Source organism: Pseudomonas migulae (assembly GCF_024169315.1).
GTDB lineage: Bacteria > Pseudomonadota > Gammaproteobacteria > Pseudomonadales > Pseudomonadaceae > Aquipseudomonas > Aquipseudomonas migulae_B.
The window spans coordinates 2,031,503-2,089,173 of sequence record NZ_JALJWR010000001.1 but is presented as its reverse complement, the minus strand read 5'-3'; the positions used below and the strand labels follow the sequence as shown (position 1 = coordinate 2,089,173).

Here is a 57,671-nt window from a genome sequence, read left to right as displayed (position 1 = left end):
CGAAAACCGAGTCGGGTTCCGAGCTGCAAACCCTGATCGGCCAGATCTGGTCCGAGCAATTGCAGGTCCAGCAGGTCAACGCCGATGACCACTTCTTCCTGCTCGGCGGCAACTCCATCGCCGCCACTCAAGTGGTGGCGCGCCTGCGCGAAGCGCTCGGTCTGGAGCTGAACCTGCGCCTGCTGTTCGAAGCACCGACCCTCGGCGCATTCACTGCCGCGGTCGCACAGCAACAACAGGACGGTGGCCCGGCCCAAGGGGCGATCAGCACACTGTCGCGCAGCGAAGCGCTGCCGCAATCCCTCGCGCAAAACCGCCTGTGGATCACCTGGCAACTGGACCCGCACAGCAGCGCCTACAACATTCCCGGTGCCTTGCGCCTGCGTGGCGAACTGGACGAAGACGCCTTGCGCGCCAGCTTCCAGCAACTGGTCGAACGCCACGAATCCCTGCGCACACGTTTCTTCGAGCGTGACGGCGTGGCGCTGCAACAGGTCGATGCCGCGGGCGAATTCAACCTGCAACTGATCGACATCAGCGATTTGCCCGTCGCCGAGCGTGAAGCCCGTGCGCAGCAAATCCGCGAGGACGAAGCGCACGCCCAGTTCGATCTGGAGAAAGGCCCGCTGTTGTGGGTGACGCTGGTGCGCCTGGATGATGAGGATCACCAATTGCTGGTGACGCTGCACCACATCATCGCCGATGGCTGGTCGTTGAACGTGCTGATCGACGAGTTCTCGCGCCTGTATGCCGCCGTGTCCCAAGGGCAAACGGCAACACTCGCGCCGCTGCCGACGCAATACGCCGACTACGGCAGCTGGCAGCGCCAATGGCTGGCGCAAGGCGAGGGCGAACGGCAACTGGCCTACTGGAAAACGCAGTTGGGCGATGAGCATCCGACGCTGAGCTTGGCCACCGATCACCCGCGTTCGGCACTCCACATGCGCAGCGCCGCGCGCCACACCGTCCGGTTGGACGCAACCCTGAGCGATGCCATTCGCCAGGCCGCCCAGGCCCACGATTCCACTTCATTCATGCTGTTGCTCGCGGCGTTCCAGAGCCTGCTGCATCGCTACAGCGGCCAGCGCGACATCCGCATCGGCGTGCCGAACGCCAACCGCCCACGCCTGGAAACCCAGGGCCTGATCGGCTTCTTCATCAACACCCAGGTGCTGCGCGCCGAGGTGGATTCGCGGTTGCCGTTTGTTGAGTTGCTGGCGCAAACCCGACACAACGCGTTGGGCGCACAAGCGCATCAGGACCTGCCGTTCGAACAACTGCTCGAAGCATTCCCGCAGGCCCGCGAACAGGGCTTGTTCCAGGTCATGTTCAACCACCAGCAGCGTGACCTGAGCGCATTGCGTCGCTTGCCCGGTCTGCTTGCCGAAGAACTGCCGTGGCACAGCCGCGAAGCCAAGTTCGACTTGCAGCTGCACAGCGAAGAAGACCGTAACGGTCGCCTGAGCCTGTCGTTCGACTACGCCAGCGAACTGTTCGACGCCACCACCATTGAGCGACTGGCCGAGCATTTCAGCAATCTGCTGCGCGCCATCTGCGAGCAACCGAAAACGGCCATCGGCGACCTGCAACTGTTGGCGCCAAGCGAGCACGATCAGCAGGAAAACTGGAGCGCCGCACCGTGCACGCCAGCCAGCCAGTGGCTGCCGGAACTGCTCCACGAACAGGCCCGCCTGACGCCGGAACGCACCGCGCTGCTGTGGGACGGCGGCAGCCTGGACTTCGCCGAACTGCACGCCCAGGCCAACCGTCTCGCGCATTACCTGCGCGACAAAGGCGTCGGCCCGGATGTGTGCGTGGCCATCGCTGCCGAGCGTTCGCCACAGTTGCTGATCGGCCTGCTGGCGATCATCAAGGCCGGTGGTGCCTACGTGCCGCTGGACCCGGATTACCCGGCCGAGCGCCTGGCGTACATGCTCAGCGACAGCGGCGTGGAATTGCTGCTGACCCAAACCCAATTGCTTGATCGCTTGCCGGCCACCGAAGGCGTCAGCGTGATCGCCATGGATGCGCTGCATCTGGAGAACTGGCCGAGCCAGGCGCCGGGCCTGCATCTGCACGGCGACAACCTCGCTTACGTGATTTACACCTCCGGCTCCACCGGCCAGCCGAAGGGCGTCGGCAACACCCACGCGGCCCTCGCCGAACGCCTGCAATGGATGCAGGACACCTATCGCCTTAACGACACCGACGTGCTGATGCAAAAAGCGCCGATCAGTTTCGACGTCTCAGTGTGGGAATGCTTCTGGCCGCTGATCACCGGTGCACGCTTGCTGATCGCCGGTCCCGGTGAGCACCGCGATCCACACCGGATTGCGCAGCTTGTTCAGCAATACGGCGTGACCACGCTGCACTTTGTGCCGCCACTGCTTTCGTTGTTCATCGACGAACCGCTCACCGCTGAATGCACCAGCCTGCGTCGCGTGTTCTCGGGCGGCGAAGCCTTGCCGGCGGAACTGCGCAACCGCGTTTTGGAACTGCTGCCGGCGGTACAACTGCACAATCGCTATGGCCCGACCGAAACCGCGATCAACGTCACCCATTGGCATTGCAGCACGGCCGATGGCGAACGCTCGCCGATTGGCCGTCCGCTGGGCAACGTGATCTGCCGGGTGCTCGACAGCGACCTCAACCCGGTGCCGGCCGGTGTGCCGGGTGAGCTGTGCATCAGCGGCATTGGCCTGGCCCGGGGATATCTGGGCCGTCCTTCACTGACCGCTGAACGCTTCGTCGTCGACCCGCTGGGCGAGCAGGGCGCACGTTTGTACCGTACCGGCGACCGTGCACGCTGGACCGCCGACGGCGTGATCGAATACCTCGGCCGTCTTGATCAGCAGGTCAAACTGCGCGGCTTCCGCGTCGAACCGGAAGAAATCGAAGCGCGTCTGCTGGCTCAGAACGGCGTCGCTCAAGCGGTGGTGCTGGTGCGCGAAACAGCGGCCGGCGCTCAACTGATCGGTTACTACGCGGCCACCGAAACCAGCGAAACCGAAGACGCACAAACCGCACGCCTGAAAACCGCACTGGCGGCCGAGCTGCCGGAATACATGGTCCCGGCGCAACTGATGCGCCTGGAAGCAATGCCCCTCAGCCCGAGCGGAAAACTCGACCGCCGCGCCTTGCCGGAACCCCAGTGGCAAGTGCGCGAACACGTTGAGCCGGTCACTGAACTTGAACAGCAGATCGCCGCGATCTGGCATGAAGTGCTGGGCTTGAAGCAGATCGGTCTGCGCGACGACTTCTTCGCCCTCGGCGGTCACTCGCTGCTGGCCACGCAAATCATCTCTCGCACCCGGCAGGCGTGCGACGTCGAGTTGCCGTTGCGAGCCTTGTTTGAAAACAGTGAACTGGGGGCGTTCGCCGAGCAGGTCCAACAGATCCAGGCCAGCGGCAGTACCAACAAGCAACCACCGATCGAGAAAATCGACCGCAGCCAACCGGTGCCGCTGTCCTATTCCCAGCAGCGTATGTGGTTCCTGTGGCAGATGGAGCCGGACAGCCCGGCCTACAACGTCGGCGGCATGGCGCGGCTGCGCGGGGTGCTGGATGTCGGGCGCTTCGAGACGGCGTTGCAAGCGCTGATCATGCGTCACGAAACCTTGCGCACCACGTTCCCGAGCGTCTACGGCGTGGCGCAACAGCGCGTGCACCCGGAAACCGGGATGCGCATGGACTGGAAAGATTTCTCCGCGCTGGATGCCGATGGCCGGGAATGGGCGGTCCAGCAACTGGCCGACGACGAGGCGCATAAACCCTTCGATCTGGAAACCGGACCGCTGCTGCGCGCTTGTCTGGTCAAGACCGCCGAGCAGGAGCATTACCTGGTGCTGACCCTGCACCACATCGTCACCGAAGGCTGGGCAATGGATATTTTCGCCCGGGAACTCAGTGCACTCTATGAAGCGTTCGTCGATGACCGCGAGTCGCCGCTGGCGCCGCTGCCGGTGCAATACCTCGATTACAGCGTGTGGCAGCGTCAGTGGCTGGAATCCGGCGAGCGTCAGCGTCAGCTCGACTACTGGACTGCGCAACTGGGCCGCGAACATCCGCTGCTGGAATTGCCCGCCGACCGTCCGCGTCCGCCGGTGCAAAGCCATCAGGGCGAGCTGTTCCGTTTCGACTTGAGCGACGAACTCGCCGCTCGGGTTCGCGCCTTCAATGCGCACAACGGTTTGACCCTGTTCATGACCATGACCGCCGCGCTGGCTGTGCTGCTTTATCGCTACAGCGGCCAGACCGACCTGCGCATCGGCGCACCGGTGGCCAACCGGATTCGCCCGGAAAGCGAAGGACTGATCGGCGCGTTCCTCAATACGCAAGTGCTGCGTTGCCAGCTCGACGGGCAGATGTCGGTCGGCGAGTTGTTCGAGCAAGTGCGTCACACCGTGATCGAAGGCCAGTCCCATCAGGACCTGCCGTTCGACCATCTGGTTGAAGCGTTGCAGCCACCGCGCAGCGCTGCGTACAACCCGCTGTTCCAGGTGATGTGCAACGTGCAGCGCTGGGAATTCCAGCAGAGCCGAACCCTCGCCGGCATGACTGTCGAGTACCTGGCCAACGATGCGCGGGCGACCAAGTTCGACCTCAATCTGGAAGTCACCGACCTTGACCATCGTCTCGGTTGCTGCCTGACCTACAGCACTGATCTGTTCGACGAGCCGCGCATTGCGCGCATGGCCGGGCACTGGCGCAATCTGCTGGAAGCGCTGCTGGCCGATCCGCAACAGCGCCTCAGCGAGCTGCCGTTGCTCGAAGCCTCGGAACAGCAAAACCTGCTCGACAGCCTCGGCGTCGAACCGGGTGAACATCGACTCGATCAGTGTATCCATCACCTGTTCAGCGAGCAGGCCTTGGCGCGCAAGGAGGCGCCGGCACTGACGTTCGCCGGTGAAACCCTGAGCTACGCCGAACTCGACAGCCGCGCCAATCGCCTGGCCTGGATGCTGCGTGAGCGGGGTGTCGGGCCGCAGGTTCGCGTCGGTCTGGCGCTTGAGCGGTCGCTGGAAATGGTCATCGGCCTGCTGGCGATTCTCAAGGCCGGCGGCGCCTACGTGCCGCTCGATCCGGAATACCCGCTCGATCGCCTGCATTACATGATCGAAGACAGCGGCGTCGGTTTGCTGCTCAGCGATGCGGCGATGTTCAACGCCCTCGGTGATCTGCCATCCACCGTCGCCCGTTGGTGCCTGGAGGACGATGCTGCGGAACTGGCTAACTACCCGGCCACCGAGCTGCCGTTCATCAGCCTGCCGCAACATCAGGCATACCTGATTTACACCTCCGGCTCCACCGGCAAGCCGAAAGGCGTGGTGGTGTCCCACGGTGAAATCGCCATGCACTGCCGCGCGGTCATCGAGCGTTTCGGCATGCGTGCGGACGACTGCGAACTGCATTTCTATTCGATCAACTTCGACGCCGCGACCGAGCGTTTGCTGGTGCCGTTGTTGAGCGGTGCTCAAGTGGTTTTGCGTGCTCAAGGCCAGTGGGACGCGGAAGAAATCTGCGGGCTGATCCGTCGCCACAACATCAACATCCTCGGTTTCACCCCGAGCTACGGCAGCCAACTGGCACAGTGGCTGGCGACTCAAGGCGAAACCCTGCCGGTGCGCATGTGCATCACCGGCGGTGAAGCGCTGACGGGCGAACATTTGCAGCGGATTCGCGCAGCGTTCAAACCGAGCCTGTTCTTCAACGCCTACGGTCCGACCGAAACCGTGGTCATGCCATTGGCCAGTCTCGCGCCCGAGCAGCTTGAAGACGGCATGGGCAGTGTGCCCATCGGTAGCGTCATTGGCGCTCGCGTGGCTTACATTCTCGACGCCGATCTGGCGTTGGTGCCGCAAGGTGCGACGGGTGAGTTGTATGTGGGTGGCGCCGGTCTGGCGCAGGGTTATCACGACCGTCCGGACATCACGGCGGAGCGCTTCGTGGCCAACCCGTTCGTGGCCGATGGCGGGCGCATTTATCGTACCGGCGACCTGGTGCGTCAGCGCGCCGACGGTCTGGTGGAATACCTCGGGCGCATCGACCATCAAGTGAAAATTCGCGGTTTCCGCATCGAGCTGGGCGAAATCGAAACCCGCCTGCTGGAACATGAATCGATCCGTGAAGCCGTGGTTTTGGCACTGGACGCACCGAGCGGCAAACAACTGGTCGGCTATCTGGTGACTGAGGTCGCCGATCGGGACGAAGCGCAACAAAGCGAATTGCGCGAAGCCCTCAAGGCTCACCTGAAATCGCAACTGCCGGATTACATGGTGCCGACGCACCTGATCCTGCTGGCCAGCATGCCGCTGACCGCCAACGGCAAACTCGACCGTCGTGCGTTGCCGGCACCGGACCCTGAGCTGAACCGTCAGCACTATGTGGCGCCGAGCAACGATCTGGAACTGACGTTGGCGCAGATCTGGTGCGAAGTGCTGAACGTGGCGCAGGTCGGTCTCAACGACAACTTCTTCGAATTGGGCGGCGACTCGATCCTGTCGATCCAGGTGGTCAGCCGTGCGCGGCAGCAGGGCATTCACTTCAGTCCGCGGGACCTGTTCCAGCACCAGACCGTGCAAACACTCGCCGCTGTGGCGAGCCGCACCGAACAGGTCACGGCCGAGCAAGGCTTGCTCACCGGCGAATCGCGTCTGACGCCGATCCAGCACTGGTTCTTCGACACCGACATGCCCGAGCGTCAGCACTGGAACCAGGCGTTGTTACTGGAGCCGACCGTTGCGCTGGAACCTCATCGTCTGGAGCAAGCGCTGCTGGCGGTGATCGAACAGCACGACGCCTTGCGCCTGCGTTTCACTGAAACGGCGGGCGCATGGACGGCGGCACACCAGAAGGTGGGCGGCGCGCCGGTGTTGTGGCAAGTGCGTGTGTCGGCGATGGATAAATGCGCGGCACTGTTCGCCGATGCCCAGCGCAGCCTCGACCTTGAACAGGGGCCGTTGATGCGGGTGCTGCTGGTCGATGGTCCCGAAGGCCAGCAACGGCTGTTCTTCGCGATCCATCACTTGGTGGTGGACGGCGTTTCCTGGCGTGTATTGCTCGACGATCTGCAAACGGTGTATCGCCAACTGGCGGCGGAACAGTCGGTCAAATTGCCGGCGAAAACCAGTGCCTTCAAGGACTGGGCCGCACGCTTGCAGGCGTATGCCGGCAGTGAATCCCTGCGTGAAGAACTGAGCTGGTGGCAGTCGCAACTGGCCGGGCCGAGCGTCGAATTGCCGTGCGACCGGCCTGAAGGCGGCCGGCAGAATCGTCACGCCGACACCGTCAGCGTGCGCCTCGACAGCGAGTACACCCGGCAACTCCTGCAACAGGCACCGAGCGCCTATCGCACCCAGGTCAACGATCTGTTGCTGACGGCATTGGCCCGCGTGCTGTGCCGCTGGAGCGGGCATGAGTCGGCGTTGATTCAACTCGAAGGCCACGGTCGCGAGACGCTGTTCGACGAGATCGACCTGACTCGCACCGTCGGTTGGTTCACCAGCGCTTATCCGTTGCGCCTGACGCCGCTGAACATCGAAGAGGCTGCCGGGCAGGGCGCCTCGATCAAGGCGATCAAGGAACAACTGCGTGGCGTGCCGCACAAAGGGCTGGGTTATGGCGTGCTGCGTTACCTCGCCGATGACCAGTGCCGTGAAGCCATGGCCGCGTTGCCGGTGGCGCCGATCACCTTCAATTACCTTGGCCAGTTCGACCAGAGCTTCGGCGCGGACGCGTTGTTCCGTCCGCTCGATGAAGCCGTCGGCGCGGCCCACGATCCGCGTGCGCCGCTGCCCAATGAACTGAGCGTCGACAGTCAGGTCTACGGCGGCGAACTGGTGCTGCGCTGGACCTTCAGCACCGAACGCCACGATCCGCAGACCATCCGCGAACTGGCGGACGCCTACCTCGGCGAATTGCAGAGTCTGATCGAGCATTGCCTGGATGACGAGGCGGGCGGCCTGACGCCGTCGGACTTCCCGCTGGCGAAACTGACCCAGCCGCAACTCGACGCATTGCCGATTCCGGCCGCCGCCATCGAAGACGTCTACCCGCTGACGCCGATGCAGGAAGGCATGCTGCTGCACACCTTGCTGGAACCGGGCACCGGCCTCTACTACATGCAGGACCGCTACCGCATCAACAGCGAACTCGATCCGCAGCGATTCGCCGAGGCCTGGCAAGCGGTGATTGCCCGTCACGAAGCGTTGCGTGCGTCGTTCTGCTGGAACGTCGGCGAAGACATGCTGCAAGTTATCCACAAGCCGGGCAGCACGCCGATCGAGTACCTCGACTGGACCGCCATCGCCGAGGGCGAGCAAGAACCGAAGTTGCAAGCCTTGCTGAAAAGCGAACGCGAAGCCGGCTTCGATCTGCTCAACCAGGCGCCGTTCCACCTGCGTTTGATCCGCGTGGGCGAAGCGCGCTACTGGTTCATGATGAGCAACCACCACATCCTCATCGATGCCTGGTGCCGGTCGCTGTTGATGGCGGACTTCTTTGAAATCTACACCGCGCTGGGTGACGGTCGCGAAGCCCAATTGACCGTGCCGCCACGTTATCGCGACTACATCGGCTGGCTGCAACGCCAGAGCCTGGCTGAGGCGCGGCAGTGGTGGAAAACCAACCTGCAAGGCTTCGAGCGCACCACGCCGATTCCGAGCGACCGACCGTTCCTGCGCGAGCATGCTGGCGACAGCGGCGGCATGATCGTCGGCGACCGCTACACCCGGCTCGATGCCCGCGACGGTGCGCAACTGCGTGAACTGGCGCAGGCCCATCAGCTGACCATCAACACCTTCGCCCAGGCGGCGTGGGCCTTGGTGCTGCGGCGTTTGAGCGGCGATCGTGACGTGCTGTTCGGCGTCACCGTGGCCGGGCGCCCGGTGGACATGCCGGAGATGCAACGCACGGTCGGGCTGTTCATCAACAGCATCGCGCTGCGGGTGAAAATGCCCGAGGACGATCAGCGTTGCAGCGTTCGCCAGTGGCTCAGCAGTTTGCTCGACAGCAACATGCAACTGCGCGAGTACGAATACCTGCCGCTGGTGAGCATTCAGGAAAACAGCGAATTGCCGAAGGGCCAGCCGTTGTTCGACAGCCTGTTCGTGTTCGAAAACGCCCCGGTGGAAGTCTCGGTACTGGACCGCGCGCAGAGCCTCAACGCGACCTCGGATTCCGGCCGCACCCACACCAACTTCCCGCTGACGGCGGTGTGTTATCCGGGCGATGACCTGGGCTTGCACCTGTCTTACGACCAGCGCTATTTCGACGAGTCGACTGTCGAGCGCATGTTGGGTGAGTTCAAGCGTTTGCTGCTGGCGCTGGTGGAAGGTTTCCATGGCGACATGGCGGATTTGCCGTTGCTCGGCGCCGAGGAACAGGATTTCCTGATTCATGGCTGCAACCAGAGCGAACACGATTACCCGCTGGAGCAGAGCTACGTTGCGTTGTTCGAAGCGCAGGTTGCTCAGCATCCGCAGCGAATCGCCGCCAGTTGCCTTGATCAGCAACACAGCTACGTTGAACTGAACCAGCGCAGCAACCGCCTCGGCCATGCGTTGATCGCGGCGGGTGTCGGGCTGGATCAACCAGTGGCGTTGCTGGCCGAACGTAACCTCGACTTGCTCGGGATGATCATCGGCAGCTTCAAGGCGGGCGCGGGTTATCTGCCGCTGGACCCGGGGCTGCCGAGCCAGCGTCTGAGCCGGATCATCGACCTGAGCCGCACGCCGTTACTGGTGTGCACGCAGGCGTGTCGTGAACAGGCTGTCGCGCTGCTGGAGGAATTCAGTTGTGCCAATCGGCCACGGTTGCTGGTGTGGGAAGAGGTGCAGGCGAGTGATGTTTCGCTTGTGAATCCGGGGATCTACAGCGGTCCGGACAACCTCGCCTACGTCATCTACACCTCGGGTTCGACAGGGTTGCCCAAAGGCGTGATGGTCGAACAGCGCGGCATGCTCAATAACCAGTTGAGCAAGGTCCCGTACCTCGATCTCAGCGATGCTGATGTGATCGCCCAGACCGCTTCGCAAAGCTTCGACATTTCGGTCTGGCAGTTCCTCGCCGCCCCGTTGTTTGGCGCGCGGGTGGACATCGTGCCGAACACCATTGCCCATGACCCGCAGGGATTGCTGGCGCATGTCGCGGCCCAGGGCATCACCGTGCTGGAGAGCGTGCCGTCGCTGATTCAAGGCATGCTCGCCCAGGAACGCATGCGCCTCGACGGCCTGCGCTGGATGCTGCCGACGGGTGAAGCGATGCCGCCGGAGCTCGCGCATCAATGGTTGCTGCGCTACCCGGACATCGGGCTGGTGAATGCCTACGGGCCGGCGGAATGTTCGGATGACGTGGCGTTCTTTCGCGTCGACATGGCCTCGACCCGCGGCAGTTATTTGCCGATCGGTACGCCGACCGACAATAACCGTTTGTACCTGCTCGATGGCACGCTGGACCTGGTGCCGTTGGGGGCGGTCGGTGAGTTGTGCGTGGCCGGCACCGGTGTCGGACGCGGTTATGTCAGCGATCCGCTGCGTACCGCCCAGGTGTTTGTGCCGAATCCGTTTGGCGAGCCGGGCGATCGTCTGTATCGCACCGGTGACCTGGCCCGTCGTCGCAGTGACGGTGTGCTGGAGTACGTCGGGCGCATCGACCATCAGGTAAAAATTCGCGGTTACCGCATCGAACTGGGTGAAATCGAAGCGCGTCTGCACGAACAACCCGAGGTCCGCGAAGCGGCGGTCGGGGTGCAGGAAGGTGTGAACGGCAAGCATCTGGTCGGCTATTTGGTAGCGACTGACTCTTCGCTGAATCCGACGGAACGCCTGGAGCGAATCAAGCAACGCCTGCGCGCCGAACTGCCGGAATACATGGTGCCGCTGCACTGGTTGTGGCTGGAGCGGATGCCGCTCAATGCCAACGGCAAACTGGATCGCAAGGCACTGCCGGCGCTGGAGATCGGCCAGTTGCAGAGCCAGGATTACCAGGCACCGCGCAATGAGCTGGAGCAAACGCTGGCGGATATCTGGGCCGAGGTGTTGAAGGTCGAGAAGGTCGGTGTGCGCGACAACTTCTTCGAGCTGGGCGGGCATTCGCTGCTGGCGACACAGATTGCCTCGCGGGTGCAGAAATCGCTGCAACGGGATGTGCCGCTGCGGGCGATGTTCGAGTGCAGCACGGTGGAGGAGTTGGCGGAATACATTGATGGATTGGCCGCGGGTGATATCACCGAGGAGAAGGTGGATCGGTTGAATGACTTGATGGCGGAGTTGGAGGGGCTTTGATTCTCTAGCGTCAGTTATGGCCTCTTCGCGGGCAAGCCTCGCTCCTACAGGTTGGTGTGGTTATGAACACATCGCAGACCTGTAGGAGCGAGGCTTGCCCGCGAAGGCGTCGGCACACTCTGTACAATTCTCGCGTTGACTGCGCCACTTTGCCGGCTCAGTCTGCCGGCTCCCTTTTTTGGCAGCGGAGACAGTCGATGCCCTTCGTAACGATTGACGGACAACCCCTTCACTACATTGATCAAGGCACCGGCCCCGCAGTGCTGCTTGCCGGCAGCTACTTGTGGGACCAAACCATGTGGGCGCCGCAGATTGCCGCTCTGTCGCAACAGTATCGGGTGATCGCCCTGGACCTGTGGGGCCATGGTGAATCAGGCACGCTACCCGAAGGCACGCAATCGCTGGATGACATTGCCCGTCAGGCACTGGCGTTGCTCGATCATCTGGACATCGACCGGATCACGCTGGTCGGTCTGTCGGTTGGCGGCATGTGGGGCGTGCGCCTGGCGCTGTCAGTTCCGCAACGAATCAACGGCCTGGTGCTGATGGACACCTACGTCGGGGTCGAGCCGGAACCCACCCGTCAGTACTATTTCTCGCTGTTCAAACAGATCGAAGACACCGGCGTGATCGCCCCGCAACTGCTCGACATCGTCGTGCCGATCTTCTTCCGTCCGGGCATCGATCCACAGTCAGCGTTGTATCAGGATTTTCGCGCAAAACTGGCTGCGCTGCCGCCGGAGCGTCTGCGTCAAAGCATCGTGCCGATGGGGCGGATTACGTTTGGACGGGATGATTTGTTGCCGCGTCTGGGCGAGTTGAAGGCTGACACCACGCTGGTGATGTGTGGCGATCAGGACAAGCCGCGGCCGCCGTCGGAGGCGCAGGAAATGGCCGGGTTGATCGGCTGCCCGTGTGTGTTGGTGCCGGAGGCGGGGCATATCTCCAACCTGGAGAATCCGCAGTTTGTGACTGAGGCTTTGCTGAAGTTTCTGGCTGAGAGAAATTAGTCGATCGTACTGACGCCTTCGCGGGCAAGCCTTGCTCCTACGGGGTTTATGTCGATTGCAAATATTGTGATCGACATAAACCCCGTAGGAGCAAGGCTTGCCCGCGAAGAGGCCGGTGAAGTCACTTCGGCCCGAGAATCTTCACCAGCTTGTCCGGCGAAGGCGCGCCTTGCTGCTGTTGCAGTTCACCCTTGTCGTCCATGTAGAAAATCGCCGGTGTCGCCTGCAATTCCAGGTCTTCCATCAACTGCATGTTCGCCGCCAGTTTCGCCTGAATCGCCGGCGGTACATCTTTGAGGGCCTTGAGCGTACTGGCCTTGCCCGCACCTTCGTGCTCCTGCAGGGCTTTTTGCGGGTCCTTGGCTGCCAGCAACGCGGCTGATTTGCCCGGGCTGTCCTCACGAATGATGCCGACCATGATGTGCCGCAATTGCACCTTGCCGGCCTTCACCCACGGTCGTGCCTGTTCCCAGAACATGTTGCAGTAAGGGCAGTTCGGATCGCTGAACAGGTACACGACCCGCGGTGCATCCTTGTTGCCGTCACCGATCCAGTTACTGGCTTCCATCTTGCCCCAGATTTCCTTGGCCATGGGTGCGTAGACCAGTTTCTGCAAGGGCGCGCTGCTCAGGTCATTGCCCTCGGCGTCGTACAAACTGCCCAACAACACATGTTTGCCATCGGGCGTCAGGTACAGCGCCATGCCGCGGTTCTGGTACTGCGCGGCATAACCGCGCAGGCCGTCGGGTGCGTCGAACTGGCCAACGATTTTGGCGCCCTTGGCTTCAATCTTCTTGATCGCTTCGGGCAGTTCTTCAGCGGCCTGTACCGACGGCAGGTGCAGCATGGCGGCGCCCAGGGTCAGCGTCAGCAGGTGGCGGAGGCGGGGCATGGCAGTTTCCTTGAAGAGGTGGCCGGTACGGCAGGATTCGGGGTATCGAAGTTTTCCAGGGCGCGAGCCAGGCTGGCTTCCGACAGCTCGCCGAGGTGGCTGCCCAACAGACGACCGTCGGGGCTATAAAACAGCGTAGTCGGCAACGCCATCGAGCCGACGGCCTGGCCCAATCGGCCACTGCCGTCGAACAGCACGTTGGCCAGGCTCAGGCCCTGGGTTTCCAGGAAGGTGCTGACGCTTTGCATGCTTTCCGCCTGATTGACGAACAGGAAGGTCAGGTCCGGGCGGTGTTGCTGGGCGTTTTCCAGCACCGGCATTTCCCGGCGGCACGGTGGGCACCAGGTGGCCCAGAGATTGATCACCAACGGCCCGCCCTTGTAGTCCGCCAGTTGCACGGTTTCCCCGGCGGCATTGCGCAGGGTAATGTCCGGCAGGCGCGTGCCTTGTTCGTAAATCGTCAACGAGAACGTCGCCAGCAACCAGAACGCCAGGCCGCTGGCCACGCCGAAGCCCAACGGACGGCGCAAGCCAGGGCGACGCCAGCCGCGATACAGCGCGGCGAGCAACAGCACGATCACGCCGGGCAACGCGAGGAAACCGCCGTCGCGCAGGTCGATGACTTGCCACGGATCATTGCGATAGTGCATCCAGTAGAGCGCCACGAAGCTGATCCGGGCGGCCAGCATGCCGATCAGGAACAGGCTGAACAGTGCCGACTCGGGATTCTCGCCGCCGCGTTTGGCCACTCGCCAGCCGACAAACGTCGCCAGCGCCAGGGCACTGATCAGCAGCAGGTGGTTAAGCGCGATGGCAAACGTGCCGAGGGTAAAAGTCAGCATTAACGGGCGTCTCGGGTGGTGGTCCAGCGTTGCAGGAAAGTGTCGGCATCGACCTCGCCGGTGATGCGCTGGCTGCGACGCTCGATGCCGTCGGCGCCGATCCACAGAAAACTCGGCGGCCCCGGCACTTTATAACGGCCAAGCAGTTCGCGGCTGGCGGCATTGTCGGCGGTGACGTCCAGCCGTAGCAAGCGCACATCGCTCAAGGCGTCGAGGACACGGGATTGGCCGAAAACCTGTTTTTCCATGACTTTGCACGACACGCACCAGTCGGCGTAGTAGTCCAGCAGCACCCATTGGCCCTGGGCCTGTGCCGCGTCGAGCTCCCGTTGCAGCGCAGCCGGGTCCTTGATCGTGGTGAAGGCATCGTGGCCGACCGGGCGGGCGACAGTGCTCGCATTGGCCGCGCTGTAGACCTGCAGGGGTTTCAACAGGTCATCGCTGCCGCCCGCCGCACCGATCATCAACAGGCTGCCCCACACGCCGAGCAACAATGAACTGGCGCCAAACAGATGCGCGACGCGACCGAAACCTTCCGACTGTTTCCAGGCGCTGTAGGCGGCAATCAGCAACAACGCACCACACAGGCCAATCCACAGCGACTCATCCAGCACCGGTCGCAGCATCAGCAGGGCCGTGGCCAGGAACAGGAAGCCGAATACGCCTTTGAGCAGGTTCATCCACGCGCCGGGTTTGGGCAGGAAGCGATTGCCGACCGTCACCAGCAACAGCAGCGGCACACCGATGCCGATGCCCATGGCGAACAGAATCAACCCGCCGTGCAGCGCATTGCCGCTTTGCGCGATATAGAGCAGAGCACCAGCCAGCGGAGCGGTCATGCACGGGCCGACCAGCAAACCGGACAAGGCGCCCAGCACGCCCGCGCCGAGCAGGCTGCCACCGCGTTGATTGCGTGAGACGTTCTCCAGTCGATCCCGCACGGCCACCGGCAATTGCAGTTCGAAGAACCCGAACATCGGCAGTGCCAAAAGGACAAAGACCGCGGCGAAACTGCCCAGCAACCAGGGGTTTTGCAGCAGTGCCTGCAGGTTCGCCCCCAGCAACGCCGCCAGAACGCCCATCGCCGCATACACCAGCGCCATGCTTACGACATAGCTGGTCGCCAGCGCAAAACCACGTTTCGGCGTGGCGCCGCTGCCCACGATCAAACCGGCCAGAATCGGCAGCATCGGCAACGAACAAGGGGTGAACGCCAGCAACAGGCCCAGTCCGAAGAACACCAACAGACTCCAGCCCAAAGCACGCTGTTGCAATCCGCTGGCCAGGGCTTGATCCGGTGCTTCGTTTGCCGCCGACGTGGCAGCGTTGCCGCCCAGGTCGACCACCTGGGTTTGCGGTGGATAACACAAACCGGCATCGGCACAGCCCTGGAAGCCGACCTTGATCGTGCCCGTCGCGCCCGCCGGTATCTTCAGTTCCAGGCCCTGGCGATAAACCGGCTGTTCGCCGAAGAATTCATCACTGTGAGACTCGCCTTCGGGTAGCACGGGATGCAGCTCGGCGGGCAACCCATCGAATTTCAGGCGCTTCTGATAAAGGTAATAACCATCGCTGATCTGCCAGTAAAGCTGTGTTTCACCTGACTCGAGGCGTTCGGAGGTGAAGACGAAGGCCTTTTCCACCGGCAGGAATTCAGGTTTGGTTTCGAACGGATTGGTCCCTGCCTGGGCCACACCCGAGATCAAGAGAACAAAAAACAAAAACAGACGACGCATGGGTAAGCCTTATCCCTTTGCAAGTGAGGTGCACAATGGGAGGCGGCGATTAACCGATGATTAACCGCGCTCATGCCAGGCGAGACCGGTGTTTGATTTCCTGCGTTCGTCTGCAATCAATCAGGTGATTGGACTATTTTCAGATGGAGAATCATCGCCTATGGTCCTGAAAGGCGTTTTGTTTTCCGGGTGCCGACAATCCTGGGAACGTGATTAACGCCCCCAGGATTTAACCGGCTGGAGTCAAGTCAGTCCTTCACTAATCCGGGCCAGTTCGTGCCGACGTCTCGTGCGCCTACCTGAAGCTGGTTTTTGTCGATGTTGTATTTCAAGTATCTGTTTCCGGTCAGAAAGATATACAGATAGTTGTCAGTGAAGTCGGCGTCGACTTGTGCGGCGGTGATAATTTCATGTTTAAAGTCTGCAAGCCCTGGCCAAGAAGAGTCGTCGATTTCGCCGATGACAGGGATTTTGTTTTGCCAATCAAGATAGAGGTATTTCCCATCGTCTAAAATGAACTTGAAGATGTATTTTCCTGTGACTTTAAAGGGTCTTTGCCAGCAAGTGCCCGCGATAATGCTGTCGAAGTAGGGTAGTAGCATGTGCCATATCGATTGGTCGACACGCTTGAAACTTACCGGTTTATCGGCGTCCTGGTCGTATTCGCATACCATTGGTGTTTCTTTGTCGTAATAAAATAGCCAGAGGATGTCGGCGTCCCAACTGAACCTGTTGTCACCCACTATGCGGTCGGTGTGAAATCCGAAGCAGAGGTTTTTTGCATGAGGGTGAAAGGCGCCCCATCCCTCCGAAGTGATGTCGCTCGGATGCTCATTAATTACCCGGTCGTCACCAACGTCATAGCGAGAGTAAGTATTGGTATCTTTAAAAAAGAAATAAATCCGGTCCCTTCCGGATCGCCAGTCGACGGCCACAAAGTTATGAAGGTTAGACATGTTTAAGTTCCTGTTATTGTTTGTGTTTGAATGAGTGTTTAGAGTATTTCCAGTAGAAGGTAATTTGCATTTGGTTTTTTAAGGCTTTTTGTTTCTTGGTTTTTTAGAAGTACTAATCAGGCGTTGGAGTTGGTTGGAAAGTTGCTAGAAGTGTCCAGGCGAATGCGGTGCTGTTCGTCCGCAGCAGGGCTTGCCATAATTGCCGCTTAATCTTCATCTGCTTGACTCGCGTTTTGGCTCAGGGGAGTTCCCATGCACGTACTGGTTTGCGAAGACGATGAGTTGATTGCCAGCGGGATCGTTGCCGGGCTGACTGCTCAGGGTCTGACCGTGGAACATGTCAACACCGCATCCAAGGCGCGGGCGATGCTGAAGGTCGCCGAGTTCGATGTGATGGTCCTCGACCTTGGCTTGCCCGACGAAGACGGGCTTAAGCTATTGCAGCAGTTGCGCCACAGCGGTCTGGAAATCCCGGTGCTGATCCTCACCGCCCGGGATTCGGTCACCGACCGCGTCGACGGTTTGCAGGCCGGTGCCGACGATTACCTGCTCAAACCGTTCGACTTGCGTGAACTCGCCGCGCGCCTGCACACCCTGTTGCGACGGGTGGCGGGGCGCAGCGTCAACCTGATCGAGCACGGTCGCCTGACTTACGATCCGAGCAGCCGCGAGACCATGCTGGGCGGCCAGCCAGTGGATTTGTCGCGGCGCGAGCAATCGCTGCTGCAGGCGTTGCTGCATAACCGTGGTCGGGTGTTGTCCACCGAGCAATTGAAAGACAGCGTCTACGGTTTCAACGACGAGCTGGAAAGCAACGCCCTCAACGTTCATATCCATCACCTGAGGCGTAAACTCGGTAACGGCATTGTCGAGACCGTGCGCGGCCTGGGCTATCGCCTTGGGCCGGCCGATGGTGGAGAGGAATTGAAAAAGTGATGAGCCTGCGTTTGCGCCTGAGCCTGACGCTCGGTGCTGCCTTTGCGCTGATCTGGGCCCTGGCAGCGGCCTGGATGCTCAGCGACCTGCGTAATCAGATGATGTTTTCCCTTGACCAGCGGCTGGTGGCATCGGCGCGCATGGTCGCTGGCCTGATGGAGCAATTGCCGGCGTTGCCGACCAAGGGCGAGGGCACCCATTTCAGCGCCGAACAGCTGAACATTCCCGGCGGTATGGCGTGCCAGGTCAGCTCGTTGCGCGGGGAAATCCTCGCCCGCAGTCACACCGATCCGCAACAAACCCTGGAAGCCGAGAAAATGGGTTTCCACGATCAGATGATCGACGGCGCGCCGTGGCGCAGTTTCACGCTGGCCCGCGGTGATCTGCGCATCACCACCGCTGATCGGCAGATCGAGCGCGAGGCCCTGAACATGTCGATCCTGCTGGCCGCTTCGGTGCCGGTGGGCGTGGCGTTGCTGGGTTGTCTGTGCCTGCTCTGGCTGGGGATCGGCCAGGGGCTGGCGCCGCTCAATCGCATGCGCGATGCCTTGATGCGCCGCAGCGCCGACTCGCTGGAACCTTTGCAGATCCAGCCGCTGCCCAGTGAATTGCAACCGTTGCTGGACACCCAGAACCAGTTGTTTCAGCGCATCGGCAAGACCATCGAGCGCGAACGCCGACTGACCGGTGACGCAGCGCATGAATTGCGCAGCCCGCTGACGGCGATCAAGACGCACCTGCAGGTGGCACGCATGACTGAAGGCGCGGCGCGGGATCAATCCCTGGCCCGGGCCGAGGAGGGCGCCGACCGTCTGCACCGGACCCTTGAACAATTGCTGCTGCTGGCGCGGGTCGAGGGCAGCCTGTCGTTCGACGATGGTGTGCAATGCAGCGCCGAGCAAGTGGCGAAATTGGCGATTCAGGATGCCGCCAGCGGTGATCGTCAGCGGATCAAATTCAAGCTGCCGCCGACACTCTCCCATGCGCCGGTGCAAATGCCCGCCGTGCTGTCGATTGCCGCGCTGCGCAATCTGCTGGACAACGCCCTGCGCCATACCCCGAACGACGGTCCGGTTGAACTGAGCCTGGAAACCACCGGCAGCCGCGTGCAGTTCGTGGTGCGCGACCATGGCCCGGGCATTGCCGAAGATGATCTGCAACATTTGACCCAGCGTTTCTGGCGCAACGGCCAGAGCACCGGCTGCGGCCTGGGGCTGGCGATTGTCCAGGCGATTGTCCAGCGGTGTGGCTGCACACTGCATTTCGACAGCCGGCCGGATGGGTTGCGGGTTGAGTTGAGCATGCCGTTGCAACCGGTCTGAGCAACACCGTAGAGCAAATGTGGGAGCGGGCTTGCTCGCGAAGCGATTGAACATTCAGCATTAATGTTGACTGACAGTCCGCCTTCGCGAGCAAGCCCGCTCCCACATTGGATCTGTGTTGCACATCAAATGTAACCTCTCTCCATTGGCATTCCTGTCACCTGCGGCGCTATCGTCCCCGACAGCTTTTTCTCAATGGATTGAGGTCACAGCGCCATGGATGCACCCCTGTACGTCTGCAAGGCAACCCCCGCCGACGCCGGCATCATCAGCCGGATCGTCGAACGTTCGATCCGCGTCGGCTGTGCGCTCGACCATCGCAACGACCCGCGAACCGTCGCCACCTGGACTCACAACAAAACCGCCGGGCACATTCAGCCGTGGTTGAACGACCCACGGTTGTACCTGAACATCGCCCTGTTGCAGGACAAACCGGTGGGCGTGGCGATGGCGGCCATCAGCGGCAAGATTGCGTTCTGTTATGTACAACCGGAATGGTTTCGACGGGGTGCCGGGCTGGCGCTGGTCCACGACCTCGAAAGCTGGTTGATCGAACAGGGTGTGACGCAAGCCCGACTCAACAGCACCCGAACCGGCGAAGCCTTTTACCGTCATCTGGGTTATCAGCCCTGCGCCGAAACCTTCACCGTAGGCGGACTCCACGCCATCCCCATGCACAAAGCACTGACGCCACCTTCATGGAAAGCTGATCAAGGGTCTAAATCCTCGGCGCGCTGATGCGTTTCCAGAACAGGAAAACCTTATTGAGGGGTCGAGAGATGTCAGTCGCTACCAGCCTTATGGAAGATCAGTCGGCCCGGATCACTCCGGCGCCGGCCGAGACGCTGTATCAGTTCAACGAATCGCCATTGCTGGCCCGCCAGAGTCAGCAGGAGTCGAATGCCCGCAGCTACCCGCGCCGCATTCCCCTGGCCCTGAAGCGTGCCAAGGGCATTTATGTCGAAGACGTCGAAGGCCGCAGTTTCATTGACTGCCTGGCCGGCGCCGGAACACTGGCCCTGGGGCACAACCATCCGGTGGTGATCGAAGCGATCCAGCAAGTGCTGACCGATGAACTGCCGCTGCACACTCTCGACCTGACCACGCCGGTCAAGGACCAGTTCGTCCAGGACCTGTTCGGCCTGCTGCCGCCAGCGCTCGCCGCCGAAGCAAAGATCCAGTTTTGCGGCCCGACCGGCACCGACGCGGTGGAAGCCGCGCTGAAACTGGTGCGCACCGCCACCGGACGCAGCACTGTGCTGTCATTCCAGGGCGGTTATCACGGCATGAGCCAGGGCGCGTTGAGTCTGATGGGCAGCCTGGGGCCGAAAAAGCCCTTGGGTGCGTTGCTCAGCAGCGGCGTGCAGTTCATGCCGTATCCCTACGATTACCGGTGCCCGTTCGGCCTCGGTGGCGCCCAAGGCGTGCAGGTCAATCTCAACTATCTCGATAACTTGCTGAACGATCCCGAGGCCGGCGTGCAATTGCCAGCCGCCGTGATCGTGGAAGTCGTCCAGGGCGAGGGCGGGGTGATCCCGGCTGACCTTGACTGGTTGCGCGGCGTGCGGCGCATCACCGAGAAGGCGGGCGTGGCGCTGATCGTCGACGAAATCCAGAGCGGTTTTGCCCGCACCGGCAAGATGTTCGCCTTCGAGCACGCCGGGATCATTCCGGATGTGGTGGTGATGTCCAAAGCCATCGGCGGCAGCCTGCCACTGGCGGTGGTGGTGTATCGCGACTGGCTCGACACCTGGCTGCCGGGTGCCCATGCCGGGACGTTCCGTGGCAATCAGATGGCGATGGCCGCGGGCTCGGCGGTGATGCGTTACCTGGTCGAGCACAAGGTGTGTGAGCACGCTGCTGCCATGGGCGAACGTTTGAGCGAGCACTTGCGCATCCTGCAGCGGGACTACCCACAGCTGGGTGATATTCGCGGTCGCGGCCTGATGCTCGGCGTCGAACTGGTCGATCCGACGGGTGCGCCGGATGTTCAGGGGCATCCGCCGATTTTTGCGCGGCTGGCGCCGCAGGTGCAGCGTGAATGCCTCAAGCGTGGGCTGATTCTGGAGTTGGGCGGTCGTCATGGCGGGGTGGTGCGTTTCCTGCCGCCCTTGGTGATCACCGCTGCGGAAATCGATCGGGTTGCCGAGATTTTCGGCCGGGCGATGGCCGCTGCCACTGCCAGCCTCTAAATTTTCCGGGCCCCGGAACGTTCTTTCTACATAACGGCTGCGCACGCAGTGCAGCCCACCTTACAGCGATGGAGAGACACCATGACGTCAGTATTCGACCGCGAGGACATCCTCTTTCAGGTCGTGATCAACCACGAAGAGCAGTACTCGATCTGGCCCGACTACAAAGCCGTGCCAGAAGGCTGGCGTACCGTGGGCAAGAGCGGGCTGAAGAAGGAATGCCTGGCTTACATCGAAGAAACCTGGACGGACATGCGTCCGTTGAGCTTGCGCAAGAAGATGGAAGAGCAGGCTGTGGCTCACTAACGTTTTCGCGCAAAGAGAAGCCCGCTGGACCGGTTAGGTCAGCGGGCTTTTTTTGCTTTGGACGTTGTGTTGTCTGGAAGTGAGTTTCGTGAGTACACATTGATCCCTGTGGGAGCGGGCTTGCCCGCGATGGCTGAGTGTCAGGCGGCGAGTTTTTTGAGGGTGTACATATCCATTCCTGCGGTAACGGCGGCTCTTGGTTCCGCTTTTACAGCGGGTTACTTGGAAAAGCGCCAAGTAACCAAGCGCCTGCGCCCCTGACGTACGGTGGCTCGCTAATGCTCGCCATACCCTCGCTCCGGTCCTGCTCCGTGGGCCCGCCGCCATCGGCCATCCATGGCCGGGGGCGGCTACCGCGGCATCCTTGCTGCGGTGCCCACTGCGCAGAACCTGCGCTCGGCCTTCCGACGGGGCAGATCAAGATCAAAAACAAAGCGAGGCGGCCTGATAGCCGGCCTGAAGTTCGTCAGGATCATCGGGGGTGAACACCCATGTCATGCCCCCAACAATCCCTGTGGGAGCTGGCTTGCCAGCGATGAACGCCCAGACACCGCGTTCATTCAGGCAGCACGCGTCATCGTTAACGACCATCGCTGGCAAGCCAGCTCCCACAGGGGAATGCGAACGCTTAAAGGGACAGGTCGGCCCGAAGGCCGCCTCGGTTGCATTGGCGGTGGTCGCGCCCTAGCGAGGCACCGAACGAAAGGGGCAAGAGCGTCTGGTTACTTGGCGCTTCTCCAAGTGACCCGCTAAGAGCGGAACCCTAAGTGGCCGATACCGCAGCAACGGATATGTACACCCAAAAGGCCTGCTACACCCCACTCAACCCCTTGATCACCAAATCCACATTCCCCTCCAACTCACCCACCGGATCCGCCGCATCCACACTCAACACCACCAACCGGCTACCGGCCTCATCAATCACCGCTTTCACCGCCTCCGAAGGCTGCCGATGATGCAACACCACCGCGACATCATTGTCCTTCAGCGTCGCGCCCAATTGCTTCAGCGCTTCAGGCGTCCACTCAGCATCCGGCCGCGCATCGAGGCCGATCAGCTCCAGATTGAGCCCGCCAATCAGATAACCAAAGTGATCACTCAGACTCATCACACTCAGGTTGTCGGCACTGGCCAGCCGCGCTTCGCTGTCGGCACTGAACTTGAGCAAGCGCTGCTTGAGCGCCGCCAGATTGGCCTCGATTGTCGGCTTGGCCTCGGGCGCCAGGCGCACCAGGTCCGCCGCCATCACATCCGCCATGCGCCCCATGTTGTTGCTGGAAAACCACGGCTGACTGTTCAAGCCATCGACCTTGTTGCCCGGCTGCACGGCGATGCCGGGCAGGGCGCCGTCCACCGGGCGCGCGGCATCGACTTCGACAATGCGAATGTTGCTGCGCCGGGAGATCGGGTACAGCGGGTCATCCGCCCACAGAGAACGCAGGCCGATCACCGCATCGGCGTCGGTCGCCAACTTGGCCAGTGCCGGAGCGCCACGTCCGGTGAAATAAGCGGTCTGACGGCTACCAGGCAGGTTCGCCGGCGCCGCACGTTCAAGGTTGACGTTGGTGCCCTTGAGCAACACTTCGCCCAGCCCGTAAGTGATCGGCAGCGACGCCAGCACATGCAGCGGCTTGGCGCTGCCTGCCGCAAACGAGGTGTTGACCAGCCCGCACAGGGCCACGGCCAGGGTCAGTTGACGCAGAGAAAATGACATTTATCCAAGGTTCCCTTTCAGACTGGGGACGACACCGCGCGCAATGGCGGCGAGGGCGAAGGCGATACCGGCCACCAGAATGATCGCGGCGCCGGACGGGATAGGCAGGTCAAAGACAATCGGCGCAAGAATTCCGCACAGCGTACTGACCGTGGCGATCAGCACCGAGCACCAGAAGAACCCCTTCAGCGACTGGCTGAGCAACCGTGCCGCCGCTGCCGGAATGACCAACAGGGCACCGACCAGAATCGCACCGATGACTTTCACCGCCGCCACAGTGATCAGCGTCACCAGAATCACGAACAGGTAATCCAGGGTCTTCACCGCCACACCGCGCACCGCCGCCAGTTGGGGATTGAAACTGGCGAGCATGATGCGGTTGTACAGCGGCAACGCCAGCGCCATGACCAGCGAACCGACGATGGCCAACACCAGCAGATCATTGCCGTTGACCGTCAGCACCGACCCGAACAACACGTTTTCCAGAATGTGCACGTTGATCTTGCCCGCCAGAATCAGCAGCAGGCTCGCGCCCAGCGCCAACGATACCGACAGGAATACGCCGATCAACGTATCCGGCGCCAGACCCGTGCGATTGCGCAGGTAGTTGAGCAAAATGCCGAACAACAGGCAGTAACCGAACAGGCTGCCATACGGTCCGGTGTAGGGCTCGCCGAGCAGAATGCCGATGGCAACGCCAGTCAATGCCGCGTGACCCACGGCTTCGGAGAAAAACGCAAAGCGCTTGACCACCACCAGCGTGCCCAGACCACCGAGCACCGGGCCGATCAGCAAACCGGCGAGCAGGGCATTGACCACGAATCCATAGGCCAGCGCTTCAGGCAGATAACCTGAAGATGCCCACCCCTGAACCATCAAACGAAAGGCTTCGTAACTCATCAGGCAGCGCTCCGTGGATGGGTCGAGAACAAGGTCAGCAGTGTTTCGGGGGTCAGTGCCTGCTTCGGTGTGGCATCGAACAGCACCCGGCGGTTGAGCCCGGTGACGCGATCCGCCAGACGCCCGACCGCTTCCAGGTCGTGCTCGATCCACAGCACAGTGATGCCGCTTTGGCGCCAGTCGCCGAGCAACCGTTCAAACACCTGAATGCCCGCCTCATCGAGGGCCGACATCGGCTCGTCGAGCACCAGCAATTGCGGCGCCGGAATCAGCCCCTGCGCCAGCAACACGCGCTGCCGCTCGCCACCGGACAGCGCGCCCATGCGCCGCTTGCGTTTGTCCTGCATGCCGACGCGCTCCAGCGCCTCACCAATCGCCGCCGCGTAATGCTTGCTCAAACCGAGAAACGCCGGACGTCGCTGACACATGGCGGCCATGAAATCGTCGACGGTCATCGGCAGCCCGCGATCGAATTCCAGCGCTTGCGGCACGTAGCCGATGGTCCCGGGTTCGCCCGGCCATTGCAGGCTCAAGCGGCCCTGATGCGGCATCTGCCCGAGCAGGGTCTTGATCAACGAACTCTTGCCGCCACCGTTGGGGCCGACCAGCGCATGCACGCTGCCGGGCTGGACCTGGAAAGTCACCTTGTCGAGGATCGTCGTGCGGCCCAGCGTCAGGCTGACCTCCGCAAAATCCAGCGTCGGGCCCGAAACCTGTGGGAGCGGGCTTGCTCGCGATTGCGGTGTGTCATTTTTCAATAATGCTGACTGATCCACCGCCTTCGCGAGCAAGCCCGCTCCCACAGGGGATTCGGAGTCGATGAGCGTTTCTTTTGCAGTCATGCGCCAGACTCCTGAATCGCCCGCACCACGGTGTCGAGGTTGCCGGTCATTTCCTTTTCATATTTGTCGGCGGTGTATTCGCCATAGGAAATGTGCGACAGCGGGTACAGCTTCACCCCGGATTCACGCTGGATGGTGTCGACGTAGGAGGACGGGAAGTCCATCTCCGAGAAGATCACTTTCACGTCCAGTTCGCGCAGTTGATCGATGGTCTTTTTCAACTGGCTCGGGCTCGGCTCGATGCCGTGCGCCGGTTCGACCACGGCGGTGACTTCCAGGCCGAATTCGCGCAACAGGTAGTCGTAGGCCGCATGAACCGTGGCCACCCGCAACTCGGCATTCGGCGCCTGGGTCAGTTTCGCCAGGGCGTCGGCGCGCATCTGCCGCAGACGTTTGCCGTAGGCGCGAGCGTTCTGGGTGTAGGTCTTGGCGTTGTCCGGGTCGAGCTTGCCCAGTTCACGGGCGATGTTGTTGACCTGGGCAATGGACGCGCTGATCGAGAGGAAGGTGTGCGGGTTCACGACCTTGCCGGCACCGCGAGCGGCGACGCCGGTGGCGGCCAGCAGCGGTACGTTTTCGTTGGCTTCGATCACCGGCACGTTCGGCGTTTCGCTGGCCGCGATCATGCGGTCGGCGAAGTCGTCATGACCTACGCCATTGAGTACGACCACGTCCAGCCCGCTGATGCGCTTGATGTCTTCGGCGCGAGGTTCGTAGGCATGCGGATTGAAACCGGCGGGAATCAGCGGCACCACTTCGGCCTTGTCGCCGACGATGTTGGCCACGTAGCTGTAATAAGGGTGCAGGGTGATGCCGATGCGCAGGCGCTTGGCTTCGTCGGCGCTGGCCAAGGGTGTCAGCAGGCAGGCGAACAGCCCGACCAGCAGCAGGCGCAAGAAAGAGCGTTGAGATGAAATAGGCATGGGAAAGCGGTCTTCTCTCGGGTGAAGGCGAGGGTTCAGTGCCGGTGCTGGCGGGTCACGCCGGCATCGAATTGCGCGACGATCTGCTGCCAGCCAGCGCTTTCGAGCGCGGCGTCGGCCATGTCGGTTGGCGCCTTGAGGTCGGCGGCACGATTGAGCCAGATGTCCGGGGCATCATCGTCAGCAGTCAGGCGCATCAGAAACGAACCGGCCACGGTGGGCGCCTGGCTCTGACCGAAGTAACCCTTGGCGTCGAGCAATTGCCAGGCATGGCCGCCACGGCTGACGGAACTGGCGTCCTGGGCGAACGGCGCAAAGCCCTCGTCGGCGAGAACTTCGGGAGTCGGCAGGGTTTGCTGTTCCTGACGCAACAGGTGAATCTCATCCAGCGTCACCCGCAGGTCGGCGTAGATGCCTTGCTCGGAAGCACTCAGGTCTCGGCGGGCATCCAGTTGATGGCTGCTGACGTTGCTGGTTTCCTGGGACTCATGGCGCCAGGCGACCACCGAGCCGGCGACCGCCAGGATCATCAGGCACAACAGCAGCACATAGAGGGTTTCATGGCCGGCTCCGGCCGGGCGGACGACGTGCGTAGTAGGCGTACTCATGGCGCTTCGATGTCCGCTTGGTCGATCTCGACGACGTGGCCGGGGCCCGCGTCGAACAGCACGTAGAACTCGGCGCTGGGTTTCTTGAAGGTCAGTTTGGAATCGGCCCCGAGCTTGCCCGGCACCAGAATGGTTTCGTCGTAGCCGATCACATCGAGGGTCACGCCCGGTGCGCCGCTGCCGTCGGAGAAGCCGCCGGTGCACTGGATCTGCTCGGCGTCGATGGCCTTGCACTCGCACATCGGGTTGTGGGCCAGGGCGCTGGCGCTGAAGCCGGCGCACAGCACCAGCAAAACAGCGTGGAGAGGGCGAAAGACGTTGCTCATGGTTTGCCTCCTTGTTTGTTCAGCCACTCAAGGGTGGCGGGGGATGCCTGGCTCAGCGGGATGGACGCTTGATGCATCGCACCGTCCCAGCCTTCCATGGTGATCCACAGCTCGGCGTCGGCCTTGGTCTTTTCCGGAATCGGCAGCATGGCGCCCATGCGGTAAGGCGTGCCGAAGAAAATCACCCCGGCGGCGCGCAGGCTGCGGGGTTTGCCAATGCGCAGGTAGGTGGCCTTGACCTGCTCGCGGCAGCTGTCACACAACGCCGCATTGAAGCTCTTCATATAACCGGCCGGGCCATCGAGGCGCGGTGCTTCGTTGCGGAATTCCGCCAGGCGCAGGCTCCACGGCCCGACCTGAACTCCCCCGATTTCCCGCTCACCCAGACCGGTGTCGCCGCGAAACAGCGCGGCATCGGCGAAGTATTTCGGCATGAAGCCCAGCGGCACCAGCAATAACAGAACGTTGATGTGGAAGCGCCATTTGTGCCAGAAGCGGCTGAGTTTTGAATCCGGTTTATCGGCGGCGAACAGGCTCATTGGCTGACCTCCGTGGTGTCGCGGCTCGTCACTTGAGCAGCCTCGGCAGTGCGCGGACGCTTGTTGCTGCGCTTCAGGGCGTTGGCCGTGGCCAGGGCGGTGCGTTTGGTCCAGATCAGCAGGCCGCTGAGGACCATCATGCTCAGGAGCAGGCCGAAGAAGAACCAGATCAGCTTGATCCAGAGCCCGCCGAAATCACCGGTGTGCAGCGGACGCATCGATTCGGTTACCAGCTCCAGGCCAGAGCGGTCCGAGAGCAGGCGGGTGACGGCGACATCGCCGGTGTACGGGTTGATCTCGGCGGTCTGGAACATCAGCGGATACCAACTGCGGCCGCCCACCGAGAGGTAACTGTAGGCATTGGCGGGCAGGCTGACGAAGCTGTCTTCGAGGCCGGGAATGCGTGCCTTCGCTTCGCGGATCGCGGTTTCCAGGCTGATCATCGGTGCCGGCGAACCATCGGCGGTGAGGGGCACGCTTTCCCGCGGAACCACGGGCGCCACCGGGGCGGTGGAAATTGTGATCTGGTTATCGAACATGAACGCTTCGATCAGGAACCAGGTGCTGGTCACGGAAATCACCGCGATGAACCAGATTGACCAGATACCGCTGAGACGGTGAAAGTCGCCCCAGAAAATCCGCGCGCCGTGACGAATGCGCAGGGTCGGCCGGAAGAAACCTTTCCAGAAGCGCTTGTAGACCACCAGCCCGGTAATCAGCGACGCCAGCAGCGGCAGGCTGAGAAACGACACCAAATACCAACCCCAGCTGTAGCCATTGGTGAACGGCACCAGCCACCAGCCATGCAGGGCGCGGGTGAACGCCCTGAAGTTGAATTGCGGGGCGGTGCCCTGGATCACGCCGCTGTACGGGTTGACGTACACCACCACCGAACGACCGTCGGGGTAGGTGACTTCCACGTCCAGGGCGAAATGCGATTCGTCGGGTCGGCTGATGCTCTCGACCAGGATCTGCGGTTCGGCTTGTTTGATCGCCGCGATGAGCTGGTCGTAGCTGAGCAGCGGCGCATCATCGGCGGGTTGGCTGGCGCGCATCTGCGGGTTGGCCAGCCAGACGATTTCCTGGCTGATCACCGCCAAGGTGCCGGTCACACAGACGATCAGCACAAAAAACCAGATGGGCAGCGCCAGCCAGCTATGGACCAGAAACCAGAGTTTTGAGCGGGATTTCTTTGACATGATCAAGGTCTTGTATTGATGAGAGGGCCTTGGCTGCGGGCTTCCCAGCGTGGGGTCCATGAAAAGTACGGTCGTGGCTTTTGCCTACGCGAACCGACTGCATCTATATAAGACGAATGAGAATCAGAAATCCCGAACCGGGATATGAAAGTAAATGTTTCCTGTTCCGACACACGCGTTACCCCTGTGGGAGCGGGCTTGCTCGCGAAAGCGGTTTGTCAGGCACCCTTTCTGTTACAGACACACCGCTTTCGCGAGCAAGCCCGCTCTCACAGGGTATGTGTGTGCCCTGATCCAACACGAAACATGGTTCACGGGATCACTCTCCGGCCATTGATGGGGCCCGGCGACTGCCTAAGATGGGGCGCAGACGCCTGAAACCCGCGAGCCTGAGCGAATATCCCCATGACTTCAGCAAGAACCCTCTACGACAAACACATCGATTCCCACACGGTGTGTCGTCTCGATGACCAGGGCCACGTCCTGTTGTACATCGATCGCCAGGTCATCAACGAATACACCAGTCCCCAGGCATTCAGCGGTCTGCGCGAGGCCAAACGCGGGGTCTGGCGCCCCGGCACCGCGTTGGCGGTGGTCGATCACGTCAACCCCACGGCACCGAATCGCGTGGCCGCCATGCCGGACGCCGGCGGTGCGCGGCAGGTCTCTTACCTGGCGGAAAACTGCCGGGACTTCGGCATCGAACTGCTCGACATCCTCGACAAGCGCCAAGGCATCGAACACGTCATCGCCCCGGAGCAAGGCTTCATCCTGCCGGGCATGGTGATTGCCGCAGGCGACAGCCACACCACCACGTACGGCGCCCTCGGCGCGTTCGGTTTCGGCATCGGCACCTCGGAGATCGAACACCTGCTGGCGTCCCAGACCCTGGTCTACAAACGCCTGAAAAGCCTGCGCGTGACGGTGGACGGTGCACTGGCGCCGGGGCTGACGTCCAAGGACGTGATCATGGCGCTGATCGGCCGGATCGGCGCGTCCGGGGCCACGGGCTATGCCATCGAGTTTTGCGGTTCGACCATCGATGCACTCAGCGTCGAGGCGCGCATGACCATCTGCAACATGGCGGTGGAGGCCGGTGCGCGGGGCGCGTTCATGGCGCCGGACGAAAAAGTCTTCGCCTACCTCAAGGACAAACCCCGTGCGCCCAAAGGTGCGTTGTGGGACCAGGCCGTCGAGCAATGGCGCACCTTGCACAGCGACGCCGATGCGCAGTTCGACCGCGAAGTGTCGCTGGACGCCAGCGCTCTTGAACCGATGGTCACCTGGGGGACCAGCCCGGACCAGGCTTCACCGATCGGCGCCCGCGTGCCGGACCCGCAAGACGTCAGCGACCTGATCCTGCGCCAGGACATGCGCCGCGCGCTCAACTACATGGGCCTGGAAGCCGGGATGGCGCTGAGCGACATCGTCATCAGCCACGCCTTCATCGGCTCCTGCACCAATGCCCGCATCGAGGACCTGCGCGATGCCGCCAGCGTGGTGCGTGGCAAACGCGTCGCCGGGCATGTGCGGGCGATGATCGTGCCGGGCTCCACCGAAGTGCGCAATCAGGCTGAAGCCGAAGGCCTGGCAGCGATCTTTATCGAGGCCGGGTTCGAGTGGCGTCAGTCCGGTTGCTCGATGTGCCTGGCCATGAACGACGACGTGCTGGCGCCGGGCGACCGCTGCGCGTCCAGCACCAACCGCAATTTCGAAGGCCGCCAGGGCGCCGGCGCCCGCACGCATTTGATGAGTCCGGCGATGGTCGCCGCTGCCGCGATTACCGGCCGTTTGACCGACATCCGCCACTTTGGAGACCGCGCATGAGCCTGCAACCGTTCACCCACGTCAGCGGCAAGGCTGCGCCGATGCTGGCGGCCAATATCGACACCGATGTGATCATGCCCAAACAGTTTCTTAAGGGCATCGACCGCGCCGGGCTGGATCGAGGGTTGTTTTTTGATCTGCGGTTTCTACCGGAAGGGCAGCCCAACCCCGAGTTCGTGCTGAACCAGCCGGCGTGGCAGGGCGCGAGTTTCATGGTGGTCGGACCGAATTTCGGTTGTGGGTCGAGCCGGGAACATGCGGTCTGGGGCTTGAAGCAGATGGGCATCCGCGCGTTGATCGGCAGCAGTTTTGCCGGGATTTTCTATGACAACTGTCAGCGCAACGGGGTGTTGTTGATTACCCTCCAAGAAGCGGTATCGCAGCGGCTCGGGCAAGTGGTCAGTCAGCCCGAGAGTGCGCAGATCAGCGTGGACCTAAAGGCGCAGGAGATTCGTCTCCACAACGGCGAGGTCATCCCGTTCGAAATCGACACCCTGCGCAAAACCGCACTGTTGCTCGGCCTCGACGCCATCGGCAGCACTTTGCAGCGCAGCGAGCAGATCAAAGCCTTCGAACGCCAACACCTGGCGGCTAACCCCTGGCTAAGCTAACCGCAGATCAAAATGTGGGAGCGGGCTTGCTCGCGAAAGCGGTGTGTCAGTCAAAGTTAATACCGACTGACACACCGCTTTCGCGAGCAAGCCCGCTCCCACATTTGAATTGTGTTGGCTCGACTAAACCGACAACCCCTCGAAATGCGCCTGCAAAAACTCCACACACGCCCGTAACTTCCCCGAGTACGCCAGCCGTGTCGGGTACACCGCCCAGACGTTGGCGCTCTGGCTGTACTCGGGCAGCAACTGCACCAGCCGCCCCTGATCCAGCAACGGTTTCACATCCCACAATGACCGCAGCACCACACCGCGCCCGTCCAGTGCCCACTGCAAGACAATCTCGCCGTTATTGGACGACAGCGGCCCGCTGACCCGCACGCTTTCCTGAACCCCGTCGCGTTCCAGGTTCCAAATGCCGAACGCGTTGTCGCGCTCCTTGATCACCAGGCAATGATGCTGCTCCAGTTCGCTTAACGTCTGCGGTACACCCTGGCGTTGCAGGTAATCGGGCGCCGCACACACCACCCGCCGGTTACTCACCAGGCGCCGGCCGATGTGCTGGCCGGGAATGTCGTCGCCGACCCGGATTTCCAGATCGAAGCCTTCACTGACGATGTCCACCACCCGGTCGAACAGGTCGAGGCGGATCTCCAGGTCTGGATAACGCTCGGCCAGCAACGATATGGCCGGCGCCACATGGTGACGGCCGAAACCGAAACTGCTGCACAGGTGCAGTCGCCCGCGAGGGCTGTCGTGGGCGTCGGAAAGTTCGTCGTGCAGTTGCTGGAAGTCATCGAGAATGCGCAACGCCCAGCGCTGCACCCGCTCGCCGTCTTCGGTCAGGGCGATGCGGCGACTGGTGCGGTGCAGCAGGCGCGTGCCAAGAGTGGTTTCAAGAATCTGGATGCGCTTGCTGACGTACGCGGGCGACAGGCCCAGCTCATCGGCGGCGGCGGCGAAACCGCTTTTGCGCACGACGGTGAGGAATACACGCAAGTCTTCGGGAAGGGGCACGGTGTCTTTCTTGGTGGTCATGACAGAACGGGCACTGGCGGCATGAGCCGCCAGCATAGCAGCGCGGCGCGGGTGTCAGCGCAGGAAACCGAGCACTTCGGCGAGCAGCAGTTCGGGGGCTTCTTCGGCGATGTAATGACCGGCGGGCAGCGCTTTGCCGCGCACGTCGGTGGCCACGTGTTGCCATTCCTTGAGCGGTTCGAAGCAGCGCCCGACCGTGCCTTCGGCGCCCCACAGCACCAGCAATGGCAGGTTCAGATGGTGGCCGGCGTCGATGTCGGCGCGGTCATGCTCCAGATCGATGCTGGCACTGGCACGGTAATCCTCGCAGATCCCGCGCGCCGTGCCCGGCAGTTTCAGGCAGCGCAGGTATTCGCCAAAGGCTTCGGCGGTGAAGGGTTTGAGTCCGGCGCTGCGACTGCCCATCACACTGCGCAAGTAGGCTTCGGGATCGGCCTCGATCAGGGTTTCCGGCAACGGCGCCGGGCGGATCAGGAAGAACCAGTGCCAATAGGCGCGGGCAAAGGCTTCGTTGGTTTGCGCGTACATCGACAGCGTGGGGGCAATGTCGAGCAGCACCATGCGTTGCACCGCATCCGGATGATCCAGCGCCAGACGATGGGCCACGCGAGCGCCACGGTCGTGGGCCAGAATCGAGAACCGATCGAAGCCCAACGACTTCATCAGCTCGACAGCATCCTTGGCCATCTCGCGTTTGGAATAGTGGGTGTGGTGATCGTTGGCCGGCGGTTTGGCACTGTCGCCGTAACCGCGCAGGTCGGCGGCGATCACAGTGAAGTGCTCGGCCAACTGTTCGGCGACCTTGTGCCAGATGACGTGGGTCTGCGGGTGCCCGTGCAGCAACAGCAGGCCCGGCCCGCTGCCGCCGATGCGGTAGGCAATGTCGACACCGTTGACGTGGCGCTGGTCTTTGAGGAATCCGGCGAACATGGAGCTCTCCCAGTTGTAGTTGCCTGCATCCTGAAAGTGTTGGGCGGGGAGGGCAAGGCGCAAAGCGTGGTGGGCTTGTTCATGAAGTGTGTTCGAGGGAGGTGTGGTGTTGCTGATGGCCTCTTCGCGGGCAAGCCACGCTCCTACAGGATCGCGTGTTTTTCGCGAACGACACATAACCTGTAGGAGCGAGGCTTGCCCGCGAAGAGGCCGGGTCAGGCACCAAAGATCTCACCCCTGCTGAAACATCTCCTTAGCCCGCTGCTCAATCTGCTCCTGGGTCAGATCCTCCTTGCGCGTAGCCAAAAACCACAAATGCCCATAGGGATCCTTCAACGTCCCCGAACGGTCGCCATAAAACTGATCCTTGACCTCGGACACCACCGTGCCCCCGGCCGCAATCGCCTGTTTATAAGACGTGTCCACATCGTTCACATACAGGTGCAAGCCCACGGACGGCGATGTGTCCGGGTTGCTCAAAGGCCCCTGGTCGCACGGCGTGCCAAGCATGATCGGGCAATCGCCGATACGCAGTTCGGCATGGCCGATGCCGCCGTCGGGCATGGACAGGCGCATGACTTCAGTGGCACCGAAGGCTTTCTTGTAGAACTCGATGGCTTCCGCCGCTTTCTGAATGCCCAGATACGGGGTGATGCTGTGATAACCCTCTGGAATGGGTTTGACGCTCATGATCGGTCTCCCTGTTCTTGTCTGAGTGAAAGGTGTTCCTTCGCCGATTTCCGGTCGGATAACTATAGGTCAGCCCTTTTCCGCCAACCGAGTGCCCGACGAGCAGCAACGCCACTGTTCAGCCTTAAACAGTGAAGCAACAGAATGCTCGGGTTACGTCTCTTCAAGTCCGCGAAATAGCCGTGAACTGCCCGAAAACACGGGCTCAGGCGGTCAGGCACAGAAGCTGCAATGTCCTTGGATAAACACTGGTACCGAGAGACTTGTATGCCTGAATCTGCCGTTTATCCGATCAACCCGCCGGCCGCCCATCGGATCGCCGATGAAGCCGAAGCCTTGCGCGTGGCCGAGCGCGTCGCTGCGGTCCTGTTGGAACAGGACGCCGAGCGCGACCGCACACGCCAGGTGCCTGCCGAGATCGTCGACCTGTATTCCAACAGTGGTTTGTGGGGCATCAGCGTGCCGAAAGCATTCGGTGGCGCACAGGTGTCGTACGCAGTGCTGGCGCAGGTCATCGCGATCATCTCGGCGGCCGATCCGTCCCTCGGGCAGATCCCGCAAAACCACTATTGCCTGCTGGAAGATATTCGCCTGCAAGGCACGCCCGAACAACAGGCGCATTTCTTCGGTCTGGCGTTGCAAGGGCATCGGTTCGCCAATGCCTTGTCGGAAACCGGCGGCAAGAACGTGCAGGACATTCAGGCGACCATCCGCCGCTATGGCGACGGCCATGTGATCAACGGCCGCAAGGGTTACTGCACCGGCTCGCTCTACGCCCACTGGCTGGCGGTGCTGGCGCTGGATGAAGAACAGAAGGGCCAGTTGTCCTTCGTCGAACGCGGCACCCAAGGGTTGGTGATCGTTGACGATTGGGACAGCATCGGTCAGCGCACCACGTCCAGCGGCACCGTGCTGGCCGAGGACCTGCGCGTTTCGGCGTTCAATGTGTTCCCGACTTATCGCTCCTATGAGAGCCCGACCCTGGCCGGGCCGTTCGCGCAATTGACCACCGCCGCCATCGACGCCGGCATCGCCCGCGCGGCCCTGCGTGACACCATCGCCTTCGTTCAGCAGTTCGCGCGGCCATGGATCGATGCGGGCGTGGAAAAGGCCAGCGAAGATCCGTTGACCATCATTCAGGTCGGTGGTCTGGAGATTCGTCTGGAAGCCGCCGAAGCCTTGCTGGAACGCGCCGGTTGGGCGCTGGACGCGGCACGTTCGGCACCCGATGAAGACAACGTCGCCCAAGCGTCCCTCGCCGTCGCGAAGGCCAAGGTGCTGACGACTGAAATCGCCATCGAAGCCAGCAGCAAACTGTTCGAACTCGGCGGTACCCGCTCGACCCTGAAGAAGCACAACTTCGACCGTCACTGGCGCAACGCCCGGGTGCACACGCTGCATGACCCGGTGCGCTGGAAGTACCACGTGGTCGGCAACTGGTTGCTCAACGGCGTCAAACCGCCGCGCCACGACTGGTCCTGATCATGGCCGAATGGTTCAAACACATTTACTGGGCCGATATCGGCCAGGCCTGCCTCGATACGTTGAGCATGCTCGGCGCCGCCCTTGGTTTTACCGTGCTGCTGGGGTTGCCGCTGGGCGTGGTGCTGTTCCTCACCGGTAAACACCAGTTGCACGAAGCGATCGGCGTTTACCGGGTGCTGTCGGTGATCGTGAACACGCTGCGTTCGCTGCCGTTCATCATTTTGCTGATCGTGCTGATTCCCCTGACCACGTTGCTGGTCGGGACCTCGCTGGGCGTGCCGGGGACCATTCCGCCGCTGGTGGTCGGCTGCACGCCGTTCTTTGCGCGGTTGGTGGAAACCGCCTTGCGCGAAGTCGATCGCGGGGTGGTGGAAGCGACCCAGTCCATGGGTGGCACCACCTGGCAAATCATCCGCCACACCTTGTTGCCCGAAGCCCGGGGCGGGTTGCTGGCGGCGGTCACGGTGACCGCGATTGTGCTGGTGGATTACACGGCAATGGCCGGTGTGATTGGCGGCGGCGGTCTGGGCGACCTGGCGATCCGCTACGGCTACCAGCGTTTTCAGACCGACGTGATGGTGGTCACCGTGGTGCTTCTGCTGATTCTGGTCCAGGCCCTGCAAATGACCGGCGACCGATTGGTGGCGCGTTACAGCCGACGATAGACATTCGAATTACAAAACAATCAGGCCCCACGTCCACCCCACGACGGCCACTCAATCTGCCTAGGAGCACACCATGAAAAAGACCCTGGCCATTCTGGCTGCCCTCGTGTCGTTGAGCGTTCACGCCAACGAAAAACTCACCGTCGGTGCCACGCCGGTGCCGCACGCGGAGATCCTCGAATTCGTCAAACCGACCCTGGCCAAGGAAGGCGTGGACCTGGACATCAAGGTCTTCACCGATTTCATCCAGCCCAACCAGCAGCTCGCACTAAAGAACCTCGACGCCAACTATTACCAGTACCGGCCATTTCTCGATGACTACAACAAGACCCGCCACACCGACCTGGTGCCGGTGGTCGGCGTGCACATCGAACCGTTCGGGGCCTATTCGACCAAGATAAAAAACATCACCGAACTGAAGGATGGCGCCACCGTGTCCATCCCCAACGACCCGGTGAACACCGGCCGCGCGCTGGTGCTGCTGCACGAGGCAGGACTGATCAAACTCAAGGATCCGAGCAATACACTGGCGACTCAGCGGGACATTATCGAAAACCCGAAACACCTGAAAATCCGTGAACTGGAAGGTGCGTTGCTGGCGCGTTCGGTGAGCCAGGTGGACCTGGCGTTTGTCTTCGCCAACTACGCGCTGGAAGCGGGGATCGACACCAACAGTGCTTTGATCGTCGAGAAGGGCAAGAGCCTGTACATCGAGTTTCTGGTGGCCCGTCCGGATAACATCAATGACCCGGGTTTGCAGAAACTGGCCAAGGCGTTGAATTCCGATGAGGTCCGCCAGTTCATCCTGACCCGCTACAAAGGGCAGATTGCGCCGGGGTTCTAAACGCAAGCATTGTGGCGAGGGGATTTATCCCCGTTGGGCCGCGAAGCGGCCCCCAAAAAAGGGACTGCTACGCAGTCCAAGGGGGATAAATCCCCTCTCCACAGGTAAGTCATAAACTCGATTCCAACAGCTGCGCCCCCGGCCCTTGCTCCCCAAGTACATCCCCAAAATTGCGCAACGGACACGCCTCCATCGACAAACACCCACAGCCGATACAGCCATTGAGCTTGTCCCGCAGCAAAGTCAGCTGATTGATCCGCTCATCCAGGTCCCGACTCCATTGCCCCGACAACACCTTCCAGTCCGCCGCCGTCGGCGCCCGGTTATCCGGCAGGGTTTTCAACGCCTCGCCAATCTCCGCCAACGGAATCCCCAGGCGCTGCGCCACCTTGATCAGCGCCACCCGCCGCAACACTTCCCGTGGATAACGCCGCTGGTTGCCCTGATTGCGATTGCTTTTGATCAGCCCTTTGGATTCATAAAAGTGCAGCGCCGTGACCGCCACACCGCTGCGGGCGGCGAGCTGGCCGACGGTGAGTTCTTTATGCAGATTTTCCGAGGTGATCATTTAAAAAATGCCTCTTGACCTCTAGTTAACTCGAGGTTTTACCCTGCACGCCTTCGGATCGCAAGATCTGCCTTACACGTCAGTGGGGACTTTTCATGCAAGCGCCAGAGAAAAATCGCAGCTTCACCCAGTTGATCGAATTCGAGATCGAACCCCATCAGCAACCTGCATTGGTGTCGGCGTTATCCAGGCAAACCGAGCGTCTGGCCCAAGGCTACAGCGGATTTCTAAGTGCCAGTATCCAGGCCAGCGACGATGGCCGGCGGGTGCTCAATTACCTGCAATGGCAATCGCGCGAGGCGGGGGAAGCCGCGTTCCGGAGTTTTGAAAGCGGCGAGCAGGATTTCTGGCAGCTGATTCGCGCCCATCAGGCGAAAACCGTGACGTTCGGCTCGTTCCAGGTGCTGCACAGCCTGGAACGCAGTCACGACAACGCATTGCATTGCAATCTGGTGGATTAAATCGACAGTTGCATCAAGCGCTCGCCCTGCACGTTTTCCGTGGGCCGGCGCTTGTTCACCGCCAGTTCGCCGATCTTGATCAGTCGCGTGCGCGTTACGTTGCGGCTCAACCCCAGCAGCGCAGCCGTGTGCACCTGGTTGTAATGACTGAAACGGTAGGCCGCGCGCAACAGGGCGTCTTCGACCTTTTCGTGCAGCGCGCCGGCCTGTTCCTCGAACAGCTTCTGGAACGCCCGATCAAGCAAGGCTTCCGGTGAATCGTCGAAGTTGCCGTGGGAATCGTCCTGACGCTCGATGCGCATGTTCGACAGGCGCAGGTCATCGCGTTCGATCACGCCGTTACGGCAGATCAGCAGGGTGTGGTGAATGACGTTTTCCAGTTCACGAATGTTGCCCGGCCAACTGTAGCTGCGCAGTTTCAGTTCGGCCTCTTTGCTGATGGTGATGGTGCCGTAGCCCAGGCGCTGGCTGTAGGCTTCGACGAAGTGGCGGGTCAGCGGCAGGATGTCGTCGGGGCGATCACGCAGGGGGCTCAGTTCCAGGCTGACCACGTCGAGGCGGTAATACAGATCCTCGCGGAAATGCCCGGCGTTGATGGCTTTTTCCAGTTGCACGTTGGTCGCCGCCAGCACACGCACGTTGATCGGAATGCTCTTGCGCGAACCCAGTCGCACCACTTCGCGCTCCTGCAACACCCGCAGCAGCTTGACCTGAATCGCCATCGGCAGATCGCCGATTTCATCGAGGAACAACGTACCGCCATCGGCTTCTTCGAACCAGCCAGCCTTGGCGCTCAAGGCCCCGGTGAACGCGCCTTTTTCGTGGCCGAACAGTTCGGCCTCGACCAGGGATTCGGAAAACGCACCGCAGTTCACCGCCACGAATGGCCGATTGCGCCGGGCGCTTAGGTTGTGGATATGGCGTGCCACCAGCTCTTTGCCAGTGCCGGTTTCGCCAATGATCAGCACGCTGGCTTCACTGGGCGCGACTTGTTGGATGTGGGCGAGCAAGGCCTGGGATTTCGGGTCTTCGAACACCTGGGCCGTGGCGCGGATGGAGGTCGCCAGGGCGGGCGAGGGCGGTAAGGTCAGCAGTTGCATGGGGCAGGCTCCATGAAGGCTATGAATAGAAAGTCGGAATCGGCAAGGACTGGTTCAGTGCCCAGTCGCCCAGTTCATGGAGTTTGTAATCCACCGGGTCGTGCAGGGTTTGCGTGCGCAGGTTGCGCCAGTGGCGGTCGAGCCGCAGCGAGGCGTGAGTCGAACGTGCACCGGTCACTTCGAACAGCCGGCTACAGAGTTCGAGGCCGTTGCGGGTGGCGGCGACCTTGGCCGTGGCGATCGCGGTGGCCAGATTTCCGCGTTCTTCGGCGCTGAGGTTCGGGCCTTTCGCCCAGGCCTTGTCGAGCAGGTCGGCGGCGCGTTCCACCAGCAGGCGAACGCCTTCAAGCGCCACCCAGAATTCGCCGTAATGGCCGAGCACGTACGGGTCCTGACGCACATCCTGAGTGCTGGATTTGTGCCATGGGCGGGTTTCGGTGAGGGTGTATTGCCGCGCCTCTTCGAAGGCGCCTTCGGCAATGCCGAGGAACATGTGGGTGAACGTCAGCTGCGCGATCAATGGACGAAGACAGGCGAATGGCGTGCTCAGCGGACCCGGATCGAGCAGCAGTTCGGACTCTTCGACCCGCACCCGTTCGAACGTGGCGCTGCCACTGTCGGTCTGGCGCTGGCCCATGTTGTTCCAGTCGTTGTGCAGGGTAATGCCGCTGCGACCGCTGGGAATGGCGGCGATCAACAGCTTGCCACCGGCACTTTCGTCCACCGCCGAGGCGATCAACATTTCCGAATCGCTGGCGCCGGAGCAGAAACTTTTCTTGCCGGAAAACTCCCGCCAGCCACTGAGTTTCTTCACCACGGTGCGGGTGTCCAACGGGTTGAGGGCATTGCCCCAGAACCAGTTCTTGCGTGCCGTTTGTTCGAACCACGGCTGCCATTGCTCGGGCCGGGCGAACAGGCGCACGGTGGCGAGCATCAGGTGATGAAAACCGAAGACGTGGGCAATCGAACTGTCGACCTTGGCGAACTCGCGCACGATGGTCAGGGTGTCACTCCAGCTGGCGCCGAGGCCGCCATACTGAGTGGGAATGCTTAACGCGAGCAGGCCGCTGTGGCGCAAGGCATCACGTTCGGCTTTGGGCGTACCGCCACGTTCATCGCGCTCGACAGCGGTCAGGGCAAACTCGGCGGCCAATCGGCGGGCGGTTTGCAAGGGAGATATCAGAGTGCTTTGCGGCTTGGCAGTCACGCGAGTTCCTCAATGAATTCGACACGGATCCCTGCAGGAGCGAGGCTTGCCCGCGAAGGCGTCGTGTCAACCAGCATCCATGTTGAATGTCCGGACGCTTTCGCGGGCAAGCCTCGCTCCTACAAGGTCGTGGGTCAGGCCGTGGCTTTGGCGGGCAGCACGTCATTGGCGATCATTTCGCCAAACGGCCCGGTGAGGTTGGTGACACCGCGCCCCGCCAGGCTGGCATACGGTTCAGGCAACAACGGGAACACCAGTTCGGCAAAGCGATACGCCTCTTCAAGGTGCGGGTAACCGGAGAAGATGAAACTCTCGATCCCCAGATCCGCGTATTCCTTGATGCGCGCCGCCACTTGCTGCGGATCACCCACCAGCGCCGTCCCGGCACCGCCGCGCACCAGGCCCACACCGGCCCACAGGTTGGGGGCAATTTCCAGGTTGTCGCGACGTCCGTCATGCAACGCCGCCATACGCCGCTGGCCTTCGGAATCGAAACGCGAGAACGACTTCTGCGCGGCGGCGATGGTCTCGTCGCTGATGTGTTCGATCAGTTTGTCGGCGGCTTTCCAGGCCTCTTCCGCGGTCTCACGAACAATCACGTGCAGGCGAATCCCGAACTTCACCGTGCGCCCATTGCGTGCCGCACGCTCGCGCACATCGGCGATTTTTTCCGCCACGGCGGCCGGTGGTTCACCCCAGGTCAGGTAGACATCGACCTGCTCGGCGGCCAGTTCATGGGCGGCTTCGGACGAACCGCCGAAGTACAGCGGCGGATAGGGTTTCTGCACCGGCGGGTACAACGCCTTGGCGTTCTGCACCTGCAAATGTTTGCCTTCGAAATCCACCGCTTCGCCTTGCAGCACCCGGCGCCAGATCTTCAGGAATTCGTCGGTGACTTCGTAGCGTTCGCTGTGATCGAGGAAGATGCCGTCGCCACGGTTTTCGTCCGGGTCGCCGCCGGTCACCACGTTGATCAGCAAACGGCCGTTGGACAGTCGATCCAGCGTGGCCGCCATGCGTGCCGAGACGGTCGGCGAGATGATGCCCGGACGAATCGCCACCAGATAGCGCAGGCGTTCGGTCAACGGCACCAGCGCCGAAGCAATCACCCACGAATCCTCGCAGGAACGTCCGGTGGGAATCAGCACGCCGTGGTAGCCGAGGCTGTCAGCGGCCTGTGCCACTTGCTTCAGATAATTGAGGGTCACCGGGCGGGCGCCCTGAGTGGTGCCCAGGTAATGGCCGTCGCCGTGGGTCGGCAGAAACCAGAAAACATCCATGAAGAGATCCTTAAGCGATTTTCAGCAGATTTTTGGGGGGCACGCCGAACAACGGCGCGGCGCGTTCTGCAGCAAGACGAATGCGGGCCTTCAAGGGCTCACTGGTTATTTGGTAATTGGCGAAATCGGCTTCGGTGGCGTAGACGCCGATCGGCAGGGTCAGCGCCTGGAAGAAACTGAACAGCGGTCGCAGCTGATGATCGAGGACCAGCGCATGCCGTTCGCTGCCACCGGTGGCGGCAAGCAGTACCGGCGTATCGATCAGCGCGTTCAGATCGATCAGGTCGAAAAGGTGTTTGAGCAGGCCCGGGTAGGAGCCTCGATAGACCGGCGCAGCGACAATCAGCAGGTCGGCGTTTTCGATGGCTTGCAGCTCGGCTTCGATGTCTGCGCTCAGTTCCTGACGCGAGAGTGCAGCGCCCAGTGGACGGGCGATGTCGCCCAGTTCGATCAGCTTGCTCTCGATCGGCAATTGCCCGGCCAGTTCGGCCAACAGCGCCTGGGTCAGCACCAATGTGCGGGACGGCCGCCAGGTTCCGCCGGACAGGGCAACGACTTTCAATGGACGCGACATGATCAGTTCCTTTTTAAACAGTTGCTCAGCGAGCAGTGAGTAGTCACAGGGCTTGAGCAAGAGCTGTACCAATCCTTCGAGCCCTTGTTTTCCGTGGCTTGCAGCGTATTGAAGAAAGCGCGCTGTTCGATTTGAAGGACTGTTTGTTGAATGACTGTTGCCTGGCAAACAGTTGCGTGGGCAACAGTTGTGAAAAGCGATGGGGTTGTTATAAAGCCTGGTTGTTATTCCGTAAAAGACCATAAATTAATATTTATAGATCATATGGAAATATGTGGAGCGTGGGGCTGAGGGTCATTAGGCAAAGTCGATAGCCACTATCGAAAGCGTTGATTTCTGCCCATCGGATAGCACGGGTAGCCTGTGTTCATTGACCCGAACCCAGATGCCAGGACGCCACACCATGAAAACCCTACTCGCCACTTTCTTGCTGCTTGCGGTCTCCGTTCTCGCCGGATGTGCCAGCCATGTTTCCCCGGAACTGCGGCCCTACACTGCTGAAGAAAGCAGGGAACTGGCGCTGGAGGCGTTGAATCGTCGCGGCTTGTCCTTCGACGAATACCACGCGAAAAAAGCCGAACTGCTCGGCGAACCGCAGAAAGCTTTCAGTTTTGACAAGCAAGGCGAGATGAACGCCGAGCGCGCCGTTCAGCTTCACGGCCGTCCAAGCTGAGCGACTGTACCGCTCGAAGTTTCACCCAACTGTCCATGGGTTTCTCTCAGGGTGTGCGATAGGGTCAATACCTGACTGACCCTGATGGACTGCTACCCATGACGCTCTCGCTCGATCTGCTGCTGGGCTTCGCCCTGTTCGCCCTTGTCACCTCGATCACTCCCGGCCCGAACAACACCATGTTGCTGGCATCGGGTGTGAACTTCGGCTTTAACCGCACCATCCCCCATATGCTTGGCATTACCTGCGGCTTCTTTGTGCTTGTCGTGGCCGTCGGTTTCGGCCTGGGCGCCGTGTTTCAAACCTATCCGTTGCTCTACACCGTGTTGCGTTACGTCGGTGCGGCGTATTTGCTGTACCTGGCGTGGAAAATCGCGCATTCCGGGCCGGTTTCCGACGGTGAGCAGGGGGAGAGCAAACCCATCAGCTACCTCGGCGCCGCAGCGTTCCAGTGGGTCAATCCCAAGGCGTGGATCATGGCCATCGGTGCGATCAGCACCTACACACCGATGCAGGGCTATTTCACCAATGTGGTCGTGATTGCCGCGGTCTTCGCCCTGATCAACCTGCCGAGCGTCGGTGTCTGGGCGGCGTGCGGCACGCTGTTGCGCAACGTGCTGAAGGACCGTCGCTGGTTGCGCATGTTCAACTGGGGCATGGCCGCGCTGCTGGTGGTTTCGCTGTATCCGTTGTTGCTTGAAAGCTTTAGCTGACGCATTGCTTCATCCGGTTGCCCGATGCCTGTTAAGCTCGACTTCAGGAGCGTTCCTACGCACTTTTCAATGAAGTCGTACTTCTATTACGCATCCGATCAGGTATTGCTGGTTGACTGGTTGCCCGCACCTGATCCCGGAACAAGCTCTGCGAGTCTTTTATGAATAAACGTCCGTTGTATTTCGACTACGCCGCCACCACGCCGGTGGATGAGCGGGTCATTCAGGTCATGGTCGAGTGCCTGGGGTTCTCCGGCAACTTCGGCAACCCGGCGTCCAGCTCCCATGCGTTCGGCCAGCAGGCCCGGCAAACGGTCGAGCAGGCGCGGCAGCAGGTGGCCGAACTGGTCGGGGCGAAAGCAGACCAGATCGTCTGGACCTCCGGCGCCACCGAATCGAACAACCTCGCCCTCAAGGGCGTGGCCCAGGCCCGGGGAATCTCCGGTGGTCATGTCATCACCAGCCAGATCGAACACAAGGCGATTCTCGACACGGCGAAGCAATTGCAGGACACGGGTGTTGCCGTGACGTATCTGGTGCCGGACGAGGAAGGTCTGATCACCGCGCAAGCCGTCAGCGAGGCCATGCGCGACGACACCTTTCTGGTGTCGCTGATGCTGGTCAACAACGAGCTGGGTACGCTCAATGACATCGCGGCCATCGGCGAAGTGGTGCGTGCCCGCGATGCGTTGTTCCATGTCGACGCCGCTCAGGGCGCGGGGAAAGTGGCGATTGACCTGACGCAGTTGCCGGTGGACCTGATGTCGTTTTCGGCGCACAAGATCTACGGCCCCAAAGGCATCGGCGCGTTGTATGTGGGGCCGCGTGCGCAGCAGCGCTTGCAGGCGCAGATTCACGGCGGCGGCCACGAAGGCGGTCTGCGTTCCGGTACGTTGGCGACTCATCAGATTGCCGCCATGGGCGTGGCCTTCGCGTTGGCGGCGCAACTGTTCGATGAAGAGAAAGCCACGATCGTGCGTCTGCGTGAGCGCTTGCTCGAACCGCTGCTGAGCATTCCCGGCGTACGCCTCAACGGCAGCGCCACCCAGCGCATTCCCCATACCCTGAGCCTGACTTTCAACGAAGGCGAGTTCAACTCGGCGACACTGAACGCCTCGATCGCCTTTTCCGCGACCTCGGCCTGCAACTCCGCCAGTAATGCGCCGTCCCACGTTCTGCTTGCCCTTGGGCATGATGCCCGTTCGGCGGGTCGCACCATTCGCTTGAGCCTGGGCCGGTTTACCACCGAGCAGGATATCGACCAGGCGGTGCAACTGATCAAAGCGGCCTGCGCCAGTGCTCCGGCATTCTGGCAGTAGCGTCTTTAAGCGCCGACTGAGATCGGCACTCAACAATAATGATGAAGTGATTAGCAGGAGACACGATGAGTACGCAGCCTTCGATCAATGGATCGGTGCCCGAGCGCCTGGCGCACACCCGCGAGCTGATGAGCCGGGAGGGTATCCATGCCCTGCTGGTGCCGTCGGCGGACCCGCACCTGTCGGAATACCTGCCGGGCTACTGGCAAGGGCGGCAATGGCTGTCGGGCTTCCACGGCTCGGTCGGCACGCTGATCGTGACGCCGGATTTCGCCGGCGTCTGGGCGGACAGCCGTTATTGGGAGCAAGCGACCAAGGAACTCAAGGGCAGCGGCATTGAGCTGGTCAAGTTGCAGCCGGGTCAGCCCGGGCCGCTGGACTGGCTGGCCGAGCAAACCCCTGAAGGCGGCGTCGTCGCGGTAGACGGTGCGGTGATGGCCGTGGCCTCGGCGCGTACGCTGGGTGGCAAACTCGAAGAGCGCGGCGCCCGACTGCGTACCGACATCGATCTGTTGAGCACAGTCTGGAGTGATCGCCCGACGCTGCCGAACGAGCCGATCTATCAGCACTTGCCGCCTCAGGCGACGGTCAGCCGTGGCGACAAACTCGCCAACCTGCGCGAGGTGTTGAAAGAGCGGGGCGCCGATTGGCATTTCATCGCCACCCTCGACGACATCGCCTGGCTGTTCAACCTGCGCGGCGGCGACGTGTCGTTCAACCCGGTGTTCGTTTCTTTCGCGTTGATCAGCCAGCAACAGGCCACCCTGTTTGTGGCCTTGAGCAAAGTCAGCACCGAACTGCGCGCGATCCTCGAGCAGGACGGCGTAACCCTGCGCGACTACAGCGAAGTGGCCGACGCCTTGCGCGCGGTACCGAGCGGCGCGAGTCTGCAAGTCGATCCGGCGCGTGTCACGGCTGGCCTGCTGGACAACCTGGACAGCGGCGTAAAACTGGTCGAAGGCCTGAACCCGACGACGCTGGCCAAATCGCAAAAAAGCCTGGCCGATGCCGAGCACATCCGCAAAGCGATGGAGCAGGATGGCGCGGCGCTGTGCGAATTCTTCGCCTGGCTGGAGTCGGCGTGGGGCCGCGAGCGCATCACCGAACTGACCATCGACGAACACCTGACCGCGGCGCGTACCCGTCGTCCGGATTATGTGTCGCTGAGTTTCAACACCATTGCTGCGTTCAACGCCAATGGTGCGATGCCGCATTACCACGCCACCGAAGAAGAACACGCGGTGATCGAAGGCGACGGTCTGTTGCTGATCGACTCCGGCGGCCAATACCTGGGCGGCACCACTGACATCACGCGGATGGTGCCGGTCGGTACGCCGACGGATGAGCAGAAACGTGATTGCACCCGCGTGTTGAAAGGCGTGATTGCGTTGTCCCGTGCGCAATTCCCTCGGGGCATTTTGTCGCCGTTGCTGGATTCCATCGCGCGAGCGCCGATCTGGGCGGAAAGCGTCGATTACGGTCACGGCACCGGTCACGGCGTGGGTTACTTCCTCAACGTTCACGAAGGCCCGCAAGTGATTGCCTATCAAGCCGCGGCGGCACCGCAAACCGCGATGCAGCCGGGCATGATCACCTCCATCGAACCGGGCACTTACCGTCCGGGCCGCTGGGGTGTGCGGATCGAGAACCTGGTGTTGAACCGTGAAGCGGGCAAGAGCGAATTCGGTGAGTTCCTGAAATTCGAAACCCTGACCCTGTGCCCGATAGACACGCGCTGCCTGGAACCGTCGTTGCTGACTCAGGACGAAAAACAATGGTTCAACGCGTATCACGCTGAAGTGCGCGAACGCTTGAGCCCGTTGCTCGACGGCGCAGCACTGGAGTGGTTGAACACTCGAACCGCCGCTATCTGATCGGCCTGAGTTCAGGCGCTGCTTCCAGCGCCTGGCTCATGTAATCGACGAATGCTTTGACCCTGGCGGATTGGCGACGATTCGCCGGGGACACGGCATGGATCGGCAGCGACTGCGCAACGTAGTCCGGCAGAATCGCCGTCACTCGCCCGGCTTTCAGGTCCTCGCTGAACAGCCACACCGGCGACAGCGCAATCCCCAGTCCTCCCAACACCATCTCGCGGATCGCCTCCGAGTTGTTGCTTTGTGCGTTGCCCTTGACCCGCACTTCGTGGCGCTGGGCATCTTTCTCATAAATCCACAGGTTTTGACTGTTCAGCAGGTTGAACTGCAAGCAGTTGTGCCTGCTCAGTTCTTCCGGTAATTGCGGTTGGCCGTGTTGCTTGAGGTAGCCCGGCGCTGCGACAGTCACTCGATAAGTGGTGCCGATGTGGCGGGCGATCAGGTCGCTGTCGTTCAGCTCGCCGATCCTGAACGTGACGTCCAGCCCTTCGCGGACCAGGTCCTGGTTTTGATCACTCAATTGCAGGTCAATGTCGATCCCGGGATAACGTGTCAGGAATTCCGCCAGGCGTGGGGCGATCTGCAAACGCCCGAAACTCACCGAGGAGCCGATGCGCAAGTGACCGGCGATGCGCTCCCTGCCGGACTGGAAGCTGTGCTCCGCTGCATCGACAGCCGCGAGGATCTGTCGACATTCGTTGTAGTAACGCTGACCTTCATCGGTCAGGGAAAGCTGGCGGGTGCTGCGGGCAATCAGTTTTCCACCCAGTTCGGTTTCCAGCGCTTTCAAGACTTTGCTGATAGTGGGCTGGCTGGTCTGCATCTCCCTGGCAACGGCAGAGAAGCTGCCGCGTTCGACGACGCGGACAAAGATCGTCATTGCATTGAGTTTATCCACGGGGTTTCTCATTGATGCCAAATAGGCATGGTCACTATAGCTAAATGGCGTCTTATCGGCATGAGTGAATTGGAGGAGGATTTATCCCACAGCCAACTCTGACAGGAATATGCGAAATGACGGACATAACTGAAATGCGCGCTCTGATTGTCGACTCGGCCAATGCACCGCTACGCTTGGCTTCCATTAAACGGCCGGAGCCCGAAGCGGGGCAGGTGCTGGTCCGGATCAAGGCCAGCGGCGTAAATCCGCTGGACGGGAAAATCCGTGCCGGCCAGGCGGCTCATGCGCGTCAGGCATTGCCGGCGACAGTGGGGATTGATCTGGCGGGAATCGTTGAGGGTGTGGGCGAGGGTGTGACCGGATGGCAGCCGGGCGATGAGGTGTATGCCATGGCGACGGGCATTGGCGGCGCGCAAGGTTCTTTGGCCGAGTACGCAGCAGTCGACGCCCGATTGTTGGCACATAAACCGGACAATTTGAGCATGCGTGAGGCCGCGGGATTACCGCTGGTGCTGATCACGGCGTGGGAGGGGTTGGTGGATCGGGCACGTGTGCGGGCGGGCCAGAAGGTGCTGATTCACGGTGGGGCGGGTGGTGTGGGTCATGTCGCGATACAAATTGCGCGCGCCTTCGGTGCCCAGGTGTTTGCGACAGGTTCTGCGAGGCATCAGGCACTCATCGAAGGTTTCGGCGCGACGTTTATCGATTACCGCCAGTCTTCGGTCGAGGACTATGTGGCGCAGCATACGGCCGGCGAGGGCTTCGATATTGTCTATGACACGGTGGGCGGTGAAACGCTCGATGCTTCCTTCAAGGCCGCGCGGGTTTATCACGGTCATGTCTTGAGCTGCCTCGGTTGGGGGCAGCACAGTCTGGCGCCGCTTTCGTTTCGCGGGGCGACGTATTCCGGGGTGTTCACGTTGTTGCCGTTGCTCACCGGTGTGGGGCGCGAGCATCACGGGGAGATTCTTCGCGAGGCGGCGCGGTTGATAGAGGCGGGTAAGCTGATGCCATTGATGGATCCTCGGACGTTCACGCTGGAAACGGCCGAGGCCGCCCATGAGCTGCTCGTTTCGGGAACGGCTCAGGGACGGTTGGTCATCGAGATCTAAGCAAGGGCTTCAAGGACGAAATCCAGTCGATCCTGGCCGAAGAACAGCTGGTTATCGACAAACATGCTGGGTGCGCCGAACACACCGCGTTGCACGGCCTTCTCGGTGTTGTTCTTGAGCACGGCTTTGACGTCTTCATCAGCCGTCAAAGCCAGCACTTCTGTCGGATCAAAGCCGTTCTGCGTCAGTACGGTAGCGACGGTCGCCAAGTCGTCGAGGTTGCGACCCTCAACCCAAACCGCATGGAACAGGCAGTCGATAAAGGCCTGGAAGCGTTCCGGGTGGCGCAGTTGCATGCCGGTGACCGCGCGCATCAGCATGAGCGTGTTGATGGGAAAGTTCGGATTGAATTTCAGTGGCACACCGTACCGTCTGGCGTAACGATCGAGGTCCTGAAACATATAGAGGCCCTTGGCCGGGATGGTCGCCGGCGAAGCATTGCCGGTGGCCTTGAAGACACCGCCCAGCAGGATCGGAATGTAGATCAGCTGACTGTCGGTCTGCGCGCAGATTTTCGGCAGTTGGGTGTACGCCAGGTAGGTGGCGGGGCTGCCGAGGTCGAAGTAGAACTCCACGGTTTTGCTCATGGTCGATGCTCTCTGATTATTGTTGTTGGGGAGGGCTTACCAGCGTTCACTCCAGGGCCGCAGGTCCAGCTCGAAAGTCCAGGCATCGCGGGGCTGACTGTGCAGGTACCAGTAGTTCTCGGCAATGTGTTCGGGATTGAGGATGCCGTCCTGGTCCTTGGTTGCATACTTCTCGGGAAAGGAATCGCGAATGAAATCGGTATCGATAGCGCCATCGACGACGACGTGAGCAACGTGAATATTCATCGGTCCCAGTTCACGGGCCATGCTCTGGGCCAGCGCACGAATGCCATGCTTGGCCCCGGCGAACGCCGCGAAGCCCGCAGCGCCACGCATGCCGGCGGTGGCGCCGGTAAACAGGATCGTGCCCCGTTGACGCTTGGCCATGCGCTTGGCCACTTCACGGGCGTTGAGAAAGCCTGAGAAACAGGCCATTTCCCAAATCTTGAAATACTTTCGTGCCGTTTCTTCGAGAATACTGCACGGCACGTTGGCGCCGATATTGAACACAAACGCTTCGATGGGGCCGATCTGGCTTTCAATCTGCTCGACCAGCGCAATCACGTCCTCTTCCTTGCGCGCGTCGCAGGCAAAGCCATGGGCTTCACCGCCAGCAGCGTTGATAGCGTCCACCAACGGTTGGAGTTTGTCTGCGCTGCGCCGGGTAACGCACGCGACGAAACCTTCTTGCGCAAAACGTTTGGCGATAGCGCCGCCCGTGGCATCACCTGCACCGACGACCAGTACGACCTTCTTGTTATTCATGGTAGATCCCTTTGCTAAACGATCGTTAACTAAACGAACGTTATGCTACGATTGGGCAAGCGTCAAGACGATCAATCCTGAGGGAAAGGCAATGCGTTACTCGGCCAGTCATAAACTGGAAACCAGGGAGAAGCTGCTGGAAAGCAGTGCGGTGTCCGCGAAGAAGTCCGGTTTCTCTACGGTCGGTGTCGATGCCTTGATGAAAGCTATTGGCCTGAGTGGCGGCGCGTTCTACAGCCATTTTTCGTCGAAGGATGAACTGTTCGCTTCAATCGTCGAAAAAGAGCTGTGTCAAAGCCTGGAACGCCTCGGGGCTGACCAGGACCGTGACAGGCTAGAACGCTGTTTGAAGCTCTACCTGAGCATGTCCCATGTTGAACATCCGGAATCCGGTTGTGCGTTGCCGGCACTGGGCGCGGAAATTGCCCGTTCAGACGTGGTGATTCGCCAGCAGGCGGAGAAATGGATTTGTCGGCTTCAGGAGAGTTGGGCGCAGATACTGGAGAGCGACAGCCTGGCCTGGGCCATTCTGTCGCAATGCATCGGGGCATTGGTGGTGGCGCGAATGCTGGCCACGCCAGAAGTCCAGCGCACGGTGTTGAAGTCCAGTTACGATGAGATTGGCCGTCAGATCGCAGGCCCGCGAACCTGAAGCGACGGCATCAACCTATTTGCAGATCACGATCATGCTGCGGCTTGTATAGCCGGCGGGATTGAGACCAAACGGATAATCGCCCGGTTCTTCCACGCCATCCCCTGACTTGGCGATGACTTTGTAGCCTTTCGGCGCACACGAATTGGCGGCGCTGGTGTAGCACTTGTCCCAGGATGATGAAAGTCCGGAACAGTTGACATGCAACCCTTTCTTGCCACGTTTGGTATGGGTTTCCGACGTCGCCGCGCAGCCCGCAACTGCAAGTACGGCGATCAGTATCAAAATTCGTTTCATTGCTGTCCTTAAAGCGTCCCCGGATCTTTGTGCCCGGGTCTGGCTGTACTCGCTTTCGTTCGAAGCGTCTCTGATATCCCTATCCTGAAAAAGTCCATGTCCGACATTGGGTTGCGGGCCTAAACATGGCCTAAATGCGCGGTAAATACCAGAGCTTCGTCAAATCCTGCATCAATCCGCCGCGACGGCGGGCTTGGAGGCGCTTCCCATGGTCATGGTCGCGCCAACAGAAGCCAGAATGATGCACAGGATGGCCATCCATTGTGACAATGAAAGGAACTCCTGGAGGAACAGCAAGCCTGACAGCGCACCGATCGCAGGTTCAATACTCATCAGTGTTCCGAACGTGCGGGCCGGCATTCGGGTAAGGGCGACCATCTCCAGCGTATAGGGCAGGGCGGTGGACAAGATGGCAACGCCGATGGCCACAGGGATCAACGATGGCGTCAACAGCGCAGTGCCGGCATGAACAATACCGATAGGCGCGACGAACAGCGCAGCGATCATCACTCCCAATGCGGCAGTCTGCACGCCGTTGTCGGCGCCGGCTTTCTGGCCGAAGAGGATATAGATCGCCCAGCAGGCACCAGCGCCTAGGGCATAGCCCGCACCGAGCAGGTCGATACCTGCAGTTGTTGCGCCTGTTGGTATTAACAGCAGCAATCCGATGGCGGCCAGCGCGATCCACAGAAAGTCGATCGCGCGACGCGAGGCATAGATGGCCACCGCCAAGGGGCCGGTGAATTCCAGCGCTACCGCGATGCCCAGGGGGACGGTGCGCAAGGACATATAGAAGAGGAAGTTCATACCGCCCAGCGCCATACCGTAGACGATGACGGTACGCAGGGATTTACTGGTGAGCTTGGCTCGCCAGGGGCGCAGAAGCACGAGCATGATCAGGCTCGCGAAGATCAATCGCAGGGTCGTCGTTCCTTGAGCGCCGATAACAGGGAACATGCTTTTGGCCAGGGACGCTCCGGACTGGATCGACGCCATGGCTATTAATAGCAAGCCCACCGAGAACAGGGTGGAGGCTAGGCTGCGAGGCTGGTCATTCATTGCGTGGCATCGTCCAAGGCAGGGAGCGAAAGGGTTGTTTCGTGTATTGGGCAATATACTGCGCATTCAAGGCGGGCGCGTCTATATATAAGCGGTGATTTTGAACATCCTGATAGAAAAGCCAAATCAGGGGTTGACGGCAGATTCTGGAAGTCTATAATTCGCCCCACTTCCGGCGCAGTCGAAACGGAAAACTCCTTGGTAAACAAAGAGTTACGCAGTTTTCGACAGCGAGTTGCTTCAGATCATCGAAGCCCAGAAGGAGTTGGTTGAGCAGTGTGTTTTCGCTTGATTGACGGTTCGATCTTCTCGGTCGAAAGCGGAGAAAAAGAGGTGTTGACAGCAGCGAGTAACGCTGTAGAATTCGCCTCCCGCTAACGAGAGATCGGAAGCGCAAGTGGTTGAAGTTGCAAAGGAAACTTTGAAAACTTCTGAAAATAACCGCTTGACAGATACAGGGGACGCTGTAGAATGCGCGCCTCGGTTGAGACGAAAGATCTTAACCAACCGCTCTTTAACAACTGAATCAAGCAATTCGTGTGGGTGCTTGTGGAGTCAGACTGATAGTCAACAAGATTATCAGCATCGCAAGTTACTCCGCGAGAAATCAAAGATGTAACCAACGATTGCTGAGCCAAGTTTAGGGTTTCTTAAAAACCCAAAGATGTTTGAACTGAAGAGTTTGATCATGGCTCAGATTGAACGCTGGCGGCAGGCCTAACACATGCAAGTCGAGCGGTAGAGAGGAGCTTGCTTCTCTTGAGAGCGGCGGACGGGTGAGTAATGCCTAGGAATCTGCCTGGTAGTGGGGGATAACGCTCGGAAACGGACGCTAATACCGCATACGTCCTACGGGAGAAAGCAGGGGACCTTCGGGCCTTGCGCTATCAGATGAGCCTAGGTCGGATTAGCTAGTTGGTGAGGTAATGGCTCACCAAGGCGACGATCCGTAACTGGTCTGAGAGGATGATCAGTCACACTGGAACTGAGACACGGTCCAGACTCCTACGGGAGGCAGCAGTGGGGAATATTGGACAATGGGCGAAAGCCTGATCCAGCCATGCCGCGTGTGTGAAGAAGGTCTTCGGATTGTAAAGCACTTTAAGTTGGGAGGAAGGGCATTAACCTAATACGTTGGTGTCTTGACGTTACCGACAGAATAAGCACCGGCTAACTCTGTGCCAGCAGCCGCGGTAATACAGAGGGTGCAAGCGTTAATCGGAATTACTGGGCGTAAAGCGCGCGTAGGTGGTTTGTTAAGTTGGATGTGAAATCCCCGGGCTCAACCTGGGAACTGCATTCAAAACTGACAAGCTAGAGTATGGTAGAGGGTGGTGGAATTTCCTGTGTAGCGGTGAAATGCGTAGATATAGGAAGGAACACCAGTGGCGAAGGCGACCACCTGGACTGATACTGACACTGAGGTGCGAAAGCGTGGGGAGCAAACAGGATTAGATACCCTGGTAGTCCACGCCGTAAACGATGTCAACTAGCCGTTGGGAGCCTTGAGCTCTTAGTGGCGCAGCTAACGCATTAAGTTGACCGCCTGGGGAGTACGGCCGCAAGGTTAAAACTCAAATGAATTGACGGGGGCCCGCACAAGCGGTGGAGCATGTGGTTTAATTCGAAGCAACGCGAAGAACCTTACCAGGCCTTGACATCCAATGAACTTTCCAGAGATGGATTGGTGCCTTCGGGAACATTGAGACAGGTGCTGCATGGCTGTCGTCAGCTCGTGTCGTGAGATGTTGGGTTAAGTCCCGTAACGAGCGCAACCCTTGTCCTTAGTTACCAGCACGTAATGGTGGGCACTCTAAGGAGACTGCCGGTGACAAACCGGAGGAAGGTGGGGATGACGTCAAGTCATCATGGCCCTTACGGCCTGGGCTACACACGTGCTACAATGGTCGGTACAGAGGGTTGCCAAGCCGCGAGGTGGAGCTAATCCCACAAAACCGATCGTAGTCCGGATCGCAGTCTGCAACTCGACTGCGTGAAGTCGGAATCGCTAGTAATCGCGAATCAGAATGTCGCGGTGAATACGTTCCCGGGCCTTGTACACACCGCCCGTCACACCATGGGAGTGGGTTGCACCAGAAGTAGCTAGTCTAACCTTCGGGAGGACGGTTACCACGGTGTGATTCATGACTGGGGTGAAGTCGTAACAAGGTAGCCGTAGGGGAACCTGCGGCTGGATCACCTCCTTAATCGACGACATCAGCTGCTCCATAAGTTCCCACACGAATTGCTTGATTCATTGAAGAAGACGATAAGAAGCAGCCCGAAATTGGGTCTGTAGCTCAGTTGGTTAGAGCGCACCCCTGATAAGGGTGAGGTCGGCAGTTCGAATCTGCCCAGACCCACCAATTTTTGTGTGGGATCCTGTAGCAATACGGGGCCATAGCTCAGCTGGGAGAGCGCCTGCCTTGCACGCAGGAGGTCAACGGTTCGATCCCGTTTGGCTCCACCACTACTGCTTCTGTTTGTTGAAAGCTTAGAAATGAGCATTCCATCGTGATGATGGTGAATGTTGATTTCTAGTCTTTGGCTAGATCGTTCTTTAAAAATTTGGGTATGTGATAGAAAGATAGACTGAACGTTACTTTCACTGGTAACGGATCAGGCTAAGGTAAAATTTGTGAGTTTAATCGCGAATTTTCGGCGAATGTCGTCTTCACAGTATAACCAGATTGCTTGGGGTTATATGGTCAAGTGAAGAAGCGCATACGGTGGATGCCTTGGCAGTCAGAGGCGATGAAAGACGTGGTAGCCTGCGAAAAGCTTCGGGGAGTCGGCAAACAGACTTTGATCCGGAGATGTCTGAATGGGGGAACCCACCTAACATAAGTTAGGTATCTTAAGCTGAATACATAGGCTTAAGAAGCGAACCAGGGGAACTGAAACATCTAAGTACCCTGAGGAAAAGAAATCAACCGAGATTCCCTTAGTAGTGGCGAGCGAACGGGGACTAGCCCTTAAGTGGCTTTGAGATTAGCGGAACGCTCTGGAAAGTGCGGCCATAGTGGGTGATAGCCCTGTACGCGAAAATCTCTTAGTCATGAAATCGAGTAGGACGGAGCACGAGAAACTTTGTCTGAATATGGGGGGACCATCCTCCAAGGCTAAATACTACTGACTGACCGATAGTGAACTAGTACCGTGAGGGAAAGGCGAAAAGAACCCCGGAGAGGGGAGTGAAATAGATCCTGAAACCGTATGCGTACAAGCAGTGGGAGCCCACTTTGTTGGGTGACTGCGTACCTTTTGTATAATGGGTCAGCGACTTATTTTCAGTGGCGAGCTTAACCGAATAGGGGAGGCGTAGCGAAAGCGAGTCTTAATAGGGCGTCTAGTCGCTGGGAATAGACCCGAAACCGGGCGATCTATCCATGGGCAGGTTGAAGGTTGGGTAACACTAACTGGAGGACCGAACCGACTACCGTTGAAAAGTTAGCGGATGACCTGTGGATCGGAGTGAAAGGCTAATCAAGCTCGGAGATAGCTGGTTCTCCTCGAAAGCTATTTAGGTAGCGCCTCATGTATCACTGTAGGGGGTAGAGCACTGTTTCGGCTAGGGGGTCATCCCGACTTACCAAACCGATGCAAACTCCGAATACCTACAAGTGCCGAGCATGGGAGACACACGGCGGGTGCTAACGTCCGTCGTGAAAAGGGAAACAACCCAGACCGTCAGCTAAGGTCCCAAAGTTATGGTTAAGTGGGAAACGATGTGGGAAGGCTTAGACAGCTAGGAGGTTGGCTTAGAAGCAGCCACCCTTTAAAGAAAGCGTAATAGCTCACTAGTCGAGTCGGCCTGCGCGGAAGATGTAACGGGGCTCAAACCATACACCGAAGCTACGGGTATCACTTAGGTGATGCGGTAGAGGAGCGTTCTGTAAGCCTGTGAAGGTGAGTTGAGAAGCTTGCTGGAGGTATCAGAAGTGCGAATGCTGACATGAGTAACGACAATGGGTGTGAAAAACACCCACGCCGAAAGACCAAGGTTTCCTGCGCAACGTTAATCGACGCAGGGTTAGTCGGTCCCTAAGGCGAGGCTGAAAAGCGTAGTCGATGGAAAACAGGTTAATATTCCTGTACTTCTGGTTATTGCGATGGAGGGACGGAGAAGGCTAGGCCAGCTTGGCGTTGGTTGTCCAAGTTTAAGGTGGTAGGCTGGAATCTTAGGTAAATCCGGGATTCTAAGGCCGAGAGCTGATGACGAGTTATCTTTTAGATGACGAAGTGGTTGATGCCATGCTTCCAAGAAAAGCTTCTAAGCTTCAGGTAACCAGGAACCGTACCCCAAACCGACACAGGTGGTTGGGTAGAGAATACCAAGGCGCTTGAGAGAACTCGGGTGAAGGAACTAGGCAAAATGGCACCGTAACTTCGGGAGAAGGTGCGCCGGTGAGGGTGAAGCATTTACTGCGTAAGCCCATGCCGGTCGAAGATACCAGGCCGCTGCGACTGTTTATTAAAAACACAGCACTCTGCAAACACGAAAGTGGACGTATAGGGTGTGACGCCTGCCCGGTGCCGGAAGGTTAATTGATGGGGTTAGCTAACGCGAAGCTCTTGATCGAAGCCCCGGTAAACGGCGGCCGTAACTATAACGGTCCTAAGGTAGCGAAATTCCTTGTCGGGTAAGTTCCGACCTGCACGAATGGCGTAACGATGGCGGCGCTGTCTCCACCCGAGACTCAGTGAAATTGAAATCGCTGTGAAGATGCAGTGTATCCGCGGCTAGACGGAAAGACCCCGTGAACCTTTACTATAGCTTTGCACTGGACTTTGAATTTGCTTGTGTAGGATAGGTGGGAGGCTTTGAAGCGTGGACGCCAGTTCGCGTGGAGCCAACCTTGAAATACCACCCTGGCAACTTTGAGGTTCTAACTCAGGTCCGTTATCCGGATCGAGGACAGTGTATGGTGGGTAGTTTGACTGGGGCGGTCTCCTCCTAAAGAGTAACGGAGGAGTACGAAGGTGCGCTCAGACCGGTCGGAAATCGGTCGTAGAGTATAAAGGCAAAAGCGCGCTTGACTGCGAGACAGACACGTCGAGCAGGTACGAAAGTAGGTCTTAGTGATCCGGTGGTTCTGTATGGAAGGGCCATCGCTCAACGGATAAAAGGTACTCCGGGGATAACAGGCTGATACCGCCCAAGAGTTCATATCGACGGCGGTGTTTGGCACCTCGATGTCGGCTCATCACATCCTGGGGCTGAAGCCGGTCCCAAGGGTATGGCTGTTCGCCATTTAAAGTGGTACGCGAGCTGGGTTTAGAACGTCGTGAGACAGTTCGGTCCCTATCTGCCGTGGACGTTTGAGATTTGAGAGGGGCTGCTCCTAGTACGAGAGGACCGGAGTGGACGAACCTCTGGTGTTCCGGTTGTCACGCCAGTGGCATTGCCGGGTAGCTATGTTCGGAATAGATAACCGCTGAAAGCATCTAAGCGGGAAACTAGCCTCAAGATGAGATCTCACTGGGACCTTGAGTCCCCTGAAGGGCCGTCGAAGACTACGACGTTGATAGGTTGGGTGTGTAAGCGCTGTGAGGCGTTGAGCTAACCAATACTAATTGCCCGTGAGGCTTGACCATATAACACCCAAGCAATCTGTGAACTCGAGAGAGGCCAGATTGCGGTGTGTGAAGACGAAACGAACCGAAAGTTCGGATACAAACACACAAACTATCGCATACCCATTCGCTGGAGCGTGATCTCGCAAGAGAAAACGAGCCGGCTACCGAATTTCTTGACGACCATAGAGCGTTGGAACCACCTGATCCCATCCCGAACTCAGCAGTGAAACGATGCATCGCCGATGGTAGTGTGGGGTTTCCCCATGTGAGAGTAGGTCATCGTCAAGATTAAATTCCGAAACCCCAATTGCGAAAGCAGTTGGGGTTTTGT

General features: G+C 60.3%; 44 protein-coding genes, 2 tRNA genes and 3 rRNA genes (1 of these 49 cut by a window edge). 24 read left to right on the top strand and 25 right to left on the bottom strand.

All coding sequences use genetic code 11. The features are described 5' to 3' along the window. Positions 1-11,282, top strand: the 3' portion of a protein-coding gene (locus J2Y86_RS09535; RefSeq protein WP_253430201.1) for a non-ribosomal peptide synthetase. 1,717 nt of this gene lie to the left of the window's left edge; 11,282 of the gene's 12,999 nt are visible here — the last part of the coding sequence; the start codon falls outside the window, past its left edge; it ends in the stop codon at positions 11,280-11,282. Between the two features lie 197 nt (positions 11,283-11,479). Beyond that, positions 11,480-12,292: an alpha/beta fold hydrolase gene (locus J2Y86_RS09530; protein ID WP_253430199.1), complete on the top strand. Its 813-nt coding sequence runs from the start codon at positions 11,480-11,482 to the stop codon at positions 12,290-12,292. A 121-nt stretch (positions 12,293-12,413) separates the two neighbouring features. Here J2Y86_RS09530 and dsbG read toward each other — a convergent pair whose 3' ends face one another. From dsbG to J2Y86_RS09510, 4 genes are all read right to left on the bottom strand, one after another. Further along, positions 12,414-13,184, bottom strand: coding sequence for a thiol:disulfide interchange protein DsbG (gene dsbG / locus J2Y86_RS09525; RefSeq protein ID WP_253430197.1), 771 nt, complete (start codon positions 13,182-13,184; stop codon positions 12,414-12,416). Continuing rightward, positions 13,160-14,026 (bottom strand): TlpA disulfide reductase family protein, encoded by an 867-nt coding sequence (locus J2Y86_RS09520; protein WP_253430195.1) that lies wholly within the window; start codon positions 14,024-14,026, stop codon positions 13,160-13,162. Before J2Y86_RS09520 ends, dsbG begins: the two co-directional genes overlap by 25 nt. Further along, on the bottom strand, positions 14,026-15,762 hold the full coding sequence (dsbD, locus tag J2Y86_RS09515) for a protein-disulfide reductase DsbD (RefSeq protein ID WP_253430193.1): 1,737 nt from the start codon (positions 15,760-15,762) through the stop codon (positions 14,026-14,028). Before dsbD ends, J2Y86_RS09520 begins: the two co-directional genes overlap by 1 nt. 248 nt (positions 15,763-16,010) lie before the next feature. Further along, entirely contained in the window at positions 16,011-16,718 is a 708-nt protein-coding gene (locus tag J2Y86_RS09510) for a hypothetical protein (RefSeq protein ID WP_253430191.1), read from the bottom strand. Between the two features lie 252 nt (positions 16,719-16,970). Between J2Y86_RS09510 and J2Y86_RS09505 the strand changes: the two genes are divergently transcribed. From J2Y86_RS09505 to J2Y86_RS09485, 5 genes are all read left to right on the top strand, one after another. Further along, positions 16,971-17,654 (top strand): response regulator, encoded by a 684-nt coding sequence (locus J2Y86_RS09505; protein ID WP_253430189.1) that lies wholly within the window; start codon positions 16,971-16,973, stop codon positions 17,652-17,654. Beyond that, complete coding sequence (locus J2Y86_RS09500; RefSeq protein WP_253430187.1) at positions 17,651-18,976, top strand: ATP-binding protein; 1,326 nt, start codon at positions 17,651-17,653, stop codon at positions 18,974-18,976. The genes J2Y86_RS09505 and J2Y86_RS09500 overlap by 4 nt, the downstream gene beginning before the upstream one ends. A 216-nt stretch (positions 18,977-19,192) precedes the next feature. Further along, complete coding sequence (locus tag J2Y86_RS09495) at positions 19,193-19,714, top strand: GNAT family N-acetyltransferase (protein WP_253430183.1); 522 nt, start codon at positions 19,193-19,195, stop codon at positions 19,712-19,714. Between the two features lie 41 nt (positions 19,715-19,755). Continuing rightward, entirely contained in the window at positions 19,756-21,168 is a 1,413-nt protein-coding gene (locus J2Y86_RS09490; protein ID WP_253430180.1) for an aspartate aminotransferase family protein, read from the top strand. Positions 21,169-21,249: 81 nt separating this feature from the next. Then, the gene (locus tag J2Y86_RS09485; RefSeq protein ID WP_253430177.1) at positions 21,250-21,474 is read left to right on the top strand and encodes an MbtH family protein; all 225 of its coding nucleotides are present in this window, start codon (positions 21,250-21,252) and stop codon (positions 21,472-21,474) included. An 811-nt stretch (positions 21,475-22,285) separates the two neighbouring features. Here the strand turns inward: J2Y86_RS09485 and J2Y86_RS09480 are convergent. The 8 genes from J2Y86_RS09480 to J2Y86_RS09445 are packed head-to-tail and all read right to left on the bottom strand — an operon-like array spanning position 22,286 to position 28,525. Next, positions 22,286-23,188, bottom strand: a complete 903-nt coding sequence (locus J2Y86_RS09480) for a metal ABC transporter substrate-binding protein (RefSeq protein ID WP_253430174.1) — start codon at positions 23,186-23,188, stop codon at positions 22,286-22,288. Continuing rightward, entirely contained in the window at positions 23,189-24,088 is a 900-nt protein-coding gene (locus J2Y86_RS09475; protein ID WP_003226663.1) for a metal ABC transporter permease, read from the bottom strand. Beyond that, on the bottom strand, positions 24,088-24,930 hold the full coding sequence (locus J2Y86_RS09470; protein WP_253430171.1) for a metal ABC transporter ATP-binding protein: 843 nt from the start codon (positions 24,928-24,930) through the stop codon (positions 24,088-24,090). Before J2Y86_RS09470 ends, J2Y86_RS09475 begins: the two co-directional genes overlap by 1 nt. Next, positions 24,927-25,853: a metal ABC transporter substrate-binding protein gene (locus tag J2Y86_RS09465; RefSeq protein ID WP_253430168.1), complete on the bottom strand. Its 927-nt coding sequence runs from the start codon at positions 25,851-25,853 to the stop codon at positions 24,927-24,929. The genes J2Y86_RS09470 and J2Y86_RS09465 overlap by 4 nt, the downstream gene beginning before the upstream one ends. 35 nt (positions 25,854-25,888) lie before the next feature. Next, positions 25,889-26,461: a DUF6162 family protein gene (locus tag J2Y86_RS09460; protein ID WP_253430165.1), complete on the bottom strand. Its 573-nt coding sequence runs from the start codon at positions 26,459-26,461 to the stop codon at positions 25,889-25,891. Then, a complete protein-coding gene (locus tag J2Y86_RS09455) occupies positions 26,458-26,787 on the bottom strand; it encodes a hypothetical protein (RefSeq protein ID WP_253430161.1) in 330 nt (109 codons plus the stop codon). Before J2Y86_RS09455 ends, J2Y86_RS09460 begins: the two co-directional genes overlap by 4 nt. Beyond that, entirely contained in the window at positions 26,784-27,326 is a 543-nt protein-coding gene (locus J2Y86_RS09450) for a thiamine pyrophosphate-binding protein (RefSeq protein ID WP_253430158.1), read from the bottom strand. Before J2Y86_RS09450 ends, J2Y86_RS09455 begins: the two co-directional genes overlap by 4 nt. Further along, positions 27,323-28,525 (bottom strand): PepSY-associated TM helix domain-containing protein, encoded by a 1,203-nt coding sequence (locus J2Y86_RS09445; protein ID WP_253430155.1) that lies wholly within the window; start codon positions 28,523-28,525, stop codon positions 27,323-27,325. The genes J2Y86_RS09450 and J2Y86_RS09445 overlap by 4 nt, the downstream gene beginning before the upstream one ends. A 405-nt stretch (positions 28,526-28,930) precedes the next feature. On the opposite strand from J2Y86_RS09445, the gene leuC reads away from it, so the two are divergent. Continuing rightward, a complete protein-coding gene (gene leuC / locus J2Y86_RS09440; protein ID WP_253430153.1) occupies positions 28,931-30,352 on the top strand; it encodes a 3-isopropylmalate dehydratase large subunit in 1,422 nt (473 codons plus the stop codon). Further along, entirely contained in the window at positions 30,349-30,963 is a 615-nt protein-coding gene (gene leuD / locus J2Y86_RS09435) for a 3-isopropylmalate dehydratase small subunit (protein WP_253430150.1), read from the top strand. Before leuC ends, leuD begins: the two co-directional genes overlap by 4 nt. 123 nt (positions 30,964-31,086) lie before the next feature. Here the strand turns inward: leuD and J2Y86_RS09430 are convergent, their stop codons facing one another. The 3 genes from J2Y86_RS09430 to J2Y86_RS09420 form a co-directional block, all read right to left on the bottom strand. Next, positions 31,087-32,037: a LysR substrate-binding domain-containing protein gene (locus tag J2Y86_RS09430; protein ID WP_253430147.1), complete on the bottom strand. Its 951-nt coding sequence runs from the start codon at positions 32,035-32,037 to the stop codon at positions 31,087-31,089. 18 nt (positions 32,038-32,055) lie between these two features. Continuing rightward, positions 32,056-32,931, bottom strand: a complete 876-nt coding sequence (locus J2Y86_RS09425) for an alpha/beta fold hydrolase (RefSeq protein WP_253430144.1) — start codon at positions 32,929-32,931, stop codon at positions 32,056-32,058. A 231-nt stretch (positions 32,932-33,162) separates the two neighbouring features. Further along, positions 33,163-33,621 (bottom strand): VOC family protein, encoded by a 459-nt coding sequence (locus J2Y86_RS09420; RefSeq protein ID WP_253430141.1) that lies wholly within the window; start codon positions 33,619-33,621, stop codon positions 33,163-33,165. A gap of 267 nt (positions 33,622-33,888) precedes the next feature. On the opposite strand from J2Y86_RS09420, the gene J2Y86_RS09415 reads away from it, so the two are divergent. From J2Y86_RS09415 to J2Y86_RS09405, 3 genes are all read left to right on the top strand, one after another. Continuing rightward, on the top strand, positions 33,889-35,103 hold the full coding sequence (locus tag J2Y86_RS09415) for an SfnB family sulfur acquisition oxidoreductase (protein ID WP_253430138.1): 1,215 nt from the start codon (positions 33,889-33,891) through the stop codon (positions 35,101-35,103). Positions 35,104-35,105: 2 nt separating this feature from the next. After that, on the top strand, positions 35,106-35,771 hold the full coding sequence (locus J2Y86_RS09410; protein WP_253430135.1) for a methionine ABC transporter permease: 666 nt from the start codon (positions 35,106-35,108) through the stop codon (positions 35,769-35,771). A gap of 73 nt (positions 35,772-35,844) precedes the next feature. Then, positions 35,845-36,615: a MetQ/NlpA family ABC transporter substrate-binding protein gene (locus J2Y86_RS09405; RefSeq protein ID WP_253430132.1), complete on the top strand. Its 771-nt coding sequence runs from the start codon at positions 35,845-35,847 to the stop codon at positions 36,613-36,615. Between the two features lie 109 nt (positions 36,616-36,724). Here the strand turns inward: J2Y86_RS09405 and soxR are convergent, their stop codons facing one another. Beyond that, positions 36,725-37,183, bottom strand: a complete 459-nt coding sequence (gene soxR / locus J2Y86_RS09400) for a redox-sensitive transcriptional activator SoxR (RefSeq protein ID WP_253430128.1) — start codon at positions 37,181-37,183, stop codon at positions 36,725-36,727. A gap of 95 nt (positions 37,184-37,278) precedes the next feature. On the opposite strand from soxR, the gene J2Y86_RS09395 reads away from it, so the two are divergent. Beyond that, positions 37,279-37,644: an antibiotic biosynthesis monooxygenase gene (locus J2Y86_RS09395; protein WP_253430125.1), complete on the top strand. Its 366-nt coding sequence runs from the start codon at positions 37,279-37,281 to the stop codon at positions 37,642-37,644. Here J2Y86_RS09395 and J2Y86_RS09390 read toward each other — a convergent pair. The 4 genes from J2Y86_RS09390 to msuE all read right to left on the bottom strand — a co-directional run bounded on the left by J2Y86_RS09390 (position 37,641) and on the right by msuE (position 41,805). Continuing rightward, the gene (locus J2Y86_RS09390) at positions 37,641-38,744 is read right to left on the bottom strand and encodes a sigma-54 interaction domain-containing protein (protein WP_253430121.1); all 1,104 of its coding nucleotides are present in this window, start codon (positions 38,742-38,744) and stop codon (positions 37,641-37,643) included. The two genes, J2Y86_RS09395 and J2Y86_RS09390, sit on opposite strands and share 4 nt — an antisense overlap. Before the next feature lie 19 nt (positions 38,745-38,763). Beyond that, positions 38,764-39,951, bottom strand: a complete 1,188-nt coding sequence (locus J2Y86_RS09385) for an acyl-CoA dehydrogenase family protein (RefSeq protein ID WP_253430118.1) — start codon at positions 39,949-39,951, stop codon at positions 38,764-38,766. Between the two features lie 134 nt (positions 39,952-40,085). Then, on the bottom strand, positions 40,086-41,231 hold the full coding sequence (gene ssuD / locus J2Y86_RS09380) for an FMNH2-dependent alkanesulfonate monooxygenase (protein WP_253430115.1): 1,146 nt from the start codon (positions 41,229-41,231) through the stop codon (positions 40,086-40,088). A gap of 10 nt (positions 41,232-41,241) precedes the next feature. Next, the gene (gene msuE, locus J2Y86_RS09375) at positions 41,242-41,805 is read right to left on the bottom strand and encodes an FMN reductase (RefSeq protein WP_253430112.1); all 564 of its coding nucleotides are present in this window, start codon (positions 41,803-41,805) and stop codon (positions 41,242-41,244) included. Between the two features lie 403 nt (positions 41,806-42,208). On the opposite strand from msuE, the gene J2Y86_RS09370 reads away from it, so the two are divergent. The 4 genes from J2Y86_RS09370 (at position 42,209) to J2Y86_RS09355 (ending at position 46,384) form a co-directional block, all read left to right on the top strand. Then, positions 42,209-42,478 carry a hypothetical protein gene (locus tag J2Y86_RS09370; RefSeq protein WP_253430109.1) on the top strand — a complete coding sequence of 90 codons (270 nt, stop codon included), beginning with the start codon at positions 42,209-42,211 and terminating at the stop codon, positions 42,476-42,478. Between the two features lie 98 nt (positions 42,479-42,576). Beyond that, on the top strand, positions 42,577-43,191 hold the full coding sequence (locus J2Y86_RS09365; protein WP_253430106.1) for a LysE family translocator: 615 nt from the start codon (positions 42,577-42,579) through the stop codon (positions 43,189-43,191). A 161-nt stretch (positions 43,192-43,352) separates the two neighbouring features. Further along, on the top strand, positions 43,353-44,510 hold the full coding sequence (locus J2Y86_RS09360; protein ID WP_253430103.1) for a cysteine desulfurase family protein: 1,158 nt from the start codon (positions 43,353-43,355) through the stop codon (positions 44,508-44,510). A 65-nt stretch (positions 44,511-44,575) separates the two neighbouring features. Next, positions 44,576-46,384 carry an aminopeptidase P family protein gene (locus J2Y86_RS09355; RefSeq protein ID WP_253430098.1) on the top strand — a complete coding sequence of 603 codons (1,809 nt, stop codon included), beginning with the start codon at positions 44,576-44,578 and terminating at the stop codon, positions 46,382-46,384. Here the strand turns inward: J2Y86_RS09355 and J2Y86_RS09350 are convergent. After that, positions 46,377-47,297, bottom strand: coding sequence for a LysR family transcriptional regulator (locus J2Y86_RS09350; protein ID WP_253430095.1), 921 nt, complete (start codon positions 47,295-47,297; stop codon positions 46,377-46,379). The genes J2Y86_RS09355 and J2Y86_RS09350 overlap by 8 nt on opposite strands. A gap of 104 nt (positions 47,298-47,401) precedes the next feature. Here J2Y86_RS09350 and J2Y86_RS09345 point away from each other — a divergent pair, with 104 nt between their 5' ends. Further along, the gene (locus J2Y86_RS09345) at positions 47,402-48,400 is read left to right on the top strand and encodes a zinc-dependent alcohol dehydrogenase family protein (RefSeq protein WP_253430092.1); all 999 of its coding nucleotides are present in this window, start codon (positions 47,402-47,404) and stop codon (positions 48,398-48,400) included. Here the strand turns inward: J2Y86_RS09345 and J2Y86_RS09340 are convergent. Next, positions 48,397-48,987: a 2-hydroxychromene-2-carboxylate isomerase gene (locus J2Y86_RS09340; RefSeq protein ID WP_253430089.1), complete on the bottom strand. Its 591-nt coding sequence runs from the start codon at positions 48,985-48,987 to the stop codon at positions 48,397-48,399. The genes J2Y86_RS09345 and J2Y86_RS09340 overlap by 4 nt on opposite strands. A 36-nt stretch (positions 48,988-49,023) precedes the next feature. After that, positions 49,024-49,752: an SDR family oxidoreductase gene (locus J2Y86_RS09335; RefSeq protein ID WP_253430086.1), complete on the bottom strand. Its 729-nt coding sequence runs from the start codon at positions 49,750-49,752 to the stop codon at positions 49,024-49,026. Between the two features lie 91 nt (positions 49,753-49,843). Here J2Y86_RS09335 and J2Y86_RS09330 point away from each other — a divergent pair, with 91 nt between their 5' ends. Next, on the top strand, positions 49,844-50,404 hold the full coding sequence (locus tag J2Y86_RS09330) for a TetR/AcrR family transcriptional regulator (protein WP_253430083.1): 561 nt from the start codon (positions 49,844-49,846) through the stop codon (positions 50,402-50,404). A 15-nt stretch (positions 50,405-50,419) separates the two neighbouring features. Here the strand turns inward: J2Y86_RS09330 and J2Y86_RS09325 are convergent, their stop codons facing one another. Then, positions 50,420-50,701 carry a hypothetical protein gene (locus tag J2Y86_RS09325; RefSeq protein WP_084323506.1) on the bottom strand — a complete coding sequence of 94 codons (282 nt, stop codon included), beginning with the start codon at positions 50,699-50,701 and terminating at the stop codon, positions 50,420-50,422. Between the two features lie 171 nt (positions 50,702-50,872). Then, a complete protein-coding gene (rhtA, locus tag J2Y86_RS09320; RefSeq protein WP_253430080.1) occupies positions 50,873-51,760 on the bottom strand; it encodes a threonine/homoserine exporter RhtA in 888 nt (295 codons plus the stop codon). Positions 51,761-52,430: 670 nt separating this feature from the next. Here rhtA and J2Y86_RS09315 point away from each other — a divergent pair. The 5 genes from J2Y86_RS09315 to rrf all read left to right on the top strand — a co-directional run bounded on the left by J2Y86_RS09315 (position 52,431) and on the right by rrf (position 57,628). Continuing rightward, a 16S ribosomal RNA gene (locus J2Y86_RS09315) occupies positions 52,431-53,967 on the top strand. 82 nt (positions 53,968-54,049) lie between these two features. Then, a tRNA-Ile gene (locus J2Y86_RS09310) sits at positions 54,050-54,126 on the top strand. A 28-nt stretch (positions 54,127-54,154) separates the two neighbouring features. Beyond that, positions 54,155-54,230, top strand: a tRNA-Ala gene (locus tag J2Y86_RS09305). A 236-nt stretch (positions 54,231-54,466) separates the two neighbouring features. Then, a 23S ribosomal RNA gene (locus J2Y86_RS09300) occupies positions 54,467-57,358 on the top strand. Positions 57,359-57,512: 154 nt separating this feature from the next. Next, positions 57,513-57,628, top strand: a 5S ribosomal RNA gene (gene rrf / locus J2Y86_RS09295). Together the 16S, 23S and 5S rRNA genes with 2 tRNA genes alongside form the textbook arrangement of a ribosomal RNA operon. Positions 57,629-57,671: the final 43 nt, after the last annotated feature.

Coding starts and splice junctions, on each gene's coding strand:
- J2Y86_RS09345 (WP_253430092.1), top strand. CDS start 47,402: ATGACGGACATAACTGAAATGCGCGCTCTGATTGTCGACTCGGCCAAT.
- soxR (WP_253430128.1), bottom strand. CDS start 37,183: ATGATCACCTCGGAAAATCTGCATAAAGAACTCACCGTCGGCCAGCTC.
- J2Y86_RS09495 (WP_253430183.1), top strand. CDS start 19,193: ATGGATGCACCCCTGTACGTCTGCAAGGCAACCCCCGCCGACGCCGGC.
- dsbG (WP_253430197.1), bottom strand. CDS start 13,184: ATGCCCCGCCTCCGCCACCTGCTGACGCTGACCCTGGGCGCCGCCATG.
- J2Y86_RS09490 (WP_253430180.1), top strand. CDS start 19,756: ATGTCAGTCGCTACCAGCCTTATGGAAGATCAGTCGGCCCGGATCACT.
- rhtA (WP_253430080.1), bottom strand. CDS start 51,760: ATGAATGACCAGCCTCGCAGCCTAGCCTCCACCCTGTTCTCGGTGGGC.
- J2Y86_RS09520 (WP_253430195.1), bottom strand. CDS start 14,026: ATGCTGACTTTTACCCTCGGCACGTTTGCCATCGCGCTTAACCACCTG.
- J2Y86_RS09510 (WP_253430191.1), bottom strand. CDS start 16,718: ATGTCTAACCTTCATAACTTTGTGGCCGTCGACTGGCGATCCGGAAGG.
- J2Y86_RS09370 (WP_253430109.1), top strand. CDS start 42,209: ATGAAAACCCTACTCGCCACTTTCTTGCTGCTTGCGGTCTCCGTTCTC.
- leuD (WP_253430150.1), top strand. CDS start 30,349: ATGAGCCTGCAACCGTTCACCCACGTCAGCGGCAAGGCTGCGCCGATG.
- J2Y86_RS09415 (WP_253430138.1), top strand. CDS start 33,889: ATGCCTGAATCTGCCGTTTATCCGATCAACCCGCCGGCCGCCCATCGG.
- J2Y86_RS09460 (WP_253430165.1), bottom strand. CDS start 26,461: ATGAGTACGCCTACTACGCACGTCGTCCGCCCGGCCGGAGCCGGCCAT.
- J2Y86_RS09350 (WP_253430095.1), bottom strand. CDS start 47,297: ATGAGAAACCCCGTGGATAAACTCAATGCAATGACGATCTTTGTCCGC.
- J2Y86_RS09410 (WP_253430135.1), top strand. CDS start 35,106: ATGGCCGAATGGTTCAAACACATTTACTGGGCCGATATCGGCCAGGCC.
- J2Y86_RS09405 (WP_253430132.1), top strand. CDS start 35,845: ATGAAAAAGACCCTGGCCATTCTGGCTGCCCTCGTGTCGTTGAGCGTT.
- J2Y86_RS09325 (WP_084323506.1), bottom strand. CDS start 50,701: ATGAAACGAATTTTGATACTGATCGCCGTACTTGCAGTTGCGGGCTGC.
- J2Y86_RS09430 (WP_253430147.1), bottom strand. CDS start 32,037: ATGCTGGCGGCTCATGCCGCCAGTGCCCGTTCTGTCATGACCACCAAG.
- J2Y86_RS09340 (WP_253430089.1), bottom strand. CDS start 48,987: ATGAGCAAAACCGTGGAGTTCTACTTCGACCTCGGCAGCCCCGCCACC.
- J2Y86_RS09475 (WP_003226663.1), bottom strand. CDS start 24,088: ATGAGTTACGAAGCCTTTCGTTTGATGGTTCAGGGGTGGGCATCTTCA.
- J2Y86_RS09390 (WP_253430121.1), bottom strand. CDS start 38,744: ATGCAACTGCTGACCTTACCGCCCTCGCCCGCCCTGGCGACCTCCATC.
- J2Y86_RS09360 (WP_253430103.1), top strand. CDS start 43,353: ATGAATAAACGTCCGTTGTATTTCGACTACGCCGCCACCACGCCGGTG.
- J2Y86_RS09470 (WP_253430171.1), bottom strand. CDS start 24,930: ATGACTGCAAAAGAAACGCTCATCGACTCCGAATCCCCTGTGGGAGCG.
- J2Y86_RS09395 (WP_253430125.1), top strand. CDS start 37,279: ATGCAAGCGCCAGAGAAAAATCGCAGCTTCACCCAGTTGATCGAATTC.
- J2Y86_RS09450 (WP_253430158.1), bottom strand. CDS start 27,326: ATGAGCCTGTTCGCCGCCGATAAACCGGATTCAAAACTCAGCCGCTTC.
- J2Y86_RS09480 (WP_253430174.1), bottom strand. CDS start 23,188: ATGTCATTTTCTCTGCGTCAACTGACCCTGGCCGTGGCCCTGTGCGGG.
- J2Y86_RS09505 (WP_253430189.1), top strand. CDS start 16,971: ATGCACGTACTGGTTTGCGAAGACGATGAGTTGATTGCCAGCGGGATC.
- J2Y86_RS09365 (WP_253430106.1), top strand. CDS start 42,577: ATGACGCTCTCGCTCGATCTGCTGCTGGGCTTCGCCCTGTTCGCCCTT.
- J2Y86_RS09455 (WP_253430161.1), bottom strand. CDS start 26,787: ATGAGCAACGTCTTTCGCCCTCTCCACGCTGTTTTGCTGGTGCTGTGC.
- J2Y86_RS09355 (WP_253430098.1), top strand. CDS start 44,576: ATGAGTACGCAGCCTTCGATCAATGGATCGGTGCCCGAGCGCCTGGCG.
- J2Y86_RS09335 (WP_253430086.1), bottom strand. CDS start 49,752: ATGAATAACAAGAAGGTCGTACTGGTCGTCGGTGCAGGTGATGCCACG.
- J2Y86_RS09485 (WP_253430177.1), top strand. CDS start 21,250: ATGACGTCAGTATTCGACCGCGAGGACATCCTCTTTCAGGTCGTGATC.
- J2Y86_RS09425 (WP_253430144.1), bottom strand. CDS start 32,931: ATGTTCGCCGGATTCCTCAAAGACCAGCGCCACGTCAACGGTGTCGAC.
- ssuD (WP_253430115.1), bottom strand. CDS start 41,231: ATGGATGTTTTCTGGTTTCTGCCGACCCACGGCGACGGCCATTACCTG.
- J2Y86_RS09530 (WP_253430199.1), top strand. CDS start 11,480: ATGCCCTTCGTAACGATTGACGGACAACCCCTTCACTACATTGATCAA.
- leuC (WP_253430153.1), top strand. CDS start 28,931: ATGACTTCAGCAAGAACCCTCTACGACAAACACATCGATTCCCACACG.
- J2Y86_RS09465 (WP_253430168.1), bottom strand. CDS start 25,853: ATGCCTATTTCATCTCAACGCTCTTTCTTGCGCCTGCTGCTGGTCGGG.
- J2Y86_RS09445 (WP_253430155.1), bottom strand. CDS start 28,525: ATGTCAAAGAAATCCCGCTCAAAACTCTGGTTTCTGGTCCATAGCTGG.
- J2Y86_RS09420 (WP_253430141.1), bottom strand. CDS start 33,621: ATGAGCGTCAAACCCATTCCAGAGGGTTATCACAGCATCACCCCGTAT.
- msuE (WP_253430112.1), bottom strand. CDS start 41,805: ATGTCGCGTCCATTGAAAGTCGTTGCCCTGTCCGGCGGAACCTGGCGG.
- dsbD (WP_253430193.1), bottom strand. CDS start 15,762: ATGCGTCGTCTGTTTTTGTTTTTTGTTCTCTTGATCTCGGGTGTGGCC.
- J2Y86_RS09330 (WP_253430083.1), top strand. CDS start 49,844: ATGCGTTACTCGGCCAGTCATAAACTGGAAACCAGGGAGAAGCTGCTG.